This window comes from Pseudomonas sp. PAMC 29040, assembly GCF_003994535.1.
Classification (GTDB): domain Bacteria; phylum Pseudomonadota; class Gammaproteobacteria; order Pseudomonadales; family Pseudomonadaceae; genus Aquipseudomonas; species Aquipseudomonas paraversuta.
The window spans coordinates 170028-223299 of sequence record NZ_RZAA01000006.1 but is presented as its reverse complement, the minus strand read 5'-3'; the positions used below and the strand labels follow the sequence as shown (position 1 = coordinate 223299).

Annotated in this window: 67 protein-coding genes, 1 tRNA gene and 1 pseudogene; 40 read left to right on the top strand and 29 right to left on the bottom strand. The window is 57.0% G+C overall.

From position 1 onward, the window contains the following. Positions 1 to 116: 116 nt before the first annotated feature. The 10 genes from WG29040_RS13275 to WG29040_RS13230 all read right to left on the bottom strand — a co-directional run bounded on the left by WG29040_RS13275 (position 117) and on the right by WG29040_RS13230 (position 5884). Complete coding sequence (locus WG29040_RS13275; protein WP_127196268.1) at positions 117 to 446, bottom strand: HNH endonuclease; 330 nt, start codon at positions 444 to 446, stop codon at positions 117 to 119. Further along, positions 443 to 640: a hypothetical protein gene (locus tag WG29040_RS13270; protein WP_127196267.1), complete on the bottom strand. Its 198-nt coding sequence runs from the start codon at positions 638 to 640 to the stop codon at positions 443 to 445. The genes WG29040_RS13275 and WG29040_RS13270 overlap by 4 nt, the downstream gene beginning before the upstream one ends. Positions 641 to 700: 60 nt before the next feature. Then, positions 701 to 1030, bottom strand: coding sequence for a phage holin, lambda family (locus tag WG29040_RS13265; protein WP_127196266.1), 330 nt, complete (start codon positions 1028 to 1030; stop codon positions 701 to 703). 303 nt (positions 1031 to 1333) lie between these two features. Next, complete coding sequence (locus tag WG29040_RS13260) at positions 1334 to 1885, bottom strand: hypothetical protein (RefSeq protein WP_127196265.1); 552 nt, start codon at positions 1883 to 1885, stop codon at positions 1334 to 1336. A 156-nt stretch (positions 1886 to 2041) separates the two neighbouring features. Further along, entirely contained in the window at positions 2042 to 2425 is a 384-nt protein-coding gene (locus WG29040_RS13255; RefSeq protein ID WP_177412976.1) for an antiterminator Q family protein, read from the bottom strand. A gap of 1 nt (position 2426) precedes the next feature. Next, the gene (locus tag WG29040_RS13250) at positions 2427 to 3722 is read right to left on the bottom strand and encodes a site-specific integrase (protein WP_127196264.1); all 1296 of its coding nucleotides are present in this window, start codon (positions 3720 to 3722) and stop codon (positions 2427 to 2429) included. Further along, positions 3719 to 3928 carry a hypothetical protein gene (locus WG29040_RS13245; RefSeq protein WP_127196263.1) on the bottom strand — a complete coding sequence of 70 codons (210 nt, stop codon included), beginning with the start codon at positions 3926 to 3928 and terminating at the stop codon, positions 3719 to 3721. Before WG29040_RS13245 ends, WG29040_RS13250 begins: the two co-directional genes overlap by 4 nt. Then, positions 3921 to 4616, bottom strand: a complete 696-nt coding sequence (locus WG29040_RS13240) for a replication protein P (protein ID WP_127196262.1) — start codon at positions 4614 to 4616, stop codon at positions 3921 to 3923. Before WG29040_RS13240 ends, WG29040_RS13245 begins: the two co-directional genes overlap by 8 nt. Further along, on the bottom strand, positions 4613 to 5398 hold the full coding sequence (locus tag WG29040_RS13235) for a helix-turn-helix domain-containing protein (RefSeq protein WP_127196362.1): 786 nt from the start codon (positions 5396 to 5398) through the stop codon (positions 4613 to 4615). Before WG29040_RS13235 ends, WG29040_RS13240 begins: the two co-directional genes overlap by 4 nt. Before the next feature lie 240 nt (positions 5399 to 5638). After that, positions 5639 to 5884: a Cro/CI family transcriptional regulator gene (locus WG29040_RS13230; protein ID WP_372238795.1), complete on the bottom strand. Its 246-nt coding sequence runs from the start codon at positions 5882 to 5884 to the stop codon at positions 5639 to 5641. An 83-nt stretch (positions 5885 to 5967) separates the two neighbouring features. On the opposite strand from WG29040_RS13230, the gene WG29040_RS13225 reads away from it, so the two are divergent. From WG29040_RS13225 to WG29040_RS24540, 6 genes and pseudogenes are all read left to right on the top strand, one after another. Then, entirely contained in the window at positions 5968 to 6738 is a 771-nt protein-coding gene (locus tag WG29040_RS13225; RefSeq protein WP_127196261.1) for a LexA family transcriptional regulator, read from the top strand. Positions 6739 to 6765: 27 nt separating this feature from the next. Next, complete coding sequence (locus tag WG29040_RS13220; RefSeq protein ID WP_256681545.1) at positions 6766 to 7239, top strand: hypothetical protein; 474 nt, start codon at positions 6766 to 6768, stop codon at positions 7237 to 7239. Beyond that, positions 7193 to 7864, top strand: a complete 672-nt coding sequence (locus WG29040_RS13215; RefSeq protein ID WP_127196259.1) for a BRCT domain-containing protein — start codon at positions 7193 to 7195, stop codon at positions 7862 to 7864. The genes WG29040_RS13220 and WG29040_RS13215 overlap by 47 nt, the downstream gene beginning before the upstream one ends. Positions 7865 to 8180: 316 nt before the next feature. Next, positions 8181 to 8564 carry a LuxR C-terminal-related transcriptional regulator gene (locus tag WG29040_RS13210; RefSeq protein WP_127196258.1) on the top strand — a complete coding sequence of 128 codons (384 nt, stop codon included), beginning with the start codon at positions 8181 to 8183 and terminating at the stop codon, positions 8562 to 8564. Between the two features lie 398 nt (positions 8565 to 8962). Next, complete coding sequence (locus WG29040_RS13205; protein WP_127196257.1) at positions 8963 to 9310, top strand: hypothetical protein; 348 nt, start codon at positions 8963 to 8965, stop codon at positions 9308 to 9310. Between the two features lie 78 nt (positions 9311 to 9388). Next, a pseudogene (locus tag WG29040_RS24540) lies at positions 9389 to 9726 on the top strand (hypothetical protein). Here WG29040_RS24540 and WG29040_RS13195 read toward each other — a convergent pair. Both WG29040_RS13195 and WG29040_RS13190 read right to left on the bottom strand, forming a co-directional pair. Then, positions 9716 to 9976 carry a hypothetical protein gene (locus tag WG29040_RS13195; protein WP_165878355.1) on the bottom strand — a complete coding sequence of 87 codons (261 nt, stop codon included), beginning with the start codon at positions 9974 to 9976 and terminating at the stop codon, positions 9716 to 9718. The pseudogene WG29040_RS24540 and the gene WG29040_RS13195 overlap by 11 nt on opposite strands. Positions 9977 to 10077: 101 nt before the next feature. After that, positions 10078 to 10872 (bottom strand): hypothetical protein, encoded by a 795-nt coding sequence (locus tag WG29040_RS13190; protein WP_127196255.1) that lies wholly within the window; start codon positions 10870 to 10872, stop codon positions 10078 to 10080. Between the two features lie 59 nt (positions 10873 to 10931). Here WG29040_RS13190 and WG29040_RS13185 point away from each other — a divergent pair, with 59 nt between their 5' ends. Continuing rightward, positions 10932 to 12860 carry a DNA cytosine methyltransferase gene (locus tag WG29040_RS13185; RefSeq protein ID WP_127196254.1) on the top strand — a complete coding sequence of 643 codons (1929 nt, stop codon included), beginning with the start codon at positions 10932 to 10934 and terminating at the stop codon, positions 12858 to 12860. A 63-nt stretch (positions 12861 to 12923) separates the two neighbouring features. Here WG29040_RS13185 and WG29040_RS13180 read toward each other — a convergent pair whose 3' ends face one another. Further along, complete coding sequence (locus WG29040_RS13180) at positions 12924 to 13574, bottom strand: hypothetical protein (protein WP_127196253.1); 651 nt, start codon at positions 13572 to 13574, stop codon at positions 12924 to 12926. A gap of 203 nt (positions 13575 to 13777) precedes the next feature. Here WG29040_RS13180 and WG29040_RS13175 point away from each other — a divergent pair, with 203 nt between their 5' ends. Continuing rightward, entirely contained in the window at positions 13778 to 14020 is a 243-nt protein-coding gene (locus WG29040_RS13175) for a DUF4224 domain-containing protein (protein WP_127196252.1), read from the top strand. 1 nt (position 14021) lies between these two features. After that, positions 14022 to 15074 (top strand): tyrosine-type recombinase/integrase, encoded by a 1053-nt coding sequence (locus WG29040_RS13170; RefSeq protein WP_127196251.1) that lies wholly within the window; start codon positions 14022 to 14024, stop codon positions 15072 to 15074. Between the two features lie 117 nt (positions 15075 to 15191). On the opposite strand, the gene WG29040_RS13165 is transcribed toward WG29040_RS13170, so the two are convergent. After that, positions 15192 to 15279 (bottom strand) — tRNA-Ser (locus tag WG29040_RS13165). A gap of 123 nt (positions 15280 to 15402) precedes the next feature. On the opposite strand from WG29040_RS13165, the gene WG29040_RS13160 reads away from it, so the two are divergent. The 8 genes from WG29040_RS13160 (at position 15403) to WG29040_RS13125 (ending at position 19935) form a co-directional block, all read left to right on the top strand. Further along, a complete protein-coding gene (locus tag WG29040_RS13160; RefSeq protein ID WP_003442061.1) occupies positions 15403 to 16074 on the top strand; it encodes a Bax inhibitor-1/YccA family protein in 672 nt (223 codons plus the stop codon). 110 nt (positions 16075 to 16184) lie between these two features. Further along, positions 16185 to 16577: a sulfurtransferase complex subunit TusD gene (tusD, locus tag WG29040_RS13155; RefSeq protein ID WP_003442060.1), complete on the top strand. Its 393-nt coding sequence runs from the start codon at positions 16185 to 16187 to the stop codon at positions 16575 to 16577. Between the two features lies 1 nt (position 16578). After that, complete coding sequence (tusC, locus tag WG29040_RS13150; protein WP_010656406.1) at positions 16579 to 16941, top strand: sulfurtransferase complex subunit TusC; 363 nt, start codon at positions 16579 to 16581, stop codon at positions 16939 to 16941. Beyond that, positions 16941 to 17219: a sulfurtransferase complex subunit TusB gene (gene tusB, locus WG29040_RS13145; protein ID WP_003442058.1), complete on the top strand. Its 279-nt coding sequence runs from the start codon at positions 16941 to 16943 to the stop codon at positions 17217 to 17219. Before tusC ends, tusB begins: the two co-directional genes overlap by 1 nt. Continuing rightward, positions 17216 to 17551 carry a TusE/DsrC/DsvC family sulfur relay protein gene (locus tag WG29040_RS13140; protein WP_127196250.1) on the top strand — a complete coding sequence of 112 codons (336 nt, stop codon included), beginning with the start codon at positions 17216 to 17218 and terminating at the stop codon, positions 17549 to 17551. The genes tusB and WG29040_RS13140 overlap by 4 nt, the downstream gene beginning before the upstream one ends. Beyond that, positions 17548 to 18549, top strand: coding sequence for a glycosyl transferase family protein (locus WG29040_RS13135; RefSeq protein ID WP_003442054.1), 1002 nt, complete (start codon positions 17548 to 17550; stop codon positions 18547 to 18549). Before WG29040_RS13140 ends, WG29040_RS13135 begins: the two co-directional genes overlap by 4 nt. 88 nt (positions 18550 to 18637) lie before the next feature. Then, positions 18638 to 19636, top strand: coding sequence for a glutathione S-transferase family protein (locus tag WG29040_RS13130; RefSeq protein WP_127196249.1), 999 nt, complete (start codon positions 18638 to 18640; stop codon positions 19634 to 19636). 71 nt (positions 19637 to 19707) lie between these two features. After that, positions 19708 to 19935, top strand: coding sequence for a YheU family protein (locus tag WG29040_RS13125; RefSeq protein ID WP_003442050.1), 228 nt, complete (start codon positions 19708 to 19710; stop codon positions 19933 to 19935). A gap of 18 nt (positions 19936 to 19953) precedes the next feature. Here the strand turns inward: WG29040_RS13125 and WG29040_RS13120 are convergent, their stop codons facing one another. Then, positions 19954 to 20286 carry a YnfA family protein gene (locus WG29040_RS13120; protein ID WP_003442048.1) on the bottom strand — a complete coding sequence of 111 codons (333 nt, stop codon included), beginning with the start codon at positions 20284 to 20286 and terminating at the stop codon, positions 19954 to 19956. Between the two features lie 201 nt (positions 20287 to 20487). On the opposite strand from WG29040_RS13120, the gene WG29040_RS13115 reads away from it, so the two are divergent. After that, positions 20488 to 20646 carry a DUF3309 family protein gene (locus WG29040_RS13115; protein WP_177412975.1) on the top strand — a complete coding sequence of 53 codons (159 nt, stop codon included), beginning with the start codon at positions 20488 to 20490 and terminating at the stop codon, positions 20644 to 20646. Positions 20647 to 20717: 71 nt separating this feature from the next. On the opposite strand, the gene WG29040_RS13110 is transcribed toward WG29040_RS13115, so the two are convergent. The 4 genes from WG29040_RS13110 to WG29040_RS13095 form a co-directional block, all read right to left on the bottom strand. Further along, positions 20718 to 22796: an LTA synthase family protein gene (locus WG29040_RS13110; RefSeq protein WP_003442044.1), complete on the bottom strand. Its 2079-nt coding sequence runs from the start codon at positions 22794 to 22796 to the stop codon at positions 20718 to 20720. Between the two features lie 565 nt (positions 22797 to 23361). After that, the gene (locus WG29040_RS13105) at positions 23362 to 23553 is read right to left on the bottom strand and encodes a PLDc N-terminal domain-containing protein (protein WP_003442042.1); all 192 of its coding nucleotides are present in this window, start codon (positions 23551 to 23553) and stop codon (positions 23362 to 23364) included. A gap of 85 nt (positions 23554 to 23638) precedes the next feature. Continuing rightward, positions 23639 to 24169: a hypothetical protein gene (locus tag WG29040_RS13100; protein ID WP_010656408.1), complete on the bottom strand. Its 531-nt coding sequence runs from the start codon at positions 24167 to 24169 to the stop codon at positions 23639 to 23641. A gap of 70 nt (positions 24170 to 24239) precedes the next feature. Beyond that, entirely contained in the window at positions 24240 to 24773 is a 534-nt protein-coding gene (locus WG29040_RS13095) for an ankyrin repeat domain-containing protein (protein ID WP_003442036.1), read from the bottom strand. Positions 24774 to 25086: 313 nt separating this feature from the next. Here WG29040_RS13095 and WG29040_RS13090 point away from each other — a divergent pair, with 313 nt between their 5' ends. Next, positions 25087 to 25365: a DUF3509 domain-containing protein gene (locus WG29040_RS13090; protein WP_003442035.1), complete on the top strand. Its 279-nt coding sequence runs from the start codon at positions 25087 to 25089 to the stop codon at positions 25363 to 25365. 111 nt (positions 25366 to 25476) lie between these two features. Here WG29040_RS13090 and WG29040_RS13085 read toward each other — a convergent pair whose 3' ends face one another. The 3 genes from WG29040_RS13085 to aroC form a co-directional block, all read right to left on the bottom strand. Next, positions 25477 to 26022: an acireductone dioxygenase gene (locus tag WG29040_RS13085; RefSeq protein ID WP_003442034.1), complete on the bottom strand. Its 546-nt coding sequence runs from the start codon at positions 26020 to 26022 to the stop codon at positions 25477 to 25479. A gap of 91 nt (positions 26023 to 26113) precedes the next feature. After that, the gene (locus tag WG29040_RS13080) at positions 26114 to 27268 is read right to left on the bottom strand and encodes an MFS transporter (protein WP_127196248.1); all 1155 of its coding nucleotides are present in this window, start codon (positions 27266 to 27268) and stop codon (positions 26114 to 26116) included. A 34-nt stretch (positions 27269 to 27302) separates the two neighbouring features. After that, complete coding sequence (gene aroC / locus WG29040_RS13075) at positions 27303 to 28394, bottom strand: chorismate synthase (RefSeq protein WP_003442032.1); 1092 nt, start codon at positions 28392 to 28394, stop codon at positions 27303 to 27305. A 143-nt stretch (positions 28395 to 28537) separates the two neighbouring features. Between aroC and WG29040_RS13070 the strand changes: the two genes are divergently transcribed. Together WG29040_RS13070 and WG29040_RS13065 are read left to right on the top strand one after the other, a co-directional pair. Beyond that, positions 28538 to 29536: an alpha/beta hydrolase gene (locus WG29040_RS13070; RefSeq protein WP_003442029.1), complete on the top strand. Its 999-nt coding sequence runs from the start codon at positions 28538 to 28540 to the stop codon at positions 29534 to 29536. A 59-nt stretch (positions 29537 to 29595) separates the two neighbouring features. Then, positions 29596 to 30387 (top strand): hypothetical protein, encoded by a 792-nt coding sequence (locus tag WG29040_RS13065; protein WP_003442026.1) that lies wholly within the window; start codon positions 29596 to 29598, stop codon positions 30385 to 30387. 45 nt (positions 30388 to 30432) lie between these two features. Here WG29040_RS13065 and prmB read toward each other — a convergent pair whose 3' ends face one another. Then, on the bottom strand, positions 30433 to 31341 hold the full coding sequence (prmB, locus tag WG29040_RS13060) for a 50S ribosomal protein L3 N(5)-glutamine methyltransferase (RefSeq protein WP_003442023.1): 909 nt from the start codon (positions 31339 to 31341) through the stop codon (positions 30433 to 30435). Between the two features lie 273 nt (positions 31342 to 31614). Between prmB and WG29040_RS13055 the strand changes: the two genes are divergently transcribed. From WG29040_RS13055 to WG29040_RS13030, 6 genes are all read left to right on the top strand, one after another. Beyond that, entirely contained in the window at positions 31615 to 32205 is a 591-nt protein-coding gene (locus WG29040_RS13055) for a cysteine hydrolase family protein (RefSeq protein ID WP_003442020.1), read from the top strand. Between the two features lie 143 nt (positions 32206 to 32348). Beyond that, positions 32349 to 32669: a hypothetical protein gene (locus tag WG29040_RS13050; RefSeq protein ID WP_003442017.1), complete on the top strand. Its 321-nt coding sequence runs from the start codon at positions 32349 to 32351 to the stop codon at positions 32667 to 32669. Between the two features lie 63 nt (positions 32670 to 32732). Next, a complete protein-coding gene (locus tag WG29040_RS13045) occupies positions 32733 to 33290 on the top strand; it encodes a Smr/MutS family protein (protein WP_003442014.1) in 558 nt (185 codons plus the stop codon). A 77-nt stretch (positions 33291 to 33367) separates the two neighbouring features. Further along, positions 33368 to 33913, top strand: coding sequence for a GTP cyclohydrolase I FolE (gene folE, locus WG29040_RS13040; protein WP_003442011.1), 546 nt, complete (start codon positions 33368 to 33370; stop codon positions 33911 to 33913). 100 nt (positions 33914 to 34013) lie between these two features. Continuing rightward, positions 34014 to 34385 (top strand): glutathione S-transferase N-terminal domain-containing protein, encoded by a 372-nt coding sequence (locus tag WG29040_RS13035; protein WP_003442008.1) that lies wholly within the window; start codon positions 34014 to 34016, stop codon positions 34383 to 34385. Positions 34386 to 34541: 156 nt separating this feature from the next. After that, positions 34542 to 35273: a hypothetical protein gene (locus WG29040_RS13030; protein WP_127196247.1), complete on the top strand. Its 732-nt coding sequence runs from the start codon at positions 34542 to 34544 to the stop codon at positions 35271 to 35273. A gap of 102 nt (positions 35274 to 35375) precedes the next feature. Here WG29040_RS13030 and WG29040_RS13025 read toward each other — a convergent pair whose 3' ends face one another. Then, positions 35376 to 35978, bottom strand: coding sequence for a glutathione S-transferase family protein (locus WG29040_RS13025; protein ID WP_003442001.1), 603 nt, complete (start codon positions 35976 to 35978; stop codon positions 35376 to 35378). An 11-nt stretch (positions 35979 to 35989) separates the two neighbouring features. Then, positions 35990 to 37156 carry a PLP-dependent aminotransferase family protein gene (locus WG29040_RS13020; RefSeq protein ID WP_127196246.1) on the bottom strand — a complete coding sequence of 389 codons (1167 nt, stop codon included), beginning with the start codon at positions 37154 to 37156 and terminating at the stop codon, positions 35990 to 35992. Positions 37157 to 37238: 82 nt separating this feature from the next. Between WG29040_RS13020 and WG29040_RS13015 the strand changes: the two genes are divergently transcribed. The 3 genes from WG29040_RS13015 (at position 37239) to WG29040_RS13005 (ending at position 39990) form a co-directional block, all read left to right on the top strand. Beyond that, positions 37239 to 37679: a MarR family winged helix-turn-helix transcriptional regulator gene (locus tag WG29040_RS13015; RefSeq protein WP_003441996.1), complete on the top strand. Its 441-nt coding sequence runs from the start codon at positions 37239 to 37241 to the stop codon at positions 37677 to 37679. A 266-nt stretch (positions 37680 to 37945) separates the two neighbouring features. Further along, positions 37946 to 39295 (top strand): NCS2 family permease, encoded by a 1350-nt coding sequence (locus WG29040_RS13010; RefSeq protein ID WP_003441995.1) that lies wholly within the window; start codon positions 37946 to 37948, stop codon positions 39293 to 39295. 68 nt (positions 39296 to 39363) lie between these two features. After that, entirely contained in the window at positions 39364 to 39990 is a 627-nt protein-coding gene (locus tag WG29040_RS13005; protein WP_003441992.1) for a LysE family translocator, read from the top strand. Positions 39991 to 40117: 127 nt separating this feature from the next. Here WG29040_RS13005 and uraH read toward each other — a convergent pair whose 3' ends face one another. Continuing rightward, positions 40118 to 40471 carry a hydroxyisourate hydrolase gene (gene uraH / locus WG29040_RS13000; RefSeq protein WP_003441977.1) on the bottom strand — a complete coding sequence of 118 codons (354 nt, stop codon included), beginning with the start codon at positions 40469 to 40471 and terminating at the stop codon, positions 40118 to 40120. Between the two features lie 372 nt (positions 40472 to 40843). Here uraH and puuE point away from each other — a divergent pair, with 372 nt between their 5' ends. The 8 genes from puuE (at position 40844) to WG29040_RS12960 (ending at position 48789) form a co-directional block, all read left to right on the top strand. Further along, complete coding sequence (gene puuE / locus WG29040_RS12995) at positions 40844 to 41773, top strand: allantoinase PuuE (RefSeq protein ID WP_003441974.1); 930 nt, start codon at positions 40844 to 40846, stop codon at positions 41771 to 41773. Continuing rightward, positions 41770 to 42285: a 2-oxo-4-hydroxy-4-carboxy-5-ureidoimidazoline decarboxylase gene (uraD, locus tag WG29040_RS12990; RefSeq protein ID WP_003441971.1), complete on the top strand. Its 516-nt coding sequence runs from the start codon at positions 41770 to 41772 to the stop codon at positions 42283 to 42285. Before puuE ends, uraD begins: the two co-directional genes overlap by 4 nt. 61 nt (positions 42286 to 42346) lie before the next feature. After that, on the top strand, positions 42347 to 43342 hold the full coding sequence (gene alc / locus WG29040_RS12985; protein WP_003441968.1) for an allantoicase: 996 nt from the start codon (positions 42347 to 42349) through the stop codon (positions 43340 to 43342). 115 nt (positions 43343 to 43457) lie between these two features. Further along, a complete protein-coding gene (locus WG29040_RS12980; RefSeq protein WP_003441966.1) occupies positions 43458 to 43961 on the top strand; it encodes an ureidoglycolate lyase in 504 nt (167 codons plus the stop codon). A 49-nt stretch (positions 43962 to 44010) separates the two neighbouring features. Then, a complete protein-coding gene (locus tag WG29040_RS12975; protein WP_127196245.1) occupies positions 44011 to 45300 on the top strand; it encodes a urate hydroxylase PuuD in 1290 nt (429 codons plus the stop codon). A gap of 84 nt (positions 45301 to 45384) precedes the next feature. Next, positions 45385 to 46749 (top strand): nucleobase:cation symporter-2 family protein, encoded by a 1365-nt coding sequence (locus WG29040_RS12970; RefSeq protein ID WP_003441961.1) that lies wholly within the window; start codon positions 45385 to 45387, stop codon positions 46747 to 46749. Between the two features lie 110 nt (positions 46750 to 46859). After that, entirely contained in the window at positions 46860 to 47645 is a 786-nt protein-coding gene (locus WG29040_RS12965; protein ID WP_127196244.1) for an outer membrane protein OmpK, read from the top strand. Between the two features lie 358 nt (positions 47646 to 48003). Continuing rightward, positions 48004 to 48789, top strand: a complete 786-nt coding sequence (locus WG29040_RS12960; protein ID WP_003441958.1) for an outer membrane protein OmpK — start codon at positions 48004 to 48006, stop codon at positions 48787 to 48789. Between the two features lie 19 nt (positions 48790 to 48808). Here the strand turns inward: WG29040_RS12960 and WG29040_RS12955 are convergent, their stop codons facing one another. Continuing rightward, on the bottom strand, positions 48809 to 49411 hold the full coding sequence (locus WG29040_RS12955) for a TetR/AcrR family transcriptional regulator (protein ID WP_003441956.1): 603 nt from the start codon (positions 49409 to 49411) through the stop codon (positions 48809 to 48811). A 116-nt stretch (positions 49412 to 49527) separates the two neighbouring features. Here WG29040_RS12955 and WG29040_RS12950 point away from each other — a divergent pair, with 116 nt between their 5' ends. Next, positions 49528 to 50727 carry an MFS transporter gene (locus WG29040_RS12950; RefSeq protein WP_003441954.1) on the top strand — a complete coding sequence of 400 codons (1200 nt, stop codon included), beginning with the start codon at positions 49528 to 49530 and terminating at the stop codon, positions 50725 to 50727. On the opposite strand, the gene WG29040_RS12945 is transcribed toward WG29040_RS12950, so the two are convergent. Continuing rightward, positions 50717 to 51658, bottom strand: coding sequence for a DUF808 domain-containing protein (locus tag WG29040_RS12945; protein WP_003441952.1), 942 nt, complete (start codon positions 51656 to 51658; stop codon positions 50717 to 50719). The genes WG29040_RS12950 and WG29040_RS12945 overlap by 11 nt on opposite strands. 133 nt (positions 51659 to 51791) lie before the next feature. Here WG29040_RS12945 and WG29040_RS12940 point away from each other — a divergent pair, with 133 nt between their 5' ends. Beyond that, the gene (locus WG29040_RS12940) at positions 51792 to 52397 is read left to right on the top strand and encodes a TetR/AcrR family transcriptional regulator (protein ID WP_003441950.1); all 606 of its coding nucleotides are present in this window, start codon (positions 51792 to 51794) and stop codon (positions 52395 to 52397) included. Between the two features lie 321 nt (positions 52398 to 52718). Here WG29040_RS12940 and WG29040_RS12935 read toward each other — a convergent pair whose 3' ends face one another. After that, a complete protein-coding gene (locus tag WG29040_RS12935) occupies positions 52719 to 53159 on the bottom strand; it encodes a heme-binding protein (protein WP_003441948.1) in 441 nt (146 codons plus the stop codon). Positions 53160 to 53272: the final 113 nt, after the last annotated feature.

Below are 53272 nucleotides of genomic sequence, written 5' to 3'. Positions count from 1 at the left end.
AAGAATCATTCTCAAAATCACAAATGCGAATCAATTCCAACAACTTTATTGATAAAAATTCTTATTTGAATATTTGTGACCGATACAAGCAATAAAGATTGACATTGCAAAGACCTTCAACCTGCTGATTCTTCTCGTTTTTTTACGATATCGTGGCAAGGTCTGCACAGCGACTGCCAGTTGGTACGATCCCAAAACAGCGTCATGTCGCCACGGTGCGGGATGACGTGGTCGACCACACTGGCCGCTGTCACCCGGTCATCACGCTCGCAGTAGACGCACAGGGGATGGGCAGTGAGGTGCACCAGTCGCGCCTGTTGCCATGCGTAACCGTAACCGCGCTGGGTCGAAGTGGCCTTGTCGCTGCGCCATGACCCAGGCACTGCGGTTGCGATGCGATTGGCTTGGGGTTGCAGGCGTGTGGCCAGTGTCTTGAGGCGGCTCATGCTGGATGACGCGGTGCGCCGCTCATGTAGGTCAGTGGCGTTGACTCGGGATCCTGCTCAATCCCCTCTTCCGCCAAGGCTGTGATCAATTGGGTCTGCTGGGTCGCTATCCGCTGGAGGATCGCTGTCTGCTTGATCTGTTCGGCCAGTACCTGACTGAGCAGGCCAGCCAAAGAGTTCTGCTGCTCGCTCATATGCAATCGCCTTCCACTTGTTGAGTTGTTCGCGCCTGGCGGCGCAGCCGCTGCAGGTCATTACTTGGATCGCCGTGGTAGCTTGAAGTCAGCGAAGCGGTCAGCCAGGTCAGCGATCTTCTTCACACCCAAGAAACCAATCCAGATGCCTGCCGGTGTGGCCAGGCTGGACGGCAGGCCGAAGTACTCCAGCACCGCGATCAGGCTGGTGGTGAGCAGCATGCAGATGGTTGCTTCGAGCATCGCCTGCCGCCGAGTGCCACCGCCATAGATGATCCGCAGCGCCGCCATTACAAAGGACAGTGTGGCGGCATAGATCGTCGGCGAGTGCTGACTCAGCCACGCGAGCGCTATCACCCAGGTGTCTGGCTTATCAGGCATATGAGGCATCCGGTGTCCTCCCGAGCTGGGAGCAGAATGGGTTCGGCCCCGACAGCACTCCCAGCTTGACGCGATGGGTGTGGCGGGGCCGAAAACGAAAAAGCCCCGGCAAATGCCGAGGCTTGAAATGGGTATAGAGCTACGGTGCTTAAACGGCTTGTTGGGACACGCTCCTCATCCTCTCATTGCGTAACCGATCAGAAAGCGCACGGTTTTGGTCGACTACAATGCCGATATGGAGAGTTTTCCTGCACGCGCATCTGCAAAAACGACGAAACCCAGTTGGATCGTTGGGCTTTCGAACAGCCCGACCTACGAAACCGAACTAAGGGTTACAGGCTCAACCAATTCTATTTGTCCGGTGCTTTTATATCCGAACTTAACAACAACGATTTCCGGTCGCAGCTGGAGTAACCAGTGCTTTAGTAAACTTGTCTCGGTTCGAGACTCAGACCTAAAAGCCTCGAGTTGTCTTCTGTTTTCCGGAGTATTGAAGAAACATGCTAACTGCCGCGCAGACTTCTCGTCTGCAGCCTTGAAATACCAGCAGGAATCGCCTTGGACGTCTACGAACCAATCAAGCTCACTGAGCTCCTCAACATAACTCTTATAAAAACTAACCTTTAGAACAGCTCCCTGATCCTCGTCCTGAGGCCGATCGACGGTCACTACTGGTACTGTCCCGTCCGCGACTTCAACAAGCCGAGCTTGAAGCCCAACTCGTATCTCTTCGATTTGCTCCTCCGTAAGGGAGTTTGAAAACAGAGGAAGCCCGCCTGTATATCCTTCTGGATGTCCGCTACCCAATAGGTCGACGACAGCATCAAAAAGGGTTTGAATTTCGGTAGAGATTATCTGGTTCACTATATGAGGTCTCGTTCCATTGAGCCCAAAGAATGCAGCAGGTAATTACATAATGCAAAAGCCCGACTCAAAGGTCGGGCTTTCTCTGTGGTGTCCCGCTGTAACAGCTAAACACGGTGCTATGAAAACAGAGCTATTCCATATGGACAACTCTTTTTACGCGGCTTCACGCAGGGTCTCCAAAACGCAGTCGATCCAAGCCACACCCGCCTTAATCAGCTCTCGCGCCTTCATCTCACTCACCTTGAAGTGCCGGCCCACCCGCACTGCCGGCCACTTGGATCCGTAGTAAAGCCACACCATGTCGCCCATCTGCTGGTCTCGCTTGCACAGCCTGGCCAAAGCTCCATCAACGGCACAGGCCAGCTCATCGGTGATGGTGTAGGACTTCGTGCTGGAGGGCAGCGCATCACGCATAAGTGCCAGTATCGGCGAGGCATAGCTGGGTATCCCCATCCCGTCCATCCGCCACCAGCCCCATTGCTCAAGCATGTGCTCGGTATCGCCCAAAGGCCGGTGCAGCGTTTTGCGAACCATCATTTTAATCCTCGCCTATGGTTGTTTTCTGAATAGCGCTGCAAGCCGCGCCGTTAGCGGCCTGCAGCGTATTACCGGATTCTCCGAATCTAACGTCTGTCTGCCCGTGGATCAGACTGAAGCCCTTCTCGTCTAGATGGGCGTGCCACTTCTCCAGCGCGTCACGCTTGCGGTTCATCACGTCCGACTGGATGTACACTTTCACGTTGTGGCCCATCGCGTGGTTGATCAGCAGCTCACCGATCAGGTGGTCGATGCCGAGGACTGCCCAGCCCGTGCGAGCCAACTTGCGCAGGTCGTGACTGGTCCACTCGCCTTTGCCCAACCGGGTGAACACGGCACTGGCCTGCCCTTCGCTCAGCGCCTTGCCATTGCGCGCCGGGAACAGGTACTGGCCGTCATAGCCGCGGGCGGTTTGAGTTTCGCGGTACTGGATCAACAGGCTGCGCACCTGGTCGGTCAATGGCAGGTGATGCTCCACGCCGGTCTTGGTGTGCTCCGCTGGAATGAACCACTCGCGTTCGGCCAGGCTGATATGCGGCCAGCGTGCTTGCCGGGTTTCTCCAATTCGCGTTCCGTGGCACAGCATCATCAGGGCCAGCATCGCGTCAGCCGGTTCGCTGTCCATGACCTGCCCCAGCTCGGCCAGCAGATCCTGCAGTTGCACGCCACGCAGGCGCGAAGGCTTGATCCCGACCTTGGCTTTGGAGAAGTCGCTGAACTTGATGCCCGCCATCGGATTGGACGTGATCAGGCCCAGCTTCAACGCTTGCCGGAATGCCAGGGCCAGCAACTGGAACGCCAAGCGCACGTAATCGATTGAAAGAGCTTCCTGCAGCGGCCACATGAACAAGTTATCGAGGGTCGCCTTGCTTACTTCTACCAATGGCAGATCACCCAGGCGCGGCAGTAGGTGGCACTTCATGGCCGAGGCGCCGGTGTTCTTGCGCTTGGCCGACAGGCTGCGGTCGCGGGCCATACGATCGGCGTACCAGTTGAGCAGTTCGCCCGTGGTGGTCCACTGGGAAATGGTCGAGCCCGCATCAGCCGACACACGCAGGCGCACGGCCGGCAGCGCGGCTAGTACCTGCTTGGCGCTCAAGTCCGGGAAGGCGCCTATGCGGTGCCAGCGGCGTTTGTTGAGCAAGTACCAGGAGCCCCGGGTGCGGTTCTTGGAAAAGCGAAAGTGCAGCGCCGGGTGGCCGGCATCCCGCAGGTCGCGAACATGCTCGAGCTTGGCATTGCGCCCAATCTCGGCGTCGGACAGCTTCACGGTCAGGGTTTTGATTTTCGTGTTCATCGCCCCGCTCCCACAGGTGATTGCAGGTCCACCACTTCAAAGGTGCTGGGCCACATCAATCCGCCGAAATGCTTTGCCGCGCTTTCATTTTCAAACAAGGCCACAGCCCGGTCGGGCTTATGGCTCAAGTCGAGCTTGTAGGAGCAGCAGTGAACGGCCCAACGGTAGGCGCTCGGCTCAACCGGGGCCAGACGAGGATTAGGCATGCGCAGCACCTCCCGAACGCATGGCCCGCAGCGCGGCCAGAGCCTTGTTGCCCACTTCTGGCGCGCTGCGCTCGATGGTCCGTGGCGGCAAAGCCAGCGGCATTTTCTGCAACGGCAGGCCTGCCAGAATACGGCGCACCGTGATCGTGTAGTTGCGCTCAAACAGCTTGATGCTCAGGTCGTGGGACAGCCGGTTGAGGTTTTCAAAGCCGCACTCTTTGGCCGTGTGCCACACCGCGTCATGGGTCCACTTGGCCTGGCCGGCCATCGACGGATGCGCGTTACGGCAAGCTTCGCGGTGAGCCGCAGACAACCTCGGCAGGCCGAGCATTTCCGCTGTCGGTGTGCACCAACCGATAAACACACCCACGTTCGGCACAAAGTCCTTTGCGGCTTGGCGCGCCTGCATCAGGCCGAAGCGCAATTGCTCGGTGCTGCAGATCCCGGCTTCGAGAAAGCCGCGCATCCACTGCTGCTTGGCCGCTTTGTAGGTCGCCATATCCGGCCATGCCTGCTTCCACGCGGGGAATATTGAACGCAGTTCGCGGAACAGCCCATTGATGACCTTGGCCGTGGCCTGGGACAGCTCGGCGGCGGGCTGGATGTTTTCACTTTCACCGGCAGCGATGAATTGACCAGTCTGGACCTTGGCCCACAGGCCGGTAGCAATCACTGAAACTTGATTCATTTGGCACCTCCATTGATCCAGCTGGTGTCTTCATCGTCATACCCAGGCGCATCGGCCTGGACCACAACACCGGCAGTCTTCACCCGCTCACGCTTGATCCAGGTAGCCAGCCGGAAACACCAGCCCGCAGCACTATCGACAGTGGACGGCTTGGCAACGTGAAAGCCCTTGAAACCTGAAATGACTTCATCGGTCAGCGAGTCAGATGGCAGGCCAGCGATAGCGAGCTGATCGGCCATCGCCTTCGTAGCGGGTTCCCACTGAGCGAACATGGCAAAGCGTTGGCGGTCATCGGCGGCGAGTGCTTGTTGATCCTGCTCGGCAATCACTCCAGCAAACTCGCGCTGCAGCTGCTCTTCGGTTACTTGATGGTTAAGTGGTGGTTTGGGTGCAGAATCTGCACCCCGGTCTGTCGAAATCTGCACCCCGGTGTGTTGTAGGTTGCACCCCGGTGCGTCGAAATCTGCACCCCGCTTTGACCGGGGTGCAGCATTTGCACCCCGTGAAAGTTGAAGGTCATAAACAACCGGGCGGCGGTCGTGCTGGTCTATATAAACCGCAGCAAGAGCCTGGTTCCCGCGAACAATCCAACAGGCCTCACGCAATAGGTCGAGTTTGTAACGGACAGTGCGCTCAGAAAGACCAGTGTCTTCGCTCAGGCGGTTTACAGAAGGGAAAGTCCCGCGCCCGTCTGCACTGGCGTAATTGGCCAGACACAGCAATACGTGGCGTGCACTCGAATCGGCTAAATCAGCCTTAGGAATTTGCAGCGCCCAAGACATCGCCTGGACACTCACCGCGCAACTCCAACGCAAGGTGCGCAGGCTTCAATGGAATTACTTGATGATCCAATGGTGCTCATAGTGGGCCCCGAAGTAAGTGATGAATCAGCCAAGCAACCCACTGGCTTTACTTGCCTGGGAGCTGGCTGCTGGATGGATTAACAGCTAATCAGCCGCACTACTGGTCGAAGTGGTGAAGATTGATAATCACCGGGCACACAAAAGCGTCCTTCTGATTCCTCAGATGGCGATCGCTTCTGCAAGCTGACTTTTGGTTGGATTTTGCGAAGGAAAAGAGCGCACCTCCTCCGCTGTATATGAGCCATCTGAGTGTTGAGTGACGTAGATATCCCGGCCACGACGAATGGCCTTACTAAGGGCGCCTTGAGTCATTTTGAGCAGGGCTGCAGCCTCGCACTGCCCAAATTCTTGGGCAAAAGCAGTGATGTGAACTCTCCTCATAGGAGTTCTCTCCATGGTTTTCATGGCGAGATATTACCTTTGGCATTTTTAAATGTAAATGCCAATGGCATTTGATGCTTTATTACCGATGGGAATAGGATCCGGCCATGAGTAAAAAGCCGCTACCCCCCGAAAAGAAAGAAGAGTGCCAGCGACTCAAGGCCATCTTTAACGCAAAGAAAAATGAGCTTGGTTTAACCCAGGAGAAGCTTGCTCATGCTTTGGAAATGAACCAAAGCTCGGTAAGCCATTACCTCAACGGTATTAACCCGCTCAATGCCGCAGTTGCTGCGAGCTTTGCGAAAATTCTCGGCGTCGATGTTTCTGCGTTCAGTGATCGCCTTGCTGAAGAAATGACTAAGATCGCCCAGGCTATCGGCCCGCAGACTGCCAAAGACGACAATGTGATAACTGTCGACTTCAGCAGAAAGCCCGACAGCGAGGGATACGTGACAATCCCCCGTCTTGATGTGTCAGCATCCATGGGCCGAGGCATAGTGGCACCCGACGGGCAAATTGATGTGATCCGCGACATTACCGTCCATTTGGACTGGCTCGCACGCCGGGGAGTCCATTATTCAAAACTCGAGAATCTGGCAATTATTACTGGCGACGGCGACAGCATGGAAGGCACTTTCAGCGATGGTGCGTCCCTTCTGATTGATCGCGGCATTACTGAAATCAAAACAGATGCCATTTATGTTTTCACCCTCGACGGCGACCTGTTTATCAAGCGCTTGCAGCGAATCACCGGCAAGTCTTTGTCGATGATTTCTGACAATCCGATCTACCGCCCGATTGATCTACATGGCGAACAACTGGAACGCATGCACGTCCACGCCCGCGTCCTCTTGGCCTGGGATGTGAAGAAGCTCTAACAAAGAATCTGCAGGATGGACCCTTGGATGACCCAGATTGAATCAATTGAGACAAACCGACTAATTGAGCGATCCCATGCAGAGCCGGCAAGGTTGAACCTCAGCTGGCACGAGACTTGGCAAGGCCCAGATTCTGGACTGATAAAAAACTGGGAAATTGGTCGAAAGCTTGCCATCCAGAACCCCGACTTGGCCTCGCGAACGCTGGCCGGAGAGCTCCCTCCCCTAAACTGGAAAGGTGGGAGCGATCGCACTCTGGTTAAGCGCGAAAAGTTCGGTTCCTTGCGCTATCTGGCCCAATGGCAGGGGCTGCGCGGAGAAGATCTGAGCATTGCCTTGGATTCAGAAGTAACTATCAAATGTGTAAAAACACAGATGATCGTGACCTTCACTCCAGACATTCGCAAAATCCTGAATGAGTCCGAAACTAACAACATTGAAGAAGGAGCTTTAAATGGTGGACCTGCATCAGGAGTTTCAGAACAGTCGCTTTTTCCATGAAGACCGCATTGACAGGCGCTCTGCTGACGCCCTTGTAGGCTTGGCAGCCGGCATTGTTTCGGACGGTGTCGTCACCTTGAAAGAAGCCATTTTTCTTGAAGAATGGATCGCCAAAAATCTTCTGCATCTAGAAGACCCTGTCGTCAATATCCTCTATCGCCGTCTATCAAACATGCTTTCCGATGGGATTTTGGATGCTGAGGAGTCGAGAGAGCTTTTGGCAATGCTGCAAAATTTCTCTGGCCTGAGCCTTGGCCAAGGTAAAGCCGAGAGCAAAACCACCGAAACCAGCTTTACCGCCCCGAACGACCTCCCCTTCAACATGCCAATTCCAGAAATAATCTGGCAAGAACGGCTGTTCGTCTTCACGGGTGTTATGGCTTACGGGCCGCGCAAGGACTGCCAGGCGCTTATTGAAGAGCGCGGCGGACTGATTGGTGGCGGGATCAATAAGAAGACTCACTACCTGGTGGTAGGTAGTGTCGGGAACGATCAGTGGCGCCATAGCAGCTATGGCTTAAAGATCATGAGAGCCGTTGAGTTGCGCGAATCGGGAAGCCCGGTAGCCATCATTGGTGAGCATGCCTGGCAAGTGGCACTTTTCGGACAGCCTGCTCCCATCTAGTGTCAGGCGCTGCACCTGAAAGCTCTCATCTGACCCCGATAGAAACCCGCCAAGCGCGGGTTTTTTCATGCCTAACGAAAATATTAGTACCATTGGCATTTACAATAAATATTGCCATTGGTATTGTTTGCGCTATTGCCGGGTCACACCGGCTACAAGCCGGAGACTCACCGGCTACCACGACCAGGGGGAAACCTGATCCCAGCCCCCTCACGGGGATCGACTGGCTCAGTAATGAGAGCTCTTTTAAGAACGGACACTTTCACTGCTGCACCTGGCTTGCCGGGTGCATCGGGAAAACAACCGAGTAGACATCATGGAATCGACAATCGTAGACGGTGCATGGAAAGGCCACCTCGGCCGAGGCCTTGCGCCACGGGAACTGCAATTCGTGCTGTCAGTTGCCCAGGGACTGACAGCCAAAGAGATAGCCAGAGCGTTCGACATTGCGCCGGGCACCGTGGTCAAGCGACTGGCCTGCGCCATGTACAAGCTCGGCGTTCATCGCCAGGGCGCTATGGTCGCCGAAGCGATGCGCCGGCAAATCATCACCCCGCTCTGCCTGCTGCTCGTTGCGGTGATGGCGATGCAAGGCATAGATGACAAAGGAATGGCTCGACGGGATCGCAGACCTTCTGAACGCCGCGGCTCCGAGTTGCGACTTGTACGCCGCGCCGACTCGTTTGACCTGGTTGTTTAAATCGATACAACCAGCGCCACGACAGCCAGTCGCTAACTGCCCGAGCTCCTGGTACTCCCCAGCACCAGGACGCATCGGTCTGATCTTCGGCATTCACCGGCCTGAGTACAGACCGATGCGGACGCCAACCCAGCAGACGCTGGACACCTTCATCAACCCCCTACCCCGCTGGACACTGCCATTCCAGAGAGCAAACAGAGCGGAGGATTCAGCCATGGACACTTAACCAATGATGGGCTCGCCCATACAGCCTGGCTCTTACATAAGGCGGCTTATTGAGAGCGCAACACAGCCCGGTTTCGACTGGGCTTTTTCATTCCCGCAGTTATTCGCCAGCCCTCCCTTGTCGCAAGGCCTGAGTGCTGACGAATACCCGTAACCCAAGTAGAGGATCGACCATGCATCCATCAATCGCCCAGCGCATCACCGTTCTCGACGGGTTGCGCGCACGTGCCCACCAGGCCACGACCGAGTTCTACCAAAAGCCCGGTGTACAACCGCCACCGTTGGCCCCGCTGATCATCGTGCGGCCGAGCGGTAACAACACCTTTTCGCTGATTAATCGCGCTACTGGTGTGGTCGTAGCCGAGCGCTTCGGCCACAACAATGCCACTGCCCATGCTCGCGAGCTGGAGGCAAAAGCAGCGCAGTGCAATGTTAAGCAGTTCGGAGAGTTCCTGAGCAGTTGGACTTTGCGCATTGGCATCACGCTGACCGTGTTCGTCTTCATCGGCAGTTACATGTGAGACGTATAGCCCGCATCCAGCAACGCAAACGTTAAACATCGCTGGCACTGCCCGCATGCGTAGTTGAAGTTGTAGGCCATGGCAGTGTTACAGAAAAGTCGCTCGGCCAAAGCTGCCAGGAAACGAGTGGCCGTTGCAGAGAAAGACTTGTGGCCCTGGGTTCGCCTAGGCACCAGGCAGGCGCTGGCCGAACTGATGGAGTGGTCAGGCATTACTGAGCAGGGCGAGGCGAGGTGATGACGCTGATGATTCATCACCTGCACGCGCTAGGTTCTTCCCGCTGCCAACCACTACTTAAACCGCCGCGCCACATATATGAACAGTCACAAAACGTGGCACGGGAATTTCGCAATAAAAGCCTGCTAGCCATACAGAAAGACCCAGGCGCCGAGATAATTGAACCTATCAATCCTTAAAAGTGACGTGCCCGCTTCCCGCCCTAGCAATGTCTATCAATTGGTTCTGCATCAGAAGGCCAATATCCTTGATCGTTAAGTGAGAACCTCCGCGCTTGGCGCAAACCGCAAGATCAACAAGCTGATTTGCCATTTTTCCTTGAGCTGAAACCTCAAGGGCTGCGCCTGAGGAAAGCAGGTCCTCCAGCTGGTTTTGCATTTTTGTGCCGATAGTCATTGTTTCTCCTTGATCCGGCTTCATGCCGGTCACAAGTAATACCTTAAGTGCACAACAATTGCCATCATCGGTAAAAGATGACGGCTAAAAGTTCAGCTTGATGAATTTTAAAAAATTCGATTACCACGCAACAGTTACTTACTCTCCGGAGCATAAGCCACTTTAACTTTTTCCCACGCTACAAAATATCTCTGCTTACAGCTCCAACAATTCAAATACCCCTCTTTCCATACAGAATCCAAAGAATTTTTATCACCACAATCCTTACAAGCAAAATCACTATTCGAAAATTTTCTGTCTGTTTTGAATTGTTCACTAGTGTCTGGCGCCACGACAAATACAGCCCCACACAAATCGTTGTAACAGGAAATCTCCGAGCAATCGTTAATTTGAGAATCGCTAACGTAAATTTTAGTCCTACAGCAATCACATTCAAAGTCGCTGATCCTGTTGAAACCGAGAACCATATCTGACTCATCGACTTTTCGAAGTTCCACAATCATCTTCTCTAAGTCCTCAGGCTTGAGCGATACGGGGTTTGAAGCTTCCTCGAGACATGTCTCATGTAAAAACTTGCCAAGTTTGTTGTAATTTTTATTCAGCCACTTAACAGGAAGCATTCTGTACTCACCAAGTTCCACCCATTCGCCGCTAGGCCCACCATCTACCGTACCCAAACAAATCGCAACAGTTGCAGGTTTATCAGCTCGAGGCTCGAACCCCAACAAAAGCTTCATTGCTCTTGGTGGCTGCCAAGCCTTATAGACAGCGGGCGGAATTACATCCCCTAGTTTTGCAAGCTTACGATAAACCACTTTTTCTATGGACAGTCGAAGTTCAAGGCACGCGTGCTGCAGCGAGCTGTACCCCTCCTCAGCAATGAAGCTTTCTGCTCGCAACAGATTCTCTTCAATTTGATAGATCCCCATATCCCCTCACTTAAATGCACTGATAACTGATCCGGCAATATACCCGGCAAGGATCCTCTATGTCTGCACATCAGAAGAAACACTCTTTCGACTTTAAAACCCAGTATGGCCTAGGCTTCAACCAGCAGGATGATGAGATCGTCGTGGACTTCTTCTGCGGCGGAGGCGGTGCCGGTACCGGGCTGGAAATGGGTCTTGGCCGCGCAGTAACAGTCGCCAAGAACCACAGCCCTGCGGCGATAAGCATGCACACGGTCAACCACCCGAATTCGAAACACTTCACCACTGATGTGTTTGATGGTGACCCTGACACCGAATGTGGTGGCCAGGCCGTGGGCTGGTTTCATATGTCGCCTGACTGCACTCACCACAGCCAGGCAGCCGGTGGACAACCGCGTAAGCGCGAGATTCGTAACCTGTCGTGGATCGGCCTTAAGTGGGCCGGCATGAAACAACCCCGGGTGATCAGCCTTGAGAACGTGAAGCAAATCCTGCTATGGGGGCCGTTGGTAGCGAAGCGCTGCAAAGCTACTGGCCGCGTCATCAAGCTGGGTGGCGTGATTGCTGAGCCAGGTGAAGTAGTTCCCGTCAGCGAGCAATTCCTGGTACCCGACCCGAAGCGTCGCGGCCAGACCTGGGCAGTGTTTGTCGCCGAGTTGCAGCGCTTAGGCTATGCCGTTGAGTGGCGCGTTATAAAGGCCTGCGACTTCGGGGCCCCAACCAGCCGGGAACGCCTGTTCATGATTGCCCGCAACGACGGCCAGCCAATCGTGTGGCCAGAGCCAACCCACGCCAAGAACCCCGTCAAGGGCCAGCAGAAGTGGCGGACCGCAGCCGAGTGCATTGACTGGACGACCCCAAGCAAAAGCATCTTTGGGCGTAAAAAGGATCTGGCGCCGGCCACCCTGCGTCGAGTTGCCAAGGGCATGCGCAAGTTCGTGCTCGACTCAGCCAACCCTTTTATTGTGCCGATCGCGAACTGGTCCGGAGAGAGTGTGCAGTCTGCGGACGAGCCACTGCGCACAGTGACCTCCTACCCCAAAGGCGGCGCCTTCTCGGTAGTCAGTCCGGTGCTTGTAGGTGCGGGCGGCCCGGTGTATTCGGGCAAGCCGGTAGCCGTCGATCAGCCAATCGGCACCCTGATGACGCAGAATCATCGTGCGATCGCCGCTGCGGCGCTGGTGCAGCTCGGTAATGGCGACAAGCCCGGATCAGCTCCGCGCAGCGCCGACCTTGGCCAGCCGCTGGGAACCATCATGGCGTCGGGCGGCAAGTACGCAGTGGCCACGGCCTTCATGGCCCAAATGAATGGCGGCTTCAACACGACTGCTGCCAAGAGCATTGAAGACCCCATGACCACCGTGACCAACACAGGCAGCCAGCAGCAACTGGTCGCCGCCAACCTGGTGCACTTGCGTGGCAACTGCGATGCACGGGACTTGAACGACCCGTTGCACACCATCAGTGCCGGCGGCACACACCACGGACTGATGACGGCATTCCTTGAGCGCCAATTCGGCGCAAGTGTCGGCCAGGGCCTGGACGATCCTGCACCTACCATCACCGCGGGCGGTGGCGGAAAGAGTTCGCTGATCGAGCTACATCTCTCACCAGAGGTTGAAGCCGGTGCGCTGCGAGTCGCGGCCTTTCTGATCAGCTACTACGGCACTGAGAATGTGAGCGCTGCCAATGAGCCTGCACCGACAATTACGACACGCGACCGCCTAGCACTGGTCACCGTCACCATCAAAGGCACGCCGTATGTAATCGTCGATATCTGCCTGCGGATGCTGCAGCCGGCAGAGCTGTACAAGGCCCAGGGCTTCCCGGACGACTACATCATTAGTCACGGCGCTGATGGCAAACCATTCACCAAAACCCAGCAGGTGCACATGTGCGGAAACAGCGTCAGCCCCCCGCCAATGGCAGCACTAGCCTGGGCCAATGATCCTTGGCGCGCCATCGAACAAAAAGCAAAAGCAGCATGAAATCTACATTCTAACTACAAAGCAAAATCCATACTTAACCAGACACTAGATTCAGCCTAGCTCTTAATTATCATCTTTAGGAATCTCTACGACTGATGCCTTAATAGTGTTATTCAGCCAATTAACCTTATCCAAAGTCATACGATAATTAACACCAGCCTTCTCAAAATCCCAAGTTTCCCCGGGCTGAACACCCCTCAACTTAACAGATTCTTTACCAGGAAGAGAAAGCGTTCCTCTTGCAGTATAGTCGGAACCAATTTCAGATATACCTATAACAGCTTTTGTTTTAGGATCAATAAATGACTCACCTTTTGAGAAAGGCATTGAGTACTCGTAAACACTAATTTTAGCCTTGGCCGCTTCCAACACTTCAGAAGCACTAGCACTAGCTGCCGCAACTTTAAACTCACTTAAATCTTTCTCTAGACCCTTTATTTTTCTATCCATTGCAGGCATGGATTTTGGCTCTTCAGTCAACCAAGATAAATACCTATCATTCTCTGCCTTTAACTTACCCAACTCCAACTCCAAAACAGATATCTTTGCTAGATACTGCGAGGACTTGGAATCAGCGTTTTCTGCTTTAGCTCTGTACAAATTCACCTTGCTTTCATCAATCATATATGAAGAAACAACCCAAGTCACAGTAGCAACCAGTACTGTGTGACCGATAATTGTGAAAACAGGATGGTCTTCTAACCAGTTTGACATAATAAATCCCGCACTCAATATGACGTTTTATGCCCGCCATTCTACGTCACATCAAAACCACATCATAGCGATGCGCAGAACGCCCTCTACCCTTGAAGTCATCACTACAGCATCAATGCTCATTGCATGCTGCACAAACTTCAAACCCAATTTTTTGAACCCAACACCTCTGCCTCGCTACTAGGAGGCATGGAGATACGCGCATGGAAACTGAAATCCTCTCAGAGGAAGAGTTGGCCGACCTTACCGGCTACAAACACCGCGGCTATCAGCGTCAATGGCTCAAGGCTCGCAACTGGGTCTTTATCGAAAGTCGCGGTGGTCGCCCTCTCGTTGGCCGGATGTTCGCCCGCATGAAGCTCGGAATAATCTCACCAACTTTGGCAACCCAAACTCCCCCGCCAGTAGCTCCAACCTGGACGCCAGATTTTTCAAGAGTGAACTGACATGCGCCCCCGCAATACAGAAAACAGGGATCTACCGCCAGGAATGGTACGCCGTAAACGTCCACGCAAAAACGGCACAGTTTGGATTGGTTTTTATTATCGAGATGCAACCGGCAAGGAAATAGCTTTAGGGTGCGACCTGGATATAGCGCGGATTAAGTGGGCTGAGCTGGAAGCAAAGGAAAAGCCAGCAGACCTGACTGTGATGAGGGGAATATTTGATCGTTATATCCGCGATATTCTGCCGAAGAAAGCGCCTCGCACTCAAAAGGACAACTTGGCCGAGTTCAAACAGCTGCGGCCTGTGTTCGACGACGCCCCTATTGATTCGATTACACCAGCGGCCATTGCGGGGTACCGAGACAAAAGGACGGCGAAAGTTCGAGCCAACAGAGAGCTAGCTACACTTTCCCATGTTTTTAATATGGCCAGAGAATGGGGGCTAACAACCCGCGAGAACCCATGCCAGGGCGTGCGCAAGAACAAAGAAAAGCCACGGGACTACTATGCCAATGATGCTGTGTGGGATGCGGTATATCAAAAAGCGCCGGCCGAATTGAAAGAGGCTATGGATCTTGCCTACCTCACCGGGCAAAGGCCGGCTGACGTGCTGATGATGCGAAGGGATGATGTAGAAGGGGATTATTTGCTCGTTCAGCAGAATAAGACACAGCAGCGCATACGGATCTTTATGGTGAACGATGACGGGCGGGAGAATAGCTTGGGAGCCCTAATTCGCGTGATTTCTGAGCGCAATGCTCAGCACTGCTCGAGCTACCTGATAGTGAGCAAGCATGGCAAGCGCATGACGGCAGCCATGTTGCGTAAGCGATGGGATGAAGCGAGAGAGCAAGCCAAGAAAACAGCTATCGAGGGAGAGGATGTCTTGCTGGCTGGTCGAATTGCTGCTTTCCAATTCCGGGACATCCGACCGAAAGCGGCATCTGAAATCAAGAACATTGAGGACGCCAGCCTCCTCTTGGGGCACACAAAAAGCGATATCACAAAGCGGGTTTACAGGAGGCTTGGCACTACCGCGAAACCATCAAAATAGCGCTAGTTTCGGAACTCTTCCCAAATAGTTTCGGAACGCCTAGCAGTCAGGCGCAGAATTCCCCAAACCCCAGAAACGACAAAGCCCGCCAATGGCGGGCTCTGCGGTGTAGCAATATGGCGGAGGCGATGGGATTCGAACTCATGGACCTGTTACAGTCGACGGTTTTCAAGACCGTTGCCTTAAACCACTCGGCCACACCTCCTAACGTTGTTGCGGGCGCCATAATACCTGAATGAAACACGTTGTCAAACTCTCTTGATCCCTTGTTTCAGAGCCTCTGCTATGATCTTTGCAACTTAACATTTCCGGACACAGGAGTATCGCCATGCGCGAACAGGATTACCCAGTTAATAGCAACGTGCAGGCCGAACAGCTAGAGGTTAGCCGTGTCCTGCGCAACACTTACGGTTTACTGGCCCTGACACTGGCTTTCAGCGGTGTAATGGCCTACGTATCTCAGCAGATGCGTGTCGGTTACCCAAACATTTTCGTGGTCCTGATCGGCTTTTACGGCCTGTTTTTCTTGACCAACAAGCTGCGTGACTCGGCATGGGGCCTCGTGTCTGCTTTTGCCCTGACCGGCTTTATGGGCTTCCTGCTGGGCCCGATTCTCAACCGCTACCTGGGCATGCAGGGCGGCGCTGAGGTCGTTAGCTCCGCATTCGCCATGACGGCTCTGGTTTTCGGCGGTCTGTCGGCCTATGTGCTGATTACTCGCAAGGACATGAGCTTCCTGGGTGGTTTCATCACTGCAGGCTTCTTTGTTCTGCTGGGCGCAACGCTGGCGAGCTTCTTCTTCCAGATCAGCGGCCTGCAACTGGCTATCAGCGCCGGTTTCGTGCTGTTTTCTTCGGTCTGCATTCTGTTCCAGACCAGCGCCATCATTCAGGGCGGCGAGCGTAACTACATCATGGCGACCATTAGCCTGTATGTATCGATCTACAACCTGTTCATCAGCCTGCTGCAAATCTTCGGCATCATGAGCCGCGACGACTGATTGACGACCGCTGTACAAAAGCCCGCTTCGGCGGGCTTTTTATTGCCTGTAGCAAGCATCTTTAGGCGTCTGGCTTTATCATTGCGTCAGATTTGCCGACAGAGCCCACCATGAAATTTGCCATTGCCCTTTATTCAGCAGCCCATGCGCCCTCCTCTCGCCGAGCCCTGCGCTTTGCCGAGGCGGCATTGGCGGGCGGCCACGAGATTGTCCGGTTGTTTTTCTATCAGGACGGCGTCCACAGCGCTTCGAGCAATATCGTGACACCTCAAGATGAACAAGACCTCGCACAGCAATGGTCAACCTTCGTCAGCAACAATCAACTCGATGGCGTGGTGTGTATTGCAGCAGCCTTGCGCCGCGGTGTGCTGAATAACGACGAAGCTGCGCGATATCAACGCCCGGCGGTCAATTTGCAAGCGCCGTGGGAATTGTCTGGTCTGGGACAGTTGCATGATGCAATTCAATCGGCCGATCGACTGATCTGCTTCGGAGGGCCTTGAGATGCCTAAGTCGCTTTTGATTATTAGCCGTCAGTCTCCCTGGTCCGGCATCAACGCGAAAGAAGCGCTGGATATCGTGCTGGCAGGCGGAGCGTTCGATTTGCCCATCGGTCTGCTGTTTATGGATGACGGTGTATTTCAGCTTGTACCCGAGCAGAAAGCCGCCGCCGTCCAGCAAAAAAACCTGACGGCCAATCTGCAAGCTTTGTCCCTGTTCGGCGTTGAGGACCTGTTCGCTTGCGGCCACAGTTTGTCCGTACGCGGCATCTCGCCTGCCGGACTTGCAGTCGATGACGTCGAGCCGCTGTCGGCAGAAGACATACGCACACTTATTGACCGTTATGACCAAGTGATAACTCTCTGATGTCGACCTTACACGTTCTGAGTCACTCGCCCTTTTCAGACACGCGCCTGGATAGCTGCTTACGCATTCTGGGGCGCGGTGATGCCTTGCTACTCTGTGGCGATGCGGTCTATGCCCTGCAGCAGCAGAGCAGCACACTTGAAGACAAGACTGTCTTTGCCCTCGAAGAAGATCTGCAGGCACGCAATATCGAGTGCCCGCAGTGGGCGGTAGCGATTGACTACCCGGCCTTCGTCGATCTGTCTATTCAGTATGACAAGGTCAACAGCTGGCTATGAATGTGCTCACCCTCGATGGTAAAAACATCCCGCTGGATAAAGACGGTTATCTGCTCAACCTCAACGATTGGTCGGCAGACGTCGCTCAGGCACTGGCCGCACAGGTGGGTATTGAGCTCAGCCCCGAGCACTGGGAAATTCTTCAACTGCTGCGCGACTTTTATCAGGAGTTCCAGCTGTCTCCCGCTACCCGGCCGCTGATCAAATACACCGCACTCAAGCTGGGGACAGATAAAGGCAACAGCCTGCATCTCAATCGCCTGTTCAATGGCACTCCCGCCAAACTCGCCGCCAAGCTGGCGGGCCTGCCAAAGCCGACCAATTGTCTATGAACATCCCTGCACCGCTGACCCTGGAAACACCCGCCGAGCACCCTTTTGCACAATTTGTCCGGATTCTGGGTAAAGGCAAGCGCGGCGCCCGCAACCTGACCCGCGAAGAAGCCCGCGAAGCGATGGGCATGCTGCTGGATGAGAAGGCCGAGGACACGCAACTGGGCGCCTTCCTGATGTTGCTGCGGCACAAGGAAGAAAGCCCTGAAGAACTGGCCGGTTTCACCGAAGCGGTGCGCGAGCGCCTGACAGCCCCCGGGATCCACGTCGATCTTGACTGGCCAACGTATGCGGGCAAGAAACGCCATTTACCCTGGTATTTGCTGGCAGCCAAATGCCTGTCGCAAAACGGCATACGCATCTTTATGCATGGCGGCGGCGCCCATACTGCAGGCCGTCTATACAGCGAACAGCTGCTGGATGAACTGGCCATACCACTGTGTCGCAACTGGCAAAGCGTTGAAGTCGCCCTGGACCAGGGCAATCTGGCATTTATGCCGCTGCAGGACTGGGCGCCACAGTTGCAACGCATGATCGATCTGCGCAATACCCTGGGCTTGCGCTCGCCAATTCACTCGCTGGCACGCATTCTCAACCCCCTGGGTGCACGTTGCGGCCTGCAGAGCATTTTCCATCCGGGCTATCAAAGCGTTCATCGCGACGCCAGCGGCTTGCTGGGAGACACCAGCATCGTGGTCAAGGGCGATGGCGGCGAAATCGAAGTCAACCCTGACAGCCTGAGCCATCTGTACGGCACCACCCAAGGTGTGAGCTGGGACGAAGAATGGCCGGCGTTGTCTGCGCAGCGCCACGTCAAACCGGCAACCCTGGAGCCACAACACCTTAAGGCGTTATGGCGTGGAGAGGTCGAGGACAGCTATCCGCAGCTGGCGTTGCTATCGACCATGGCCCTGGCCTTGCGCGGGCTGGGTACGCCCCGCGAGCAAGCCTTCGAACTGGCTCAGCGCTACTGGGACAACCGCAACAAATCGATTTAATCGATACTTGGCGCCCATGTTTTGCGCTTTTTGTTCGAACTCAGCCCTTTAGACTGAACTCCAATGCAAAATAGCCAAGGAGCCTCACATGGGCCTGTTGATCGAAGGGCACTGGCATGACCAGTGGTACGAAAGCAGCAAGGACGGGGCTTTTCAGCGCGAGCAGGCCCAGCGCCGCAATTGGGTGACCCGGGACGGCTCGCCTGGCCCGACGGGCAACGGTGGCTTTGCGGCCCAGGCGGGCCGCTACCACCTGTACGTCTCTCTGGCCTGCCCTTGGGCCCACCGCACCCTGATCACCCGCCAACTCAAAGGCCTGGAGTCGCTGATAGACGTGTCAGTGGTCAGCTGGTTGATGCTGGAAAACGGCTGGACCTTTGACAAGGCATTTGGCTCCAGTGGTGACGCTCTCGACCACCTGGATTTTTTGTATCAGCGCTACATTCTGGACACACCCGATTACACCGGCCGCGTCACCGTCCCCTTGCTCTGGGACAAACAGCAACAATGTATCGTCAGCAACGAATCGGCCGACATCATTCGCATGTTTAACACTGCATTTGACGACCTGACGGGCAACCCTCTGGACTTATATCCGCCGTCGCTGGCCACCCAGGTCGATAACTGGAATGAAAGGATTTACCCGGCCATAAACAACGGCGTATACCGGGCCGGATTTGCCACTTCCCAATCGGCTTACGAACAGGCATTCGATGAGATTTTCCGCGAGCTCGAACACCTGGAAACCCATCTGACAGACCATCGCTATCTGGCCGGTGAGTATTTAACTGAGGCAGACGTACGCCTGTTTACCTCACTGATTCGATTTGATGCGGTGTATTACAGCCACTTCAAGTGCAATGAACGACGTATTGCCGATTATCCGAATTTGTCCAACTGGCTGCGTGAGCTATACCAGTGGCCTGGCATTGCGCAAACCGTGGATTTCACCCACATCAAGGGACACTATTACGCCAGTCACCGCACAATCAATCCCACAGGTATTATCCCGAAAGGCCCGGCGCTGGACTTCACCCGCTCCCATGACCGCAACCGCCTTACAGGCAAGGGCATCCAGCAACGCTAATACCTGCAAATGTGCTGGCCGCACAGGCTTGCGGCCAGTAGCATCGCGCGCACTGTTTACGAGACTGCCCCATGCTTATTCCATACGACCAGCTTGAACCTGACACCCTCACCCGCCTGATTGAAGACTTCGTCAGCCGTGAAGGAACCGACAACGGTGATGACACGCCGCAGGAAACACGTGTGCTGCGAGTCCGCCATGCCCTGAGCAAAGGCCAGGCCGTTATCTTCTTTGACCTTGAGAGCCAGCAGTGTCAGCTGATGCCCAAGCATGCCGTGCCAAAAGAGTTCTTTGATTAAGCACAACTGCCCCCCTGATCAAGGACTGGAGAAGCGCGGCCCCAACAAAATAATGGTCGCGCCTATTACACACAGCCCTAGCCCCAGCCAGTCTGAACCCAGCGGCCGAATGCGCTCCACCACTGCCAGCCAGGCAATGGACGTCACGATGTAGATCCCGCCATAGGCCGCATAGGCCCGCCCGGCATAGACCGCCTCGACCTTGGTCAAGAGCAGGGCAAACACCACCAGGCTCAGAACTGCCGGCACCACCCACCAGGCACTCTTGCCCTGGCGCAACCACATCCAGAACCCATAGCAGCCAGCAATCTCAAACAAGGCCGCGAAAAAAAACCAAACGTAGTTAAGCATGCGAGAACTCTCCAAATGCGCAGCGCGCAACCCTACGCGTCAGCCCGTGGCCGATCAAGGCTGGAGGGGTTTGGGTGGGGATTAATAAAAGTTGAATTTTCCGCCGGCATCACCAGTCGGACTTTATAAGCACTGCCTATCCTCGTTCGTCAAACAGTGCCCTGAAGAACCTGCAAATTGGCAGAAAACATCAATAAGGAAATGATCATGACCACAATTCTACTCATCATCCTGATTCTGCTGTTAGTAGGCGGATTGCCTGTATTCCCGCACTCGAAAAGCTGGGGCTACGGGCCGTCAGGCATCATCGGCGTGGTTCTGGTTGTACTGTTGATTTTGCTGTTACTCGGCAAGATCTAGAACACACCCAGAGCACAACCCGCGCGCAATAAAAAAGAGGCCCTGAGGCCTCTTTTTTATTGCGCGGTTACTTACTTCGGATCTTCTACACCCGCAGTGTTATCCATCAAGCTTTTGGTGGCTGTTTGCAGGAAGGATTCGAGTTTCTTTTTAAGCTCGGCCTCATCCGGCGAATCGGTAACCACCTTGGCTTCAGGATTGGCGCCCAGCTTGTACTGCCAAACCTTGGCCGGCATATCCTTGGGCTGAACCAGCAAGTGGTCGCCGCTGATGACTGCCACTGTCTGGTCACTGCCGGACGGCTTGATCACGCCTGTACCCTTGTCGCCTTCAGGCAGGGTGAGCAGGTCACGGCCCCAGCATTGCTGACGGAACTCGCCACCCAGACGCCCCATGATGGTCGGCACGATATCAACCTGTGTCCCCACGGTGTCATTGCGCGCGCCAAATTTTTCCTGGATGCCAGGCCCGATCAACAGCAATGGAACGTTAAAGCGTCCCAGGTCCATCTCGGAAATTTGCTGCTCGTTACCGAAGCCGTGGTCACCCACCACCACAAACAGGGTTTCCTTGAAATACGGTTCTTTACGCGCTTTTTCGAAGAACTGACCCAATGCCCAGTCCGAGTAACGCATGGCCGTCAAATGCTCATTGAGCGATCCACGGTCAGTGACCGGTTCAACCGGCAACGGGGTCGGCAGTGCATACGGCGTGTGGTTGGACAGGGTCTGCAGCAAGGCATAGAACGGTTCTTTGCCTTCACGCTTCTTCAGCTCTTCCAGACCACGGTTGAACATGTCCTGATCGGACACGCCCCACGTAGGATCGGAGAACACCGGATCAACGTAATCGTTACGACCAACGAAAGTGGTCATCCCCTGATTACTGAAGAAACCCGACTGGTTGTCCCAGGCAAAATCACCGTTGTAGACATAGACGTCGTCAAACTTGCGTGCACTGAGCAGTTCCGGCAGGCCGGACAGCTTGTGGCTGCCTTCCGGGGTTTGCATCAGGTATTCAAAACCCGGCAGGTTCGGGAAACAGGCCATGGTTGCGAACATACCCTGGTGGGTATGGGTACCGTTGGAGAAGAAGCGCTCAAACAACAGGCCTTCTTTCGACAGGTTGTCAAAATACGGCGTGACATTGCCCGGACGACCCAGCGCACCCACCGAGTGACCGGCGAAGCTTTCCATCAGGATCACGACAACGTTCTTGATCGGCAGGGTTTTTTCCGCAGGTGGCGTGGTATCGCGGCGTACAGGCGCAGTGTCCGGATCGACCAGCTTGTCGTTCTCGGTCAGCAGCATATCGCGCACTGTCTGTTGGGCTACCGGATCTTCCAGGGTGGCCTTCCAGATATTGCTGCGCTCGTCGGAAAAGCGGCTTTTGGCAGCGGCAATCAGCGACAGGGAGCCGTTAAGACCCAGCTGGTTAGCGAAGTTGGAGTCTGTTGTGTAGGCATCGCCCCAACGTAGAGGAGGACCCTGGCGCAAGGTGCCGCGAGCAGCAACCACACACACCAGCAGTACCACCACAAACACCGCGACACGGCCATACCACGGCGCCACGGCGCGGGCGGTACCGGCAACGGCTGCGGTGGTCCGCGAACGGGTCAGGCGATCGGCGCCACGAAATGCGAAGTACAGAATCAGCGTACCAACGGCCCAGGCCAACAAGTAGCGCACCACCGGGAAACCGTACCAGAGCATGCTCATGACGGTTTTAGGGTCTTCCTTGACGTACTGGAAAACCAGACCGTTAAGGCGCTGGTGGAACTCGCGGTAGAAGTCCATCTCCATCAGGCCCAAAAACAGCGCCAGGCTGCAAGCAGCTGTCAGCCACAAGCGCATCACTGCGCGCATGGTCATGGCTTTGACACTGAGAATCGCCAACAGTAGAGGAATGCTGAGATACACCACAATTCGCAGGTCAAATCGCAGACCGTTGGCGAATGCTTCGAGGAAGGTCGAAGCCGGGGTATCGAGGATCATTTCCCGGTTATAAACCAGCAGAGCAACCCGTAGCAGGGTGAACATCAGCATCATGATCAAGGCACACAGCAGCGTAAACGCCAGATGCGATTTGACCGTCGGTTGCAACACACGCGTAGCAGCGTGCTGTTGTTTTGGGGCGTCCGGGTTTGCCATGTCGTTTAAGAACCCATTTGTTCAAGTTGAAAAAGTAGTCAAGCCGAAATTTTGCTGGCGGATTGTCTTGAATAGATCGTGAAAATTCCGTGTAGAGCACATTTTGAAACATAAGAAAGGGCCTTTCGGCCCCTCTCGCTCAAGGTTCTGCTGGCATTGCAGTGTGCTAGCGATGCAGCCCACAACCAAACATCAACAGATCCCGGAAGATACCCGATCGTTACCCGGCATGTTCACTGCCTGTAAAACATAGGCGGCAAAACGAAAGCTCATACATGGACTTCAGGCATGCCTGAAAGAAGTTTTCGCAGAACATCAGGTCACCCGGACCGAGAAGATCGGTGAAGCCCGGAATGATCGCATCGGATTTTTCTTTGGTTTTGGGCAACAGACGGTCACCCGCCCATGATCGACAGACAAACCCGGCGGCACTATTGCTGCACACCCGTTCAACTGCCCAACAAAGACGCGCATTCTACTTCGGGGAGGGTGTCAGGTCGAACCCTGACGCAGACAAACTCAGCGGACCGCCACGACAAACCCGTCGCAGCCCGCTGATGATGGCTCAAACTCGGACATTGCCCCGTGGCCCGGCGATGGCCCAAATGATCAGACCCAGCACCGGCAGGAAGATAATCAGCAATACCCAGATGATTTTCGCCCCGGTTCCTGCACCGCTTTTGATCACATTGATGATGGCCCAAATATCCAGAGCCAGAATAATCAGGCCAATCAGACCGTTGAACGTGGACCCCATGATGACGCTCCTGAGTGAGTAACTGTTCACATAGGATAGTCAGCTGTGGCCAGGGTTCCGGTTTTTATTGCATGGACCGGGCCTGTCAGACGTGAACCGCTACTTTCAAGGCTTCCAGCGAAGGTGCAGCACTGATCCCGGCTTCGGCGCACAGTTCCAGAACGCGAGGCACGTCATTGCCGAAAACCAGCACCACCTGAATCTCGTCATCCAGCGGCTGGCTCAGGTTCATCAGTACGTATCCGCCCTTCTCCGGATTCATGCTCCCCATCTGGATCTGAATGCGGTTGAGGGCCGTCAGCGCCTCTGTTTTAGCCAGTTGCTTGGGTTTGATGTTGAATGCGACACCCGGACCAAACGACGCCACGATCTGTGCAAACAGCTCCATATAGGTATCGGCCTGAAACAGGACGGTGTCTGGCAGGCTCCCGATCACGACCCACTCACCCAGGGCAATCGGGAAGCTGTCGTCGTAGTTGATATCCGGGTTGGCTGCCAGAAATGCCACCGGGTCAGCGTAAGCCTGGGCGGCTTCTGTGGCGATGGTGGCGATATCGTCGTCGTCCATGCACCCGGAGCTGATTTTGCTGATGAGTTCAACGAGAGTGGTTTTCATGGGCGAGGCCTGTCACGAGGAAAATTGAGGGCGCGCAGGATATATCAAATGCGCCCCCCGGGGTCCGAAATCAACCCGCCAGTTTCTCGAGCTGAGCCACGGCATCTGTGGCGCCCATGGTTTTGGCGGCATCCAGTGCAGTAATGCCATTGGCATCCTTGGCCTGCGGATCAGCCCCTTTGCTGATCAGGTAGTCGATGATAGCGACGCGATTGAACATCGCAGCCATCATCAGCGCAGTACGGCCATCGAACGAAGCGCCTTCAACCTGAGCGCCCCCCTCCACCAGCGCTTTGACCATCTCCAGGTCGCCTTTGAATGCTGCGCCTGCAATCGGGCTCTGACCGTTATCGTTGCGGATCTCGGGATCGGCTTTATGCTCGAGCAGAACCTTCACCGCTTCAACGTGCCCGTGATAGCTGGCGAGCATCAACAGGGTATCGCCCTTGTGATTGCGCAGATTGGGCGGCAAGCCCTTGCTCAGCAAGGCCGCCAGCATCGCCGCATCACCTTCGCGCGCCTTGTTGAACACCTGCTCGGCAAACTCCGCAGCCTCTTCCGGGGTCATCTGCCGATTTTGATCTGCTGGCTTGTCGTCTGACATATGAAGCTCCACGTTCGTTACAAAGAAATCCAGTTTCCTGAGACCGGCCCTGCGTGTCATCCCTTTTTTGCTCAAGTGCGCCATAGCGACAATCAATCGACTGGAATAATTCCATCCAACGGGAAAATAACCCGGACAAAATGGGCAAAATGCAGGATGCACGATGGCCAGTCATGCAGATTGCACGACTACCAGCTTGGCCTGAAATTACAAGCTGTTGATTTATAAGGATATTTTAAAAAATAAATAGTGGCACAATCACTGCAATACCTACTCCATGCAAGCCAGTCATGAGCCAATGGAGCTGAATCACATGAGCCTGATCCAAGAAAAATTCGCATCGTTGTTCTCTAACCACAGCGTGACTGTCAAACCCCGCCCGGATGGCGGCGTGTTGTTGACCCTGTGCGACAGCGATGGCAAACAGACACAACGCTCAATTTCCTATGCGCAATTGCACACCGCAGAACAACTGACCTGGGTGATCAGCGCGATTCGCCGCGACCTGGCCGGCACAGCCAGTGAACTGCCGACGATTTCGATGCTGCAAAGCCAGCACCGTTTTGCCCTGCCGACCTACCACTCCCGGTAATAACGCGGCATAAACCCGAAATACTAAAAAGCCAGCAGCCGCTATCAACGCGGCTGCTGGCTTTTGTCCATCTGGGTCGACTTTGCCCAAGCTCCTTGGGCAGGCGCGCCCTTAGTCTTCGAAACCCGGGAAGCGGCCGGCAATGTCCTGGCCGGTGTAACTCATCACCAGGGCTTCAGGATTGCTGAACAGGCGGATGGCAACAAAATGCGGATGCTCGCCCATGTCAAACCAGTGCGCAGTGCCCGCAGGGACTGAGATCAGGTCATTTTTCTCGCACAGTACCGCGTAAACATAATCCCCCATATGCAAGCTGAACAGCCCGCGCCCTGCCACCAGGAAACGCACTTCATCTTCCCCGTAGTGATGCTCGTCCAGAAACCTGGCGCGCAACTCGGCTTTTTGCGGGTGATCTCGATCGAGGCTGATCACATCAACCGCGATATAACCGCCCTCGGTCATCAAGTGGTCAATCTGCTCACGGTTGGCATCGATTACTTCTTCCTGGCTGGCACCCGGCCGGATCGGCGCGCACGCCTGCCAGCGATCAAAGTGCACACCCTGCTCGGCCAGAGTCGCAGCGATGTCTTCAAGGTGGGTCAGCACCTTGTTCGGCATTTCGGGGCTTGATACGTGATAAACGGACAGACTGCTCATTGGACGTAGTTCCTCGGCGTAGGCATGCCCTTACGGCTATTACAGGCCGCTCAGGCATCCTTTCAAATCAGGCTGCAAGTTTACGGCGAAGTCAGGGTTGTGCCCTGTCCTCTTGCAGTCGAGTGGCAATGATAACGGCTGCCGCCAACGCTGCGACGCTTGCCATACTAAAGGTGATAGTCGGGCCCAGCGTGTTCCAGCTGTACCCGGCGTACAACGCACCGACCGCGCCGCCAATGCCGGCCAGGGTGGCATACAGCGCCTGCCCTTGCCCCTGCTGGCCCGGACCGAAGCTGCGCTGCACGAACGTCATGGCAGAGGCATGAAAACTGCCGAAGGTGGCGGCGTGCAGCAATTGCGCCAGCAGCAACAGCCACAGGTACTCGGCAACAGACCCCAACAGCAGCCAGCGCAATGCAGCCAACAGAAAGCTGAACATTAATACCCGGCGCACCGAAAATCTTTGCAGGATGCGGCGCATGGCCAAAAACATCAGCACTTCTGCCACCACCCCCAACGCCCACAGCAAGCCGATCACACCCCGGCTATAGCCGAGGGCTTCAAGGTGCAGGGTGAGAAAGGTGTAGTACGGTCCGTGGCTCATCTGCATCAACGCGACACAGACGTAAAACGCGATCACCCCGGGGCTGCACAACTGCTGCAAAAAGCCCCCTTCCAGCGGCTCCCGCCCCTGGTATGAGGGTTGGGCGTTTGGCACCCACAGACTGAACAGGACAATCCCGGCCATGACCAGGATCAGCGCGGCCGGATAGATGTCCAGGCTCAACCATTCAAACAAACGCCCCAGAAGCACGACGGTGAGGATAAAACCAATGGATCCCCACAACCGGATCTGGCTGTAGCGCTCCGGCTGCTCGCGCAAATGGGCGAAGGTGATGACTTCAAACTGTGGCAGCACGGCGTGCCAGAAGAACGCGTGCAATGCCATGACCAGCGCCAGCCAGGCGTAACTCTTGCCGAAGAAGATCAAGCTGAAGCTGAGCAGCGTACAGAGCGCCCCCAGTCGCACGATCAACAGGCGCTTGCCGGTGTAATCCCCCAGCCAGCCCCACAGATTGGGGGCTATACAGCGCATCAGCATCGGAATGGCCACCAGCTCGCCTATTCGCGCGCTGGAGAACCCGAGATGATGAAAGTACAGCGCCAGAAAAGGCGCTGTTGCACCGAGCAAAGCGAAGTAAAAAAGATAGAACCCCGACAATCGCCAGTAAGGAAGTGGCACCACCGTCGTCAGACCATGGCGCTCAACAGTCCTTGCATTACAACTGGCCCAGCACAGGCGTGCTGACGCTCACATCGGCATTCTGCCCGCGATGGCGCAGCAGGTGGTCCATCAACACGATTGCCATCATCGCCTCGGCAATCGGCGTGGCACGGATGCCCACGCACGGGTCATGGCGGCCCTTGGTGATGACGTCCACCGGGTTACCGTCAACATCAATCGAGCGACCCGGGGTGGTGATGCTGGATGTCGGCTTGAGCGCCAGATGCGCAACAATCGGCTGACCGCTGGAAATACCGCCCAGAATGCCGCCCGCGTTGTTGCTGAGGAAACCCTGGGGCGTCATCTCGTCGCGATGCTCGGTGCCGCGCTGGGCAACACTGGCAAAACCCGCACCGATTTCAATGCCCTTGACTGCGTTGATGCTCATCAGCGCATGGGCCAGTTCTGCATCCAGACGGTCGAAAATCGGTTCGCCCAGGCCCGGAATGACCCCTTCGGCCACGACGGTAATTTTCGCCCCGACGGAATCCTGATCGCGACGCAGCTGGTCCATGTAGGCCTCGAGCTCAGGCACTTTGTCCGGGTCGGGGCTGAAGAATGCGTTTTCTTCGACCGAATCCCAGGTCTTGAACGGGATTTCAATCGGGCCCAGCTGGCTCATGTAGCCACGGATCACAATGCCCTGGGTCGCCAGGTACTTTTTGGCAATCGCACCCGCCGCCACGCGCATGGCGGTTTCACGGGCCGAGCTGCGGCCGCCGCCGCGGTAATCACGTTCACCGTATTTGTGGTGATAGGTGTAGTCCGCGTGGGACGGGCGGAACAGATCCTTGATCGCCGAGTAGTCCTTGGACTTCTGGTCGGTATTGCGGATCAGCAGGCCGATGGCGCAACCGGTAGTGCGGCCTTCAAAAACACCAGAGAGAATTTCGACTTCGTCGGCCTCCTGGCGCTGGGTGGTATGACGGCTGGTGCCAGGCTTGCGTCGATCCAGATCGTGCTGCAAGTCTTCAATGGACAGCTCGAGCCCGGGCGGGCAGCCATCAACAATGGCGACCAACGCCGGGCCATGGCTTTCGCCAGCGGTGGTGACAGTGAACAGCTTGCCGAAGGTATTGCCGGACATGCAGGGCGCTCCGCGAAAATCAGCCGATTAAATTCAGCCTCGATAACTATGCGCGCCAGTATACGCAGGCTGCCCTTGTAGTTCATCCTCGAACCTTACTCATCCGGGTTTGTCCAACCGGCACATTAGACAATGATGGCGTGATGATGCTGCGAATACTTTTTTTAGCCCTGACCCTGTTTGGCACCCAGGCCCTGGCGGCCCCCCCTTCTAATGTGTTGCTGCGGCCCATCGAGCTGGACACCGGCTCCGGCACGCTTTATGGCTCGCTGGTGCTGCCAAAGAGCGATAAACCCGTGCCCGTGGTACTGATCATTGCCGGCTCCGGCCCCACCGACCGCGATGGCAACAACACCATTGGCGGACGCAACGACAGCCTGAAGAAGCTGGCATGGCGCCTTGCCCAGAGCAATATCGCCAGCGTGCGTTTCGACAAGCGCGGAATTGCCCAAAGCCAGCCCGCAGGGCCTGACGAAAGCAAACTGAGCCTGGACCAATACGTTACCGATGCCGTGGCCTGGGGCGAGAAGCTCAAAAGTGACCCGCGCTTCGGCAAGGTGTTTGTCCTGGGCCATAGCGAAGGTGCGCTGATCGCCAGCCTGGCCGCGCCGCGCATAGGCGCCGCCGGGGTAATTTCGATTGCCGGCACGGGACGCCCGGTCGGCCAGTTGTTGCGCGAGCAGCTACAGCGCAATCACCTGCCCCCGGCCATGCTCAAGCGCAGCTTCGAGCTGATCAGCACCCTCGAAGCCGGGCGCACCGATGACAATGTGCCCGCCGACCTTGAAGTGATTTTCCGTCCAAGTGTGCAGCCGTACATGATCAGCCTGCTGCGCTATAACCCGGCTACCGCTTTTGCCGCACTGAAGATGCCGGCCCTGATTATCCAGGGCACCCACGACATCCAGGTCGAGGTCAAGGATGCACGCCTGCTCAAGGCGGCCAAGCCGGATGCCGTGCTGACCCTGATCAACGGCATGAACCACGTGATGCGCATAGTGCCGATGGACATGAAACGCCAGATCCAGTCCTACAACGACCCCAATCAGCGGGTGGCGGGAGAACTTGGTGATCGAACTGTGCGCTTCATCACTAAAGTGAATGCCGCCCAGCCCTCCAGTCCTGGCACTAACGGCCGATAAGCCAGTGTCGACCGCCCAAATCAGGTCGACATACCGGGCTTGCACAGGACTCTGCCGTTATGAGCGACACCCCATCACAACCCGCCGGCCCTGAAGAGCCGGCAACGCCCGAGACGCCTGTGCGGCCTTGGGCAGATGTGCACCCCGAGCATTTCAAAATGCTGCGCCTGGCCCCCCTGCAGACTGACCGCAGCACCGGCGCGCGGCCTTTGCGCTTTGTGCAGTTCGGCTATGCCGAGCGCAACAACAAAGACCTCAGCCTGTTGCGGCTGGAGATCCTGCTGCCCGGGCAAAAGGTACGCAAAGAACAGAACCAGCTTGAGGTGTGGGTCGACCATGCCACCCAGCGGGTGAGCATCAGCCCCGAGCGCGGTTTGCTGGTTGAGCCCATGAATCGCGGCATCGGTCGTTTCCTGATGGCCCAGGGGATTGAGTGGGTACAGAAGAAATGGGCGCGTTACCATTTTGACAGCATCGACTTGCCCAGCCGCGATGCCCTCAACGAAGACACCCGCCTGCGCCGCGACCACTGCCTGCGCACCCAGGGCTTTGATGTGATCTATGAGGACGCACTGCAGCGTAAGGCGCGGATCGAGAAAGTGCAGGCAGGCGAGCTGTACAACACCTGGAACAGCGAAAAAATCCAGTTCGTGGAGATTCTCGAGGCCGCACAAATGCTTCAGCAAGCAGAACAAAATCTGCAGGCACAAGAACTGAAACTGCGGGAAAAAGAAGAACGGATCAGCAAATACCAGCGCGAAGATACCGGTTTGCGCTTCACCATCACCTGCCTGGTTGCCTTTGCAGTGTTCCAGGCAGCGCTACTGATCTGGATTGCGACTCACCGCTAAAAAACGGCAGGAGCCTGGCTTGCCAGGCGCCTGCCGATCCAGGGCTTAAACCCGCGAAGCAAACAGCGCTTGATGCTCACGGCATTGCTCGGCCGTAAGCATGAATACGCCATGCCCGCCGCGCTCAAACTCGAGCCAGGCAAAGTCGACTTCCGGATACAACGACTCGACGTGAACCTGGCTATTGCCCACCTCAACGATCAACAAACCCTTGTCGGTCAGATGATCGCCTGCCTCGGCCAGCATCCGGCGAACCAGATTCAGCCCGTCATCGCCGCACGCCAGGCCCAGCTCGGGTTCGTGCTGATACTCCGCCGGCATGTCAGCAAAATCTTCAGCGTCGACATAGGGCGGGTTTGACACGATCAAATCGAAGCGCTGCCCCGGCAGACCATCAAAGCCATCGCCCTGAACCGTGTATACCCGCTCATCAACGCCATGGCGTTCAATGTTCTGGTTGGCCACTTCGAGTGCTTCGTAGGACAGGTCGGCCAGCACCACTTCGGCATTCTGGAACTCATACGCACAGGCGATGCCGATGCAGCCCGAGCCGGTGCACAGATCGAGGATCCGCGCCGGTTCTGCACCCAGCCACGGCTCGAAACGCTTTTCGATCAGCTCACCAATCGGCGAGCGCGGAATCAACACGCGCTCATCAACGATAAACGACATGCCGCAGAACCATGCCTCGCCCAGCAGGTAAGCCGTCGGCACGCGCTCTTCAATCCGGCGCTTGAGCAGATGCTGCAGATTAACCAGCTCATCGTCCTCGAGGCGGCAGTCGAGATAGCTGTCAGCGATTTCCCAGGGCAGGTTCAATGCCCCCAACACCAACTGTCGGGCTTCGTCCCAAGCGTTGTCGGTACCATGACCAAAGAACAGCTCTTCCCCATGAAAGTGGCTGACGGCCCAGCGAATATGGTCGCGCAGAGTGCGCAGGCGGGAAGTGATCACGGTCTTACTCCTCAAAATCGACCGATGATTCTAACAGCCAAATCCCGACAGGGTTAAGGTTGTGCCCCACGGTCAGGCAAAATGCCAAGCCGGGCGCACATAACAGCTGCGCAAAAACCCAAAATCACTCCATTTCGTACACTTGGGCACTCCGGCGCTCACCTCTGGCTGCGCTGTAGGCCAAGAACCACGTGGCTTACACGACTAGCCATTCACATAAGCGCCCGGCCAGTGGAGAATGTCGCAAAAGCCCCACTCAAAGGAGCCCCTCGAATGCCCGCTTTAAAGACGATGTTTCAACTCACTGGACGTGGTTATGCCGCTGCCAGCCTGAGCAACGCCAGCCTGCTGATCATCGATGCGCAAAATGAATACCTGAGCGGGCCTCTGGCCTTGTCCGGAATGGAAGCCGCCACCGCCAATATCGCTCTTCTGCTCGACGCGGCCCGCAAGGCCAAGCGCCCCGTGGTTCATATCCGCCATCTGGGCACGGTGGGCGGCATGTTCGACCCTCAAGGCGAGCGCGGCGCGTTCATCAAGGGCCTGGAGCCTCAAGGTGATGAGTTGATCATCGAAAAACGCATGCCCAACGCCTTCAATGACACCGGCCTGCAAAAAGCCCTGGAAAACCTGGGCTCCCTGGATGTGATTGTCTGCGGCTTCATGAGCCACTCCAGCGTCAGCACCACGGTTCGCGCCGCCAAAGACTATGGCTTGCGCTGCACCTTGGTCGAAGATGCCTGCGCCACACGCGACCTGCCTACTCCGGATGGCATTATCAGCGCCGCGCAGGTACAGAAAACCGAGATGGCAATCATGAATGACAACTTCGCCACCCTGACCCTGACCAAAAACCTGATTTGATCCCGTCCGCTCCTGATAGGCGGGCTGCTCAAGCCGCCTATCGAGACATTCCATTGCCAGCACGCTCCCCTTTTCAGCGCATCTCAGGAACAACCTGTCCATGTTCCTGTCGAAGGGCCGATACCCTTTAAGGAAAGATCGGAATGAAGATCGCCGATGGTTTTGACGCGCGACGTTTGCGTCCCAAGGCACACAGCAACTGGCGTTCGCGTCTGGTGCTGCTTTTTGCCGCCCTGCTGACGCTGTGCGGCGTGCTATTGCTACTGGCCGGCGCCAGTAGCCTGATTGGCCATCCAGAGGCGTTGGGCGAGCTCAACGCCAGCCCTGCCGGGGCGATCGTAGTGCTGGTATTCGGAATACTGATCAGCTGGCTGGGTGTCTGGCTTTGGCGCCGCCGCCGTCGCCGGATGCGCCAGCCGTTTGGGCTGAGCATGGCTGCGCACCTGATGAAAAAGCGCGACTGAGGCATATCCGCCGCCCGATTGTCGTCGACTTGGGTAAACTAGCCGCCCTTCGCGGAGGCTGACATGCAAGACGACGACTTTTCCCTGTTCAAAAACGAGACTCGCGGTGTAAAGCCGATCAAGCATGATCGTGCCGATACCGGCAAACCCAAATCCGACCGGGCACAACTGGCCAAACTGCGCCAGAACGCGACCGTGCGCACCAATGCCACGATCATCGACGGCCTGTCGGACCAGTTTGTGATTGATGTCGGCCCCGAAGATCAATTGAACTGGTCACGGGACGGCGTGCAAGAAAGCCAGATGCGCAAGCTCAAACTCGGCCAGATCAGCTTCGAAGGCAGTCTTGACCTGCACGGCATGACCGTCGAAAAGGCCCGCGAAACCCTGTGGGAGTTTCTGGGCGAAGCCTCCCGCCTTGAAGTGCGCTGTGTCCGCGTCACCCACGGCAAAGCCGTGCGCCTGGACGGCAAGCGACCAATGATCAAAAGTCACGTCAACACATGGTTGCGCCAACACTCGCAAGTGCTGGGGTTCTGCTCCTGCCAGGCCAGGCATGGGGGCGCCGGCGCGGTTTACGTCATGCTCAAGCGCACCATGATGGACGGTCGCGACGAGTAACACCCTATCACCACACTTGCAGCGCCGTGCCAGCCCCCGTACCCTTACTCTTTGCGAAAAATCCCACAGGTAGATTAATGTCCCTGGAACAAAACTACACCGCGATCCTCGGTCAACTCGGCGAAGACGTTTCCCGTGAAGGCCTGCTGGATACGCCAAAGCGTGCCGCCAAAGCCATGCAGTACCTTTGCCGCGGCTATGAGCAAACCCTGGAAGAAGTCACCAACGGTGCCTTGTTCAGCTCTGACAACAGCGAAATGGTACTGGTCAAGGACATCGAGCTTTACTCGTTGTGCGAACACCACTTGCTGCCGTTTATCGGCAAAGCTCACGTCGCTTACATTCCGAGCGGCAAAGTGCTGGGCCTGTCGAAAGTGGCACGGATAGTCGACATGTACGCCCGTCGCCTGCAGATTCAGGAAAACCTGAGCCGGCAGATTGCCGATGCGGTGATGCAGGTTACCGGTGCGCTGGGCGTGGCCGTAGTGATTGAAGCCAAGCACATGTGCATGATGATGCGCGGTGTCGAGAAACAGAACTCGTCGATGATCACCTCGGTGATGCTGGGTGAGTTCCGCGAAAACGCGGCCACCCGCAGCGAGTTTCTCAGCTTGATCAAGTAATATCCCCAGTCAGAAAGACCGGCGTTGATCGCCGGTTTTTTTTCGCCTGCCGATTTCAGGTAAGCTGCGCCCCTTCTTTCTCGCCCATGAGGCTTTTACTGTGTTTATCAAAGCGCTTCGCGTAGGCCTGGGTCAGCTGATCATCGCTGGCGATTTCATAACCCGTCCCGGCAAAAAGCAACGCCCGGCAGCGGCTCAGGCCCAGGTTGACGAGGCCGCCAAAAGCCTGACCCTGTACCAGTTCCATGCCTGCCCGTTCTGTGTAAAAACCCGCCGCACCCTGCGCCGCCTGAACGTACCAGTGGCACTGCGCGACGCCAAGAACAACGAACAGGACCGCCAGACGCTGCTGGAGCAAGGGGGCAAGATCAAAGTCCCGTGCCTGCGGATCGAAGAAGACGGCAAGACCACCTGGATGTACGACTCCAAAGTCATCATCGATTACCTGAACCAGCGTTTTGCCAACGTTTAACCTCCTGTGACCCGTACTCGCTGACGGGGAACCAAGGCTGCGAGCTCAGGTTTTGCGGGCTCTGCCCGATCGCAGCCCTGGTATATCTTCAGCGACTGCGGGTTGCTTCTGGTTCAGTCAGCGTCATCACCGTCCAACCTTGTGCAGATAATCCCCATGCGAAAATTACTTGCCCTGAGCCTGATCCTGTTGGGCGGCTGCAGTCATGAGTCGCAAACGTCCGACATCAACGGACTATGGATCAACCAGGCGGCCATCGATTCAGCCGCCCAGGGCAGGCCCTTGCTGCAGACCATTGATGCCCACGGCATGAACCTGGAATGGAACATCGATACCCGTAACGGCAAAGTACAATTTCGCAATGCATTCGAGCTGAACGAAGGTCAATTGCTGCCCAAGGCTCCCGGCACCTGGGCCATTTACCACGACGGGCATTTGATCAACGAACTGCAACTGAATGGCAAACAACTGATCCAGCAGCCCACAAAAACTTACGCAGCCCAGGTTTTCTCACGTCCGGCCCGGTCCGTCGCCGGCGCCAGGACGGACACGAATTTCCGGCAGGTATTGAACGCAGCCTATATGGGTGGTCAGTGGAGGATCGTTGAAGGCCCGGGTACCGGCAACACCGTTGCGTTCAAAGATGATGGCGGTGTGACAGGGCTGGGACAAAATGACCGGTATGAGTTGTGCCTGGGAGGCGATTGCGCCAATCAGGGTGCCGGCAATGACACCCTCTACCTGGGCAAGGGTGATATCGGGGAAGGATGGATTTTCGTCCGTCATGGCAAGCAGCTGGAGATTTTCAAGGCGATCAACCTGTCACTGCCCGACGAAATCCCCCAGCTCACTCCGGGTCCACGCCAATGGCTGCTGGAAAAACAGTGACGCAAAAAAGGAGCCCTTGGGCTCCTTACTGCTCATTCAAGGCCTGACACCGACTGCACAGCAGTCCAATTTACAGGGCCGGTTTTCAACCTGTCCTGTATCTCAATCAAGCATCCCCACATGCCGCGGATGGCTGGCCACCCGTTGCAGCCAGGCTTGAATGCCCGGATAGCCGCTCAGGTCAAATCCGCCCTGATCTGCCACGTGGGTGTAGGCATACAGCGTCACGTCCGCAATCGAATAGTGATCGCCCACCAGATACGGAGTGCGGGCCAGCTGCTGTTCCATCACGTCCAGCGCCTTGTAACCGCGCTTTTGCAGTTTGCGGTATTCCTCAAGACGTTCCTCGGGCAACCCCAGGTACAACTGGATAAACCGCGCCACTGCAATGTAAGGCTCATGGCTGTATTGCTCGAAAAACTGCCACTGCAACACTTGCGTACGCAGCCGGGGCTCACCGGGCAAGAACTCGCTGCCGTCGGCCAGGTAGTTGAGAATCGCGTTGGACTCCCAAAGGCAGGTGCCGTCTTCGAGCTCCAGCACCGGCACTTTGCCGTTGGGGTTTTTCGCCAGAAATTCCGGGGTTTCAGTTTCGCCCTTGAGAATGTCCACCGCGAACCACTGATACTCAAGACCCAGCAAATGCAACATCAGCTTGATCTTGTAGCAGTTGCCCGAGTTGTAATCGCCATAGACCTTGAACATCGCAACTTCCTTCAGGCCGCCTGGGCGGCCTGTGCTTGACGAATCACGTTAGCCAGACGCTTGAGACCTTCGTGCAGGCGCTCAGGGTCGATGTGGCTGAAGTTCAGACGCAGGCTGCCGACATTCTGATCCGGATTGGCAAAGAACGGTTCGCCCGGCATGAAGGCGACATTTTGCTCCAGCGCCGGCTTGAGCAAGGTACGGGTGTCAAACGGCTGCTTGAGGGTCAGCCAGAAGAACAGCCCGCCCTGTGGCACATGCCAGTCAGCCAGGTCCGAGAAGTGCTCTTGCAGCGCCAGCTGAAAGCCATCGCGACGCACGCGATAGAAGTCCCGCAGCTCAGCCAGGTGGTTGCTCATTTTCTCGGTGCCGATCCACTGCAAGGCCTGCCACTGACCGACACGGTTGGTGTGCAAGTCCGCCGACTGCTTGAGGCGCAACAGATGCGGGAACAGGTCCGGGCTGGAAATCAGGAATCCCACCCGCAGCCCCGGCAACAGGGTTTTGGACACGGTGCCGGTATAGATCCAGCTGGCTTTTTTCAGGCGGCTGACAATCGGCGTGGCACTGCCGCCATCGAAATTCAGTTCGCGGTACGGCTCGTCTTCGATCAGGGTCACACCGAACTCGTCCAGCAATGCCGCTACGGCGTCACGCTTGGTTTCGCTGTAACGCACGGCAGACGGGTTCTGGAAGGTCGGGATCAGGTAGATGAACGCCGGGCGATGTTGCTCCAGCTGCAGCCGTAGCGCCGCCAGATCAGGGCCATCGGCTTGCAACGGGAAGCTCAGGCACTCGGCGCCGAACAATTGAAAAATTTGCAGCGCCGCCAGGTAGGTCGGCGCTTCGAGCATGATTTCGGTGCCCTTGTCGATGTACAGCTTGGCCGCCAGGTCGAGGGCCTGTTGCGAACCGCTGAGAACCATCACCTGGCTCGCATCACAATCAACCCCCAGGGCGCGGGCTTCTGCGGCCAGTACTTCACGCAGGGCCGGCTCGCCTTCGCTCATGCCATATTGGCCCATCGAGGCCGGCATGTCGGTCCAGTCGACCTTGGGCAGCATGGCCTCGGCCGGTAGTCCGCCGGCGAAAGACATGACTTCCGGACGTTGGGCCGCAGCCAGAATTTCGCGAATCAAAGAGCTTTTCAGGCGGGAAACACGTTCGGAGAAGGCCATACAGATCACCGGTAGCGGAAGTAATTGGAAATAAGTCAAACTGATTGACCGAAATTACGCCGCGCAGCCTAGATACGTCAATATGCCTGACCTTAAAAATCCAACCACTCAGCGCGCCGCCATGGAAGCCTTCTTCTTTGGCTATCAAGCATTTACCGCCAAAGCCGATGAAATGCTGGCCCGCCGCGGGCTGAGTCGGGTGCATCAGCGCATCGTTTTTTTTATCGCCCACTACCCCGGGGTGAGCGTCAAGGAACTGCTGGTATTGCTGGGGGTCAGCAAGCAGGCATTGAATACGCCATTACGCCAGTTGATCGAGATGAACCTGGTACGCAGCGTTGCCCCCGAGACCGACAAGCGCAAGCGGCTACTGGAACTCACGGCTGACGGCGTCAGTTTCGAAAAAGCCCTGCGCCGCGAGCAAGTCAAATTGCTGCAACGGGTATTTGCCCAGGCGGGTGAAGACGCGGTCAATGGCTGGCTGGCGATCAATCAGGCTTTAGGCCAAAGCCGCCAGGCCTGACAGCTGCCTATCTGCCTATCTGCCTATCTGCCTATCTGTAGGAGCGAGCTTGCTCGCGAGCTTTTCAATGCAATAACGCAGAGCTCGCAAGCAAGCTCGCTCCAACAGAGCTTATATTTCGATCACAATCCGAAAAACATTATTTGCTTTTTTTGTATACAAAAGCATAATCCTCGTCACACACAGATTTCTGACTCAAAGGTCAGGAAAAGCATCGCCCGCCTCAAACAGCGCCCTTACAAAAATAAAAGCCTGAGGACATTACCGTGGACAGCCAAAAGTCAGAAGCACCCGCCCTGGATCTTTCACCGCCCGCCTCCCGAGGCTGGCTGGAGCGCCTGTTCAAACTGTCGCTGCATGGCACTACGGTCAAAACCGAGCTGATTGCCGGGTTGACCACCTTTATCACCATGGCCTACATCATCTTCGTCAACCCCAACATCATGGCCGATGCCGGGATTGACCATGGCGCAGCCTTTGTCGCGACCTGCATCGCCGCTGCGCTGGGCAGCATGCTGATGGGGCTTTATGCCAACTGGCCGGTAGGCCTGGCGCCAGGCATGGGCCTCAACGCGTTCTTTACCTACACCGTGGTCGGCACCATGGGCTATAGCTGGGAAACCGCCCTTGGCGCAGTGTTTATCTCCGGCGTGCTGTTTTTGATTCTGACCCTGTCACGGGTCCGCGAATGGTTACTCAACAGCATCCCCGCCAGCCTGCGCTACGCCATGGGCGCCGGCGTCGGCCTGTTTCTGGGAATCATCGGCCTGAAAACCTCGGGCATCATCGTCGACAGCCCGGCCACCCTGATCAAGCTCGGCTCACTGCGCGACCCCGCTCCGCTGCTGGCCGCCGTGTGCTTTCTGATGATCGCGATTCTCAGCTATCACAGGGTGTTCGGCGCAATCCTGATCAGCATCATCGCCGTCACTCTGGCGGGCTGGGGCCTGGATCTGGTGCACTACAACGGCATCATGTCCGCCCCGCCCAGCCTGGCACCGACCTGGATGGCGATGGACCTCAAGGGCGTGTTCAACGTCAGCATGATCAGCGTGGTCCTGGCCTTCCTGTTTGTGCACATGTTCGACACCGCCGGCACCTTGATGGGGGTGGCCCAGCGCGCCGGACTGGTGAAAGCGGATGGCAAGATCGAAAACCTGTCCCGCGCCCTCAAGGCTGACAGTGCGTCCAGCGTATTTGGGGCAGTGGTCGGTGTACCGCCCGTCACCAGCTACGTCGAAAGTGCCGCAGGCGTTGCGGCCGGCGGACGTACCGGGCTCACCGCCGTGACCGTGGGCGTACTGTTTGTCGCCGCGATGTTCTTTGCCCCGCTGGCTGGCATGATTCCCGCCTATGCCACTGCCGGAGCGCTGATCTACGTGGCCATGCTGATGATGGGCGGCATGGAGCACATCAACTGGAGCGAACCTACCGATTGCATCCCGGCGATTGTGACCATGATCATGATGCCCCTGACCTTCTCGGTGGCTGACGGTATAGCCCTTGGCTTTATCAGCTACGTTGCACTCAAGGCCGGCACGGGCAGGTACCGCGAGATATCCGTGAGCCTGTGGGTGCTCTGCGCCATTTTCATTGCCAAGTTTATTTACCTGTAAACAGGGCAATATCGACCTGCCCCGCCCGGTGCGGGGCGTTTGCTTTTTTAGAAGAGGGAGAGCACGTAATGAGTCTGGAAACCTGGCTGCTGTTCAGCAGCGCGGCACTGGTGGTGATCCTTATCCCGGGGCCGTTGTCGTTACTGATGATCAGCAACAGTTTGAACTACGGCCTGCGCCGCTCGTACCCCGCCTTTCTGGGTGGCGTGATTGCCTCGATTTGCCTGCTCAGCGCTTCGGCACTGGGGCTGGGGGCCCTGCTGCTGGCCTCGGAACAGTTGTTCAGCGCGCTCAAGATCGTCGGTGCGCTGTACCTGTTCTACCTCGCCTGGCAAAGCTGGAAGCAATCGCGGCAACCGGCCACCGCCGTCAACGTACCGGCCGCCGCACCAAAACCGCGCTTCAGTGCCCTGTTTGGACGCGCGTTCGTACTGGGAGCCAGCAATCCGAAAGACATTCTGTTCTTTGCCGCATTTTTGCCGCAGTTTCTTGATCCCGATCAGCCTTTCCTGGCGCAGTTACTGGTGATGATTGCCACCTGGACCGTGCTGGACCTGCTCTGCAAGCTGGCCTACGGCCTGGGCGCACACGGCGCGGCGGGCTACCTGCGCAGCGGCAAGGGCCAGAGCTGGTTCAACCGTATCAGTGCCGGCCTGTTCGGCGTGGCGGGCACCGCGTCTTTGCTGAGCCGCTAAAGCCGGCAATAACACCTGTAGGAGCGAGCTTTTTAACAGCCCGCTCCTACAGGCTTGGCGCACATTGCGGGCAAAAAAAAGCCCGCAGTGCGAGCGGGCAAATAACCACATGCGCAGATCGAAAAACCTAGCTGCCGCGATACGTCGAATAGCTGTACGGCGAAATCAGTAGCGGCACATGGTAGTGATCCTGCTCGGCACTGATGCCGAATCTGAGCACCACCACATCCAGAAATGCCGGCTCCGGCAACTGCACACCCCGTGCGCGGTAGTAGTCACCGGCACTGAACTGCAACTGATAAACCCCTGAACGGTAAGTGTCACCCTCCAGCAACGGTGCGTCGCAACGGCCATCGCTATTGGTCTGCGCCGTGGCGACCAGTTGCAGCTGCGAACCTTCCACCCGATACAGCTCGACCTTGATCGAACTGCCCGGACAACCGTGTGCGGCATCCAAAACGTGCGTAGTCAAACGTCCCATTGCGTGTGCGACCTCCCCGAACCGGTAAATAAAACTGGCGCTGCACCCTTTTGACCCGTCAAAAGATCCGGTGCAGCCAGGATTAAGACATTTATTAAAAAAATTGTACACAATTAAAAACGCAAATTAACCCAGGCCACAGCGCATAAGGCCTGGACCCCGTATTCCTTGAACACCGCTGCAGCCAAAGACTTTATATTCATAAGCTGACCAATCAGGCAAGTTTTTTGCAAGTACCTTTCCCGCACAAAGCATGGTAAAAATGCGCAAAAGCAGGGTTACAAACGTATTGCAAAGTTGTATACAATCAGACCATCACAGTGACGCCAGGTCTGGCCAATCGACTGTTAACTAAACAATAAGGAAGATTGAGTGAGCGCTGACTACCCACGCGACCTGATTGGTTACGGTCCCAACCCTCCGCATCCGCATTGGCCGGACAACGCCCGCATCGCCCTGTCTTTCGTACTCAACTACGAAGAAGGCGGCGAGCGCAACATCCTCCACGGCGACAAAGAATCAGAAGCCTTCCTCTCGGAAATGGTTTCGGCGCAGCCGCTGCAGGGTGAGCGCAACATGAGCATGGAGTCCCTGTACGAATACGGCAGCCGTGCCGGCGTATGGCGCGTGCTCAAGCTGTTTCGCGAATTCGATATCCCGCTCACGGTGTTCGCCGTGGCCATGGCGGCCCAACGTCACCCTGACGTAATCCGGGCCATGGTTGCCGCCGGACATGAGATTTGCAGCCACGGTTATCGCTGGATCGACTACCAGTACATGGATGAAGCCCTCGAGCGCGAACACATGCTCGAAGCCATCCGCATCCTCACCGAAATCAGCGGCGAGCGTCCGCTGGGCTGGTACACCGGCCGCACCGGCCCCAATACCCGGCGGCTGGTGATGGAAGAAGGCGGCTTTCTGTATGACTCTGACACCTACGACGATGACCTGCCCTACTGGGAACCCAACAACCCCACCGGCAAGCCGCATCTGGTGATCCCTTACACCCTGGACACCAATGACATGCGCTTCACCCAGGTGCAGGGTTTCAACACCGGCGAGCAATTTTTCCAGTACCTCAAGGATGCTTTCGATGTGCTGTACGCCGAAGGCGCAGAGTCGCCGAAAATGCTATCGATCGGCCTGCATTGCCGCCTCATTGGCCGCCCTGCGCGTCTCGCCGCCCTCAAGCGCTTCCTTGAATACGCCAGGGGCCACGAACAGGTCTGGTTCACCCGCCGCGTGGACATCGCCCGGCACTGGCACGCCACCCACCCTTTTGTTGCAGAGACCGGCCAATGAGCACCTTCAAAACTCTCAAGCCTTCAACCCTGAGTCGTGAAGCGTTCGTGGCAGCCTTTGCCGATATTTACGAACACTCGCCCTGGGTCGCCGAAAAGGCTTACGACCTGGGTCTGGACAGCAGCGTCGACCAGATCGAAACCCTGCACCAGCGCATGAGTGACATTTTGTTGAGCGCCGATCACGCCAGTCAGCTGGCACTGATCAATGCTCACCCGGACCTGGCGGGCAAAGCTGCCGTACAGGGCCAACTGACCGAAGCCAGCACCCATGAACAGGCTGGCGCCGGTATTCACCAATGCACGGAAGAAGAGTTTCAGCGCTTCACCGAGCTGAACGAGGCCTATAAAGCCAAGTTCAAGTTTCCCTTCATCATGGCGGTAAAAGGCAGCGACCGGCACCAGATCCTCGCCGCGTTCGAGACCCGCATCCACAACCCGGCAGACGTCGAGTTCAAATGTGCGTTGGCGCAAATCAACAAAATAGCCCTGTTCCGATTACTCCAGCTCTAAGCCGAGCCGGCACCTGCCGGTCACGCATCTCCAGCCACTTATTTAAAGGCAGACCAGAAGAATGAAAGCTTACGCCGTACCTTTCGAGAAGTTCGTCAACCTGGCCGATGCCCGTCTGGGCACCAAGATTATCTCGGTGACCGATGACTGGTTCGCTGACGCCAACCGCATGTTCCAGCCGACCCCGGCCGTATGGAAGGAGGGCGTTTTCGATGACAACGGCAAGTGGATGGACGGCTGGGAGTCCCGCCGCAAGCGCTTCGAAGGCTATGACAGCGCGGTGATCCGCCTGGGCGTACCCGGCTCGATCAAAGGCGTGGACATCGACACTTCATTCTTCACCGGCAACTTCCCGCCGTCTGCATCCCTTGAAGCCTGCTTTCTGGCCCAGGGCGAGCCCAACGAAAACACCCAGTGGGTTGAAGTGCTGTCCGCGGTCGAACTGCAAGGCAACAGCCACCACTACCACGAAATCAGCAATGACCAGGCCTTCAGCCACTTGCGTTTCAACATCTACCCGGACGGCGGCGTAGCCCGTCTTCGCGTGTACGGCGTGCCGTTCCGTGACTGGTCGGCAGTGGGCGACAACGAACAGGTCGACCTTGCCGCAGCCCTGAACGGTGGCCGTGCCCTGGCCTGCTCCGACGAACACTTCGGCCGCATGAGCAACATCCTCAACCCGGGCCGCGGCATCAATATGGGCGACGGCTGGGAAACCGCACGCCGCCGTACCCCGGGTAACGACTGGGTGATCGTGGCGCTGGGGCATGCCGGCGAGATCGAAAAAATCATCGTCGACACCCTGCACTTCAAGGGCAACTACCCGGACACCTGCTCGATTCAGGGCGCGTTCGTCAAAGGCGGCACTGACAGCCAGATCGAAACCCAATCGCTGTTCTGGCGTGAACTGCTGCCTGCACAGAAGATGGAAATGCACGCCGAGCACAGCTTCAGCGAGCAGATCAAAGCCCTGGGCCCGATCACTCACATTCGCCTCAACCTGTTCCCGGACGGTGGTGTAAGCCGCCTGCGTATCCTGGGCAAGGTCGCTAAATAAGGAATAACCCCGTCGCCGGTCAACCGGCTCCCACTGGCATATGCCAATGCGGGAGCCGGCTTGCCAGCGACAACAACAGATCCAACACCACAGAATCCGGAAAAGAAGACAGACCATGCGCACATTGCAGATTGAACCGCTGACCAAAGAAGCCTTCGCCCCCTTCGGTGACGTTATTGAAACCGACGGCAGCGACCACTTCATGATCAACAACGGTTCGACCATGCGCTTTCATCGTCTGGCCGAAGTCGAAACCGCGCAGCCGGAAGACAAGGCCATCATCAGCATTTTCCGCGCCGATGCGCAGGACATGCCGCTGACCGTGTGCATGCTGGAGCGCCATCCGTTGGGCAGTCAGGCTTTCATCCCGCTGCTCGGCAACCCCTTTCTGATCGTGGTCGCGCCACTTGGCGATGAACCTGTATCAGGCTTGGTCCGCGCCTTTGTCAGTAATGGCAGGCAGGGCATTAATTACCATCGCGGCGTTTGGCACCATCCGGTGCTGACGATCGAAAAGCGGGATGACTTCCTGGTGGTTGATCGCAGTGGCACAGGCAATAACTGCGATGAGCATTTCTTCAAAGAGGATGAGCGATTGATCCTCGCCCCCCACCAATAAGAGAAGGTCTGATCACTCACGCAAGAGTGACAGGCAAGAGGTAGAGACTGTGGAAGCACATCTGATGGAATGGCTGAATCTGAGCGTACGCTGGATTCATATGATTACCGGTGTGGCCTGGATCGGCGCGTCGTTTTATTTTGTCTGGCTGGAAAACAACCTCAACCGCAACAACCCAAAAGAGGGGCTGGCCGGCGACTTGTGGGCCATCCACGGCGGCGGCATTTACCACCTCGAAAAATACAAGCTGGCCCCCCCTACCATGCCGGACAACCTGCACTGGTTTAAATGGGAGGCCTATTTCACCTGGATGTCGGGCATCGCCCTGCTGTGCCTGGTGTTCTACTTCAACCCGGCACTTTACCTGATCGCTCCCGGCAGCAGCCTGAGCGGCCCGCAAGCGGTGGCCATCGGCATTGGTTCATTGATTGCCGGCTGGTTCATTTACGACTTTCTGTGCGATTCGGCCCTGGGCAAACGCCCGGCGCTGCTCGGCCTGATCCTGTTCGTACTGCTGGTAGCTGCCGCATTCGGCCTGAGCAAGGTGTTCAGCGGCCGAGGCGCCTATCTGCATGTGGGCGCCATTATCGGCACCATCATGGTCGGCAACGTGTTTCGCATCATCATGCCGGCCCAGCGGGCTCTGGTGGCCGCGATCAAGGAAGGCCGTACGCCCGATCCGGCTCTGCCGGCCAAAGGCCTGCTGCGTTCACGTCACAACAACTACTTCACCTTGCCGGTGCTGTTCATCATGATCAGCAACCACTTCCCCAGCACCTACGGCAGTGCCTACAACTGGTTGATCCTGGCCGGGATTGCGGTGCTGGCAGTATTGGTACGCCATTACTTCAACACCCGCCATAACAGCCACAAATTTGCCTGGACCTTGCCGGTCGCGGCCCTGGGCATGATCTGCCTGGCATACGTCACCGGCCCCAAGCCTGCACCAACCGCCCCCGCAGTGGCCAAGGTGATCAAGTATCAGCCCATCCCTGAAACCGCAGTCAGTGGCGCCAAACCCGCTACCGCGCCGGCGCCTGTCACTGCACCTGCTGCAGCGCCAGCACCGGTGGCCAGCGTCGATTTCGACAAGGTGCACGCCGTGATTCAGGAGCGCTGCGCGGTCTGTCATTCGGCCACACCCACCAGCCCGCTGTTCAGCGCGGCCCCCGGGGGCGTGATGCTCGACACCGCACAACAAATCCAGTTGATGGCACCGCGGATTCAGGCCCAGGCCGTCGCCAGCCAGATCATGCCGCTGGGCAACATCACCCAGATGACCCAACAGGAACGTGACCTTCTGGGCGCCTGGATCAACACCGGAGCCCGCACCAACTGACGCACACCTTCTGTGACCGCAGCCATGGCGCGGTCACAGAAACACACCACAAGCTCACAACAATAAAAATGAACGAGGTGTTGCATGTCCGAATTAACCGAACCACGCATACCCGCCATAACCGCTCCGCCTCCCCTGGCGCGGTTGCCGTTGTTGCAATTGATTCTGGTCGGCTTGCAGCATGTGCTGCTGATGTATGGCGGCGCCGTTGCCGTACCGCTGATTATCGGCCAGGCCGCAGGCCTTAGCCGCGAAGAGATCGCTTTCCTGATCAACGCCGACCTGCTGGTGGCCGGGATCGCAACCATCGTCCAGTCGATGGGCATCGGCCCCATGGGCATTCGCATGCCCGTGATGATGGGCGCCAGTTTCGCTGCAGTCGGCAGCATGGTGGCCATGGCCGGAATGCCGGGTATCGGCATGACCGGGATTTTCGGCGCAACCATTGCTGCCGGTTTTTTCGGGATGATCATCGCGCCCTTCATGTCCAGAGTGGTGCGCTTCTTCCCGCCGCTGGTGACCGGCACCGTGATCACCTCCATTGGTCTGTCACTGTTCCCCGTGGCAGTGAACTGGGCCGGTGGCGGCAGTGCCGCGGCACAGTTCGGCTCACCGATGTACCTGGCCATCGCCGCACTGGTGCTGGCCACCATCCTGCTGATCAACCGTTTCATGCGTGGCTTCTGGGTCAACATTTCGGTGCTGATCGGCATGGCCCTGGGTTATATATTGTCCGGCGCACTGGGCATGGTCGACCTCAACGGCATCGGTCTGGCGCCGTGGTTCCAGGTGGTCACCCCGCTGCACTTCGGCATGCCTGAATTCCATCTGGCACCGATCCTGTCCATGTGTCTGGTGGTGGTGATCATTTTTGTCGAGTCCACCGGGATGTTTCTGGCCCTGGGCAAAATTACCGGCCAGGAGGTAACCCCGCGCATGCTGCGCCGCGGCTTGCTGTGCGATGCCGGGGCTTCGTTCCTGGCCGGCTTCTTCAACACCTTTACCCACTCCTCCTTCGCCCAGAATATCGGTCTGGTGCAAATGACCGGCGTGCGTTGCCGCTCGGTAACCATCATGGCCGGGGTATTCCTGATTACCCTCAGCCTGCTGCCCAAGGCAGCCTATCTGGTGGCCTCGATTCCGCCAGCCGTACTGGGCGGCGCAGCCATCGCCATGTTCGGCATGGTGGCAGCCACGGGGATCAAGATCCTTCAGGAAGCGGACATTGCCGACCGACGCAATCAATTGCTGGTGGCGGTAAGTATCGGCATGGGCCTGATTCCGGTGGTAAGGCCGGAGTTCTTCGCCCACCTGCCACTGTGGATGGGCCCCATCACCCACAGCGGCATTGCCATGGCCGCCGTCAGCGCGGTCAGCCTGAACCTGTTGTTCAATGTGCTGGGCGGCGCCGGGCGCGCCGCCATGAGCGGGCACGTGCATCAGCACTGATGCCCCATCTGCCTGTCTGTAGGAGCGAGCTTTTAACGCAGCAACGAAAAGCTCGCTCCTACAGTGCATCGGCGCATCGGTATTAAAAATAATAAAAAAGGGAATTACCCATGAACTGCAAACACTGGGGCATCACGCTCGCGGGTGGGTTTCTGGCTGCCGGTCAGGCCATGGCCGGTGATCTGTTTGTATGGCAAACCAACAGCCTGACGTATCTGTACGGCAAGAATTTCGCGATCAACCCTTCGATCCAGCAAACCCTCACCTTTGAACATGCCGATAAATGGAAATACGGCGACAACTTCCTGTTTGTCGACCGGATTTTCTACAACGGCAAAGCCGACCCCAACAAAGGTCCGCACACTTATTACGGCGAGTTCAGCCCGCGGCTGTCGTTCGGCAAGATATTCGAGCGGAAACTGGAGTTCGGTCCGGTCAAGGATGTATTGCTGGCCATGACTTACGAGTACGGCGAAGGCGACAGCGAGGCCTACCTGATCGGCCCGGGCTTTGACCTGGCGGTACCCGGGTTCAATTATTTCACCCTCAACTTCTATCGCCGTCACACCGAAGGGCCACGTCCCGGCACCGGAACCTGGCAGATCACTCCGTCGTTTTCCTACACCCTTCCCTTGGGCCGCTCCAACCTGCTGATCGATGGCTACCTGGACTGGGTGGTGGACAACGATCGCAACTCACGGGGCACTTACCACGCCAACCTGCACTTCAATCCGCAGATCAAGTACGACCTGGGCAAAGCCCTCAATCTGGGTGAAAAACAATTGTATGTCGGCATCGAATACAGTTACTGGAAGGACAAGTACGGCATCGATAGCAGCAGCCGTCTGGACACCAATCAGAACACTGCCAGCGCCCTGGTGAAAGTGCACTTCTAGATCAAGCCTCTGCGATGCCCTGTGATTGCCCGACATGCGCAATGACAGGGCACTTGAGTACCGGCCCCGGAGCCCGTATCCTGCGCGCCCGCTCACGGGTGAGCGTTGTTCAAAGCTGACTTCAAAGCCAACTTAATACAGTTAAACCAAGGGTTTACGGCCGCCTTAGCGCTCTATCCACTCAACTGTCAGACGACAGCCGAGGGATTTACGTTGGCCGCCAAACCGCCGTGGCCCGGCACTTGCTACAGGTATTAAAGTTGACCGAAAGGGCAAGTTTTAAACAGAGGAATCAAGGCGCCGGAACAGAGCGTTACGTTCTTATCAATGCAGAATTTTTAATTTTTGGAGCAACCGAATGAAGCGCATTCTGACCAGCCTGATGCTTGCGGGGAGCATGCTTGGCGGGGCACCGGCAGTTGCCGGCGACCTGCTGCAATGGCAAACCAACAGCCTGACTTACTTGTACGGCAAGGACTTCCAGGTCAACCCGAAAATTCAACAGACCCTGACCTTCGAGCACGCTGACAGCTGGAAGTACGGTGACAACTTTCTCTTCGTCGACCGTATTTTTTACAACGGTAAAAAAGATGGCAACGTAGGCCCGAACACTTACTACGGCGAGTTCACCCCGCGTTTGTCGATGGGCAAGATCTTCGACCAGAAGTTTGAGTTCGGTCCGATCAAAGACGTGCTGCTGGCCATGACTTACGAGTTCGGCGAAGGCGACACCGATGCTTACCTGATCGGTCCGGGTTTCGACCTGAACGTACCGGGCTTCGACTACTTCCAGCTGAACTTCTACCAGCGCTTCCCTGAAGGCAACCGTGCCGGCCGTGGCGTGTGGCAGATCACCCCGGTGTGGTCCTACACCCTGCCCCTGGGCAATTCCGATGTGCTGATCGACGGCTACATGGACTGGGTGGTCGACAACGACCAGAACTCGCGCGGCACCTACCACGCCAACCTGCACTTCAACCCGCAGATCAAATATGACCTGGGCAAGGCTTTGAGCTGGGGCGCCAAGCAGTTGTACGTCGGTATTGAATACGACTACTGGAAAAACAAATACGGCATCGAAGACAGCGGCGCGTTCAAAACCAATCAGGACACTGCGAGCCTGCTGGTCAAGTACCACTTCTGATACCCGGGCCCCGGGCGCTTCACTGCGCCTGGGGCGCCAGCAGCAACCCGCGCAGCATCAGGTCCAGGCTGTCCAGAGACGCCGCCAGACGCTGTGGCGGGTTGTCGGCCCCGGCAATCCAGAACGACAGGTCCATCAAGCCACCCTGAATCAACCGTGCCAGGGCTTCGGGATCGGTGGCCTGAATCACCCGGGTGTCCATCAAGCCTTGCAGCATCGCCGCCATTGAAGCGCTGCAGTCCGACTGGCTGCTCTGCAGGTACTGCGACCCCAGCACCGACGGCGCATCGCGCAGCATGATCCGCTGCACCTCCACCTGCAGTGCCATTTCCAGAAACATCCGACAACGCCCTTTAAAACCGTCCCACGGGCTCGCCGCCCGCGCAAAGGCCTCTGCCAACTGTACATCCAGCTCGGCATCGACTTGCTGCACCACGGCCTGCAACAACCCCTTCTTGTCGCCAAAATGGTGATACAGCGCACCCCGGGTCAGCCCCACCGAAGCAGTGAGTTCATCCATCGACGTCTGCGCATAACCGATCGAGCCAAACGCCTGACGCGCTGCATCGAGCAGCTTGCCACGGGTTTGTTCAATCATTTGTGACCGCACTTTGGGCGCCATGCCTGTCCCCCTAATTTCAGATACGTCGCGTATGTTAATTGACATACGCAGCGTATGCGTATATTTCTGCATACGCCGCGTATGTGACGCGGTCAGATGACTGCTCCGGAGCTTGTATGGCCAACCCTTATCGCGAGATTTTCAGCGCCCCCGGCACCAAGGCTTTCAGCGGTGCGGGCCTGCTCGCCCGCATGCCGATTTCCATGGTCGGGATCGGCATCATTACCATGCTGGCGCAACTGCGCGACTCCTACTGGCTGGCTGGTGCCGTGGCAGCAACCTTTGCCTTGTCCATGGCATTGCTGGCACCGCAGATCTCGCGCTGGGTCGATCAATACGGCCAGGGCCGCGTGCTGCCCGGCATTAGCGCCATCGGCGTGGGGGCGTTGCTGGCATTGCTGCTGTGCAGTCATTTCGCGGCGCCGGACTGGACTCTCTTCGTCTTCGCCGCGCTGGCCGGCTGCATTCCCAGCATGTCGGCGATGGTCCGCGCACGCTGGACCGAGTTGTTTCGCGGCTCGCCCAAACTGCATACCGCGTTCTCGTTCGAATCGGTACTCGATGAGGTGAGTTTTATTATTGGCCCGCCGATTTCCGTGGGGCTGAGCGTAGCGCTGTTTCCCCAGGCCGGCCCTCTGGCGGCCGCCATTTTTCTCGCGATCGGGGTCACTGCATTTGTACTGCAACGCAAAACCGAGCCACCCGTGCACCCGCGCAGCGCCGACAACAACGGCACCGTCCTGAGTCAGGGTGCAGTGATGATATTGCTCCTGGCATTGCTGGGGCTGGGGACGATTGTCGGCACCGTGGATGTGGTCAGTGTTGCCTTCGCCCAACAGCAAGGCCAACCCGCCGCCGCGAGTATTGTGCTGTCGGTGTACGCATTGGGATCGTGCATCGTCGGACTGGTGTTCGGCACGCTCAAGCTGAACATGCCGTTGCCCAAACTGTTCCTGCTGGGTGCGCTGGCCACCGCATTGACCATGGTGCCGCTGATGTGGGCCGACAGCATCGCCACCCTGGCCGGCGCCATGTTTGTCGCCGGGCTGTTCTTCGCCCCGACCCTGATTACCGCCATGGGCCTGGTGGAAAACATAGTGCCGCCGGCCAAGCTCACCGAAGGCCTGACCTGGATGATCACCGGCCTGGGCATGGGGGTTGCCCTGGGCGCCGTGCTTGGCGGCTGGGTCATTGATGCTTACGGTGCCCAGGCCGGGTTTGGCGTATCGCTGGCGGCGGGGAGCGTGATGCTGCTGGTTGCCGTACTGGGTTATCGCTTGTTGCAACGCAGCACCACGGTTCGCCCTAGCCTTTGATGGCGCGCCAGACCTTGCTCACGCCCGCCACCACGGCCAGCACCACCGCGCCGGCAACAATGCCGGCCACGGCATTGAGCAGGGTCGGGACTATGGCCGAGACCACACCCAGCCACTGGGCGCTGCTTGCAGCCACGCCTTCGATCCAGTGATGGGCCGCAGGTACGCCATGGGTGAGGATGCCGCCACCGACCATAAACATGGCCGCGGTGCCGATCACCGACAGGCTTTTCATCATGTACGGCGCAGTACTCAACAAACCGCGGCCGAAACTGCGCTGGAAACCTGACCACACACCGTCACCGGTTTTCTGGCTCAGGTACAGGCCGGCGTCATCCAGTTTGACGATGCCGCCCACCAGGCCATAAACCCCCACCGTCATCACGATGGCGATACCGCTGAGCACGACGACCTGCTGCAGCAACGGCGATTCGGACACGATCCCCAGGGTTATGGCGATAATTTCGGCCGACAGAATGAAGTCGGTGCGTATGGCCCCCTTGACCTTGTCTTTCTCGAAAGCCACCAGATCGACTTCTGCATCGGCCACCGCCTGTTGCAACGCCTGGTGCTTGCCCTGATCTTCGGCCTTGCTGTGCATAAACGGATGGGCGAGTTTTTCAAAACCCTCAAAACACAGGTAAGCACCGCCCAGCATCAACAGCGGCGTCACGGCCCACGGCGCAAACGCACTGATGGCCAGCGCCGCGGGCACCAGAATCAGCTTGTTGCGAAACGAGCCTTTGGCTACCGCCCACACCACCGGTAACTCCCGGTCGGCCCTTACGCCAGAGACCTGCTGCGCGTTGAGTGCAAGGTCATCCCCCAGCACCCCGGCGGTCTTTTTGGCGGCCACTTTGGTCATCAGCGCGACGTCATCAAGGACTGCGGCGATATCGTCGAGCAACACCAGTAAACTACTGCCTGCCATGGGCAAACTTCCCTTCCAGATTGAATGGTGCCAAGCATAGCGCGTGCCAGCCCTCAGGCTGCAATCTTGAGCAGCTCGCAAGCCCGGTGCTACCATGCCCGACCGCCCAACCAGGCAAGGAAATATCGGGTTTATGAGCAGTATCCGCGAGCGTAATAAAGAACTGATTTTGCGTGCCGCCAGCGAAGAGTTCGCTGACAAGGGTTTCGCCGCCAGCAAAACCAGCGACATCGCCGCCAAGGCAGGCTTGCCCAAGCCCAATGTCTACTACTACTTCAAATCCAAGGAGAACCTCTACCGCGAGGTCCTCGAAAGCATTATCGACCCTATTCTGCGCGCATCGACCCCGTTCAATGCCGACGGCGAACCCAATGCCGTGCTGAGCAATTACATACGTTCCAAAATCATGATTTCCCGCGACCTGCCCTTTGCTTCAAAAGTGTTCGCCAGCGAAATCATGCATGGCGCCCCGCACCTGAGCGAGCAGCAGGTGCAATTGTTGAACGTCCAGGCCAAACACAACATTGACTGCATCCAGACCTGGATCGACCGTGGCCAGATTGCGCCGATCGACCCCCATCACCTGATGTTCAGTATCTGGGCAGCGACCCAGACCTATGCCGACTTCGACTGGCAGATCTCGGCCATCACCGGCAAAGCCAAACTGCAAGACAGCGACTACGAAGCCGCGGCCCAGACCATCATCCGCCTGGTGCTCAAGGGCTGTGCACCGGACTGACCACCCCCTGCCCCTGCCCCTGCCCCTGTAGGAGCGAGCTTGCCTCGCGAGCTTTTAAAACAGACGCGAGGCACCTGACTGACCACCCCTGCCCTCTGTAGGAACGAGCTGCCTCGCGAGCCTTTAAAACAGACGCGAGACACAGGACTGCCCACCCCTGCCCCCTGTAGGAGCGAGCTTGCCTCGCGAGCTTTTAAAACAGACGCGAGGCACCTGACTGACCACCCCCTGCCCTCTGTAAGAACGCGCTTGACTCGCGAGCCTTTAAAACAGATCGCGAGACAAGCTCGCTCCTACAACAAGCGGCGAGCCAATAACGGACTACACCGCCACCCCCGCATCCGCCCGCAAGCCCTGGGCTTCTATCGCACTGATGGCGCATTGCTCGTCAATATCCGAGGTATCGCCGCTGATACCCATGGCGCCTATCACCTGCCCCTGAGCATCGCGAATCAGTACCCCGCCCGGCGCAGGCACCACGTCACTCTGGCCCATGCCGTTCAGCGCGGCGAAAAACGCCGGGCGCTGCTGTGCATCCAGCGCCAGCAAACGCGAGCCCTTACCCAGTGCAATCGCGCCCCAGGCCTTGCCAATGGCAATGCTGGGCCGTAGCAGGCTGGCGCCATCTTCGCGCTGCAGCGCCAGCAAATGCCCGCCGCTGTCCAGCACCGCCACGGTCAGTGGGGCGGCGCTTATCCGGCGCCCTGTGTTCAAGGCCTGTGCGGTCAGGTCTAAAGCGACTTTCAAGGTTAAAGCACTCATGGTTGCCGTCCTTATTTTGTTATTGGAAAGCCTTTCGCGCGCCTCTATGGGCGAACTCAATACAACCAATAGAACACAATAAATAATTTATTTGTATACAATTTTTAAATGGA

Excerpts from the sequence above, each read along its gene's own strand:
- WG29040_RS13275 (WP_127196268.1), bottom strand. The coding sequence starts at position 446 with ATGAGCCGCCTCAAGACACTGGCCACACGCCTGCAACCCCAAGCCAAT.
- WG29040_RS13270 (WP_127196267.1), bottom strand. The coding sequence starts at position 640 with ATGAGCGAGCAGCAGAACTCTTTGGCTGGCCTGCTCAGTCAGGTACTG.
- WG29040_RS13265 (WP_127196266.1), bottom strand. The coding sequence starts at position 1,030 with ATGCCTCATATGCCTGATAAGCCAGACACCTGGGTGATAGCGCTCGCG.
- WG29040_RS13255 (WP_177412976.1), bottom strand. The coding sequence starts at position 2,425 with ATGATGGTTCGCAAAACGCTGCACCGGCCTTTGGGCGATACCGAGCAC.
- WG29040_RS13250 (WP_127196264.1), bottom strand. The coding sequence starts at position 3,722 with ATGAACACGAAAATCAAAACCCTGACCGTGAAGCTGTCCGACGCCGAG.
- WG29040_RS13245 (WP_127196263.1), bottom strand. The coding sequence starts at position 3,928 with ATGCCTAATCCTCGTCTGGCCCCGGTTGAGCCGAGCGCCTACCGTTGG.
- WG29040_RS13240 (WP_127196262.1), bottom strand. The coding sequence starts at position 4,616 with ATGAATCAAGTTTCAGTGATTGCTACCGGCCTGTGGGCCAAGGTCCAG.
- WG29040_RS13235 (WP_127196362.1), bottom strand. The coding sequence starts at position 5,398 with ATGTCTTGGGCGCTGCAAATTCCTAAGGCTGATTTAGCCGATTCGAGT.
- WG29040_RS13230 (WP_372238795.1), bottom strand. The coding sequence starts at position 5,884 with ATGAAAACCATGGAGAGAACTCCTATGAGGAGAGTTCACATCACTGCT.
- WG29040_RS13225 (WP_127196261.1), top strand. The coding sequence starts at position 5,968 with ATGAGTAAAAAGCCGCTACCCCCCGAAAAGAAAGAAGAGTGCCAGCGA.
- WG29040_RS13220 (WP_256681545.1), top strand. The coding sequence starts at position 6,766 with ATGACCCAGATTGAATCAATTGAGACAAACCGACTAATTGAGCGATCC.
- WG29040_RS13215 (WP_127196259.1), top strand. The coding sequence starts at position 7,193 with ATGGTGGACCTGCATCAGGAGTTTCAGAACAGTCGCTTTTTCCATGAA.
- WG29040_RS13210 (WP_127196258.1), top strand. The coding sequence starts at position 8,181 with ATGGAATCGACAATCGTAGACGGTGCATGGAAAGGCCACCTCGGCCGA.
- WG29040_RS13205 (WP_127196257.1), top strand. The coding sequence starts at position 8,963 with ATGCATCCATCAATCGCCCAGCGCATCACCGTTCTCGACGGGTTGCGC.
- WG29040_RS13190 (WP_127196255.1), bottom strand. The coding sequence starts at position 10,872 with ATGGGGATCTATCAAATTGAAGAGAATCTGTTGCGAGCAGAAAGCTTC.
- WG29040_RS13185 (WP_127196254.1), top strand. The coding sequence starts at position 10,932 with ATGTCTGCACATCAGAAGAAACACTCTTTCGACTTTAAAACCCAGTAT.
- WG29040_RS13180 (WP_127196253.1), bottom strand. The coding sequence starts at position 13,574 with ATGTCAAACTGGTTAGAAGACCATCCTGTTTTCACAATTATCGGTCAC.
- WG29040_RS13175 (WP_127196252.1), top strand. The coding sequence starts at position 13,778 with ATGGAAACTGAAATCCTCTCAGAGGAAGAGTTGGCCGACCTTACCGGC.
- WG29040_RS13170 (WP_127196251.1), top strand. The coding sequence starts at position 14,022 with ATGCGCCCCCGCAATACAGAAAACAGGGATCTACCGCCAGGAATGGTA.
- WG29040_RS13160 (WP_003442061.1), top strand. The coding sequence starts at position 15,403 with ATGCGCGAACAGGATTACCCAGTTAATAGCAACGTGCAGGCCGAACAG.
- tusD (WP_003442060.1), top strand. The coding sequence starts at position 16,185 with ATGAAATTTGCCATTGCCCTTTATTCAGCAGCCCATGCGCCCTCCTCT.
- tusC (WP_010656406.1), top strand. The coding sequence starts at position 16,579 with ATGCCTAAGTCGCTTTTGATTATTAGCCGTCAGTCTCCCTGGTCCGGC.
- tusB (WP_003442058.1), top strand. The coding sequence starts at position 16,941 with ATGTCGACCTTACACGTTCTGAGTCACTCGCCCTTTTCAGACACGCGC.
- WG29040_RS13140 (WP_127196250.1), top strand. The coding sequence starts at position 17,216 with ATGAATGTGCTCACCCTCGATGGTAAAAACATCCCGCTGGATAAAGAC.
- WG29040_RS13135 (WP_003442054.1), top strand. The coding sequence starts at position 17,548 with ATGAACATCCCTGCACCGCTGACCCTGGAAACACCCGCCGAGCACCCT.
- WG29040_RS13130 (WP_127196249.1), top strand. The coding sequence starts at position 18,638 with ATGGGCCTGTTGATCGAAGGGCACTGGCATGACCAGTGGTACGAAAGC.
- WG29040_RS13125 (WP_003442050.1), top strand. The coding sequence starts at position 19,708 with ATGCTTATTCCATACGACCAGCTTGAACCTGACACCCTCACCCGCCTG.
- WG29040_RS13120 (WP_003442048.1), bottom strand. The coding sequence starts at position 20,286 with ATGCTTAACTACGTTTGGTTTTTTTTCGCGGCCTTGTTTGAGATTGCT.
- WG29040_RS13115 (WP_177412975.1), top strand. The coding sequence starts at position 20,488 with ATGATCATGACCACAATTCTACTCATCATCCTGATTCTGCTGTTAGTA.
- WG29040_RS13110 (WP_003442044.1), bottom strand. The coding sequence starts at position 22,796 with ATGGCAAACCCGGACGCCCCAAAACAACAGCACGCTGCTACGCGTGTG.
- WG29040_RS13105 (WP_003442042.1), bottom strand. The coding sequence starts at position 23,553 with ATGGGGTCCACGTTCAACGGTCTGATTGGCCTGATTATTCTGGCTCTG.
- WG29040_RS13100 (WP_010656408.1), bottom strand. The coding sequence starts at position 24,169 with ATGAAAACCACTCTCGTTGAACTCATCAGCAAAATCAGCTCCGGGTGC.
- WG29040_RS13095 (WP_003442036.1), bottom strand. The coding sequence starts at position 24,773 with ATGTCAGACGACAAGCCAGCAGATCAAAATCGGCAGATGACCCCGGAA.
- WG29040_RS13090 (WP_003442035.1), top strand. The coding sequence starts at position 25,087 with ATGAGCCTGATCCAAGAAAAATTCGCATCGTTGTTCTCTAACCACAGC.
- WG29040_RS13085 (WP_003442034.1), bottom strand. The coding sequence starts at position 26,022 with ATGAGCAGTCTGTCCGTTTATCACGTATCAAGCCCCGAAATGCCGAAC.
- aroC (WP_003442032.1), bottom strand. The coding sequence starts at position 28,394 with ATGTCCGGCAATACCTTCGGCAAGCTGTTCACTGTCACCACCGCTGGC.
- WG29040_RS13070 (WP_003442029.1), top strand. The coding sequence starts at position 28,538 with ATGATGCTGCGAATACTTTTTTTAGCCCTGACCCTGTTTGGCACCCAG.
- WG29040_RS13065 (WP_003442026.1), top strand. The coding sequence starts at position 29,596 with ATGAGCGACACCCCATCACAACCCGCCGGCCCTGAAGAGCCGGCAACG.
- WG29040_RS13055 (WP_003442020.1), top strand. The coding sequence starts at position 31,615 with ATGCCCGCTTTAAAGACGATGTTTCAACTCACTGGACGTGGTTATGCC.
- WG29040_RS13050 (WP_003442017.1), top strand. The coding sequence starts at position 32,349 with ATGAAGATCGCCGATGGTTTTGACGCGCGACGTTTGCGTCCCAAGGCA.
- WG29040_RS13045 (WP_003442014.1), top strand. The coding sequence starts at position 32,733 with ATGCAAGACGACGACTTTTCCCTGTTCAAAAACGAGACTCGCGGTGTA.
- folE (WP_003442011.1), top strand. The coding sequence starts at position 33,368 with ATGTCCCTGGAACAAAACTACACCGCGATCCTCGGTCAACTCGGCGAA.
- WG29040_RS13030 (WP_127196247.1), top strand. The coding sequence starts at position 34,542 with ATGCGAAAATTACTTGCCCTGAGCCTGATCCTGTTGGGCGGCTGCAGT.
- WG29040_RS13025 (WP_003442001.1), bottom strand. The coding sequence starts at position 35,978 with ATGTTCAAGGTCTATGGCGATTACAACTCGGGCAACTGCTACAAGATC.
- WG29040_RS13020 (WP_127196246.1), bottom strand. The coding sequence starts at position 37,156 with ATGGCCTTCTCCGAACGTGTTTCCCGCCTGAAAAGCTCTTTGATTCGC.
- WG29040_RS13015 (WP_003441996.1), top strand. The coding sequence starts at position 37,239 with ATGCCTGACCTTAAAAATCCAACCACTCAGCGCGCCGCCATGGAAGCC.
- WG29040_RS13005 (WP_003441992.1), top strand. The coding sequence starts at position 39,364 with ATGAGTCTGGAAACCTGGCTGCTGTTCAGCAGCGCGGCACTGGTGGTG.
- uraH (WP_003441977.1), bottom strand. The coding sequence starts at position 40,471 with ATGGGACGTTTGACTACGCACGTTTTGGATGCCGCACACGGTTGTCCG.
- uraD (WP_003441971.1), top strand. The coding sequence starts at position 41,770 with ATGAGCACCTTCAAAACTCTCAAGCCTTCAACCCTGAGTCGTGAAGCG.
- alc (WP_003441968.1), top strand. The coding sequence starts at position 42,347 with ATGAAAGCTTACGCCGTACCTTTCGAGAAGTTCGTCAACCTGGCCGAT.
- WG29040_RS12980 (WP_003441966.1), top strand. The coding sequence starts at position 43,458 with ATGCGCACATTGCAGATTGAACCGCTGACCAAAGAAGCCTTCGCCCCC.
- WG29040_RS12970 (WP_003441961.1), top strand. The coding sequence starts at position 45,385 with ATGTCCGAATTAACCGAACCACGCATACCCGCCATAACCGCTCCGCCT.
- WG29040_RS12965 (WP_127196244.1), top strand. The coding sequence starts at position 46,860 with ATGAACTGCAAACACTGGGGCATCACGCTCGCGGGTGGGTTTCTGGCT.
- WG29040_RS12960 (WP_003441958.1), top strand. The coding sequence starts at position 48,004 with ATGAAGCGCATTCTGACCAGCCTGATGCTTGCGGGGAGCATGCTTGGC.
- WG29040_RS12955 (WP_003441956.1), bottom strand. The coding sequence starts at position 49,411 with ATGGCGCCCAAAGTGCGGTCACAAATGATTGAACAAACCCGTGGCAAG.
- WG29040_RS12950 (WP_003441954.1), top strand. The coding sequence starts at position 49,528 with ATGGCCAACCCTTATCGCGAGATTTTCAGCGCCCCCGGCACCAAGGCT.
- WG29040_RS12945 (WP_003441952.1), bottom strand. The coding sequence starts at position 51,658 with ATGGCAGGCAGTAGTTTACTGGTGTTGCTCGACGATATCGCCGCAGTC.
- WG29040_RS12940 (WP_003441950.1), top strand. The coding sequence starts at position 51,792 with ATGAGCAGTATCCGCGAGCGTAATAAAGAACTGATTTTGCGTGCCGCC.
- WG29040_RS12935 (WP_003441948.1), bottom strand. The coding sequence starts at position 53,159 with ATGAGTGCTTTAACCTTGAAAGTCGCTTTAGACCTGACCGCACAGGCC.